The organism is Pantoea sp. SM3, from assembly GCF_000963995.1.
Taxonomy (GTDB): domain Bacteria; phylum Pseudomonadota; class Gammaproteobacteria; order Enterobacterales; family Enterobacteriaceae; genus Pantoea; species Pantoea rwandensis_B.
The window spans coordinates 1-52,597 of the sequence record NZ_JZRD01000025.1; the positions used below are offsets into that span (position 1 = coordinate 1).

The 52,597-nt window shown below is 55.0% G+C and carries 48 protein-coding genes; 15 read left to right on the top strand and 33 right to left on the bottom strand.

The features are described 5' to 3' along the window. Window positions 1-241, top strand: a 241-nt coding sequence (locus VI01_RS25745; RefSeq protein ID WP_045815808.1) for a hypothetical protein, incomplete at its 5' end; no start/stop codon positions are given. Between the two features lie 21 nt (window positions 242-262). On the opposite strand, the gene hemG is transcribed toward VI01_RS25745, so the two are convergent. The 4 genes from hemG to pepQ are packed head-to-tail and all read right to left on the bottom strand — an operon-like array spanning window position 263 to window position 4,244. Then, window positions 263-799: a menaquinone-dependent protoporphyrinogen IX dehydrogenase gene (gene hemG / locus VI01_RS15265; RefSeq protein ID WP_038643763.1), complete on the bottom strand. Its 537-nt coding sequence runs from the start codon at window positions 797-799 to the stop codon at window positions 263-265. 18 nt (window positions 800-817) lie between these two features. Beyond that, on the bottom strand, window positions 818-2,269 hold the full coding sequence (gene trkH / locus VI01_RS15270) for a Trk system potassium transporter TrkH (RefSeq protein ID WP_038643764.1): 1,452 nt from the start codon (window positions 2,267-2,269) through the stop codon (window positions 818-820). 26 nt (window positions 2,270-2,295) lie between these two features. Continuing rightward, window positions 2,296-2,913 (bottom strand): IMPACT family protein, encoded by a 618-nt coding sequence (locus VI01_RS15275; protein ID WP_045815809.1) that lies wholly within the window; start codon window positions 2,911-2,913, stop codon window positions 2,296-2,298. Then, on the bottom strand, window positions 2,913-4,244 hold the full coding sequence (pepQ, locus tag VI01_RS15280) for a Xaa-Pro dipeptidase (protein ID WP_045815833.1): 1,332 nt from the start codon (window positions 4,242-4,244) through the stop codon (window positions 2,913-2,915). Before pepQ ends, VI01_RS15275 begins: the two co-directional genes overlap by 1 nt. 186 nt (window positions 4,245-4,430) lie before the next feature. Here pepQ and fadB point away from each other — a divergent pair, with 186 nt between their 5' ends. Then, the gene (gene fadB, locus VI01_RS15285) at window positions 4,431-6,614 is read left to right on the top strand and encodes a fatty acid oxidation complex subunit alpha FadB (RefSeq protein WP_045815810.1); all 2,184 of its coding nucleotides are present in this window, start codon (window positions 4,431-4,433) and stop codon (window positions 6,612-6,614) included. Window positions 6,615-6,624: 10 nt separating this feature from the next. Beyond that, on the top strand, window positions 6,625-7,788 hold the full coding sequence (gene fadA / locus VI01_RS15290; RefSeq protein WP_038643767.1) for an acetyl-CoA C-acyltransferase FadA: 1,164 nt from the start codon (window positions 6,625-6,627) through the stop codon (window positions 7,786-7,788). Window positions 7,789-7,833: 45 nt separating this feature from the next. Here fadA and fre read toward each other — a convergent pair whose 3' ends face one another. The 3 genes from fre to pepE form a co-directional block, all read right to left on the bottom strand. After that, window positions 7,834-8,535, bottom strand: coding sequence for an NAD(P)H-flavin reductase (fre, locus tag VI01_RS15295; RefSeq protein ID WP_038643768.1), 702 nt, complete (start codon window positions 8,533-8,535; stop codon window positions 7,834-7,836). Window positions 8,536-8,566: 31 nt separating this feature from the next. Continuing rightward, window positions 8,567-10,051: a 4-hydroxy-3-polyprenylbenzoate decarboxylase gene (ubiD, locus tag VI01_RS15300; protein ID WP_045815811.1), complete on the bottom strand. Its 1,485-nt coding sequence runs from the start codon at window positions 10,049-10,051 to the stop codon at window positions 8,567-8,569. Window positions 10,052-10,125: 74 nt separating this feature from the next. Continuing rightward, on the bottom strand, window positions 10,126-10,857 hold the full coding sequence (gene pepE / locus VI01_RS15305) for a dipeptidase PepE (RefSeq protein WP_038643770.1): 732 nt from the start codon (window positions 10,855-10,857) through the stop codon (window positions 10,126-10,128). Between the two features lie 216 nt (window positions 10,858-11,073). Here pepE and rfaH point away from each other — a divergent pair, with 216 nt between their 5' ends. Next, a complete protein-coding gene (gene rfaH / locus VI01_RS15310; RefSeq protein ID WP_038643771.1) occupies window positions 11,074-11,562 on the top strand; it encodes a transcription/translation regulatory transformer protein RfaH in 489 nt (162 codons plus the stop codon). On the opposite strand, the gene tatD is transcribed toward rfaH, so the two are convergent. From tatD to udp, 10 genes are all read right to left on the bottom strand, one after another. Beyond that, window positions 11,559-12,341, bottom strand: a complete 783-nt coding sequence (gene tatD / locus VI01_RS15315; protein ID WP_045815812.1) for a 3'-5' ssDNA/RNA exonuclease TatD — start codon at window positions 12,339-12,341, stop codon at window positions 11,559-11,561. The two genes, rfaH and tatD, sit on opposite strands and share 4 nt — an antisense overlap. 83 nt (window positions 12,342-12,424) lie before the next feature. Then, complete coding sequence (gene tatC / locus VI01_RS15320; protein ID WP_038643773.1) at window positions 12,425-13,192, bottom strand: Sec-independent protein translocase subunit TatC; 768 nt, start codon at window positions 13,190-13,192, stop codon at window positions 12,425-12,427. Window positions 13,193-13,194: 2 nt separating this feature from the next. Next, window positions 13,195-13,860 carry a Sec-independent protein translocase protein TatB gene (gene tatB, locus VI01_RS15325; protein WP_045815813.1) on the bottom strand — a complete coding sequence of 222 codons (666 nt, stop codon included), beginning with the start codon at window positions 13,858-13,860 and terminating at the stop codon, window positions 13,195-13,197. Between the two features lie 9 nt (window positions 13,861-13,869). Beyond that, window positions 13,870-14,115, bottom strand: coding sequence for a Sec-independent protein translocase subunit TatA (gene tatA / locus VI01_RS15330; protein ID WP_038643775.1), 246 nt, complete (start codon window positions 14,113-14,115; stop codon window positions 13,870-13,872). Window positions 14,116-14,225: 110 nt separating this feature from the next. Then, a complete protein-coding gene (gene ubiB, locus VI01_RS15335; protein WP_045815814.1) occupies window positions 14,226-15,863 on the bottom strand; it encodes a ubiquinone biosynthesis regulatory protein kinase UbiB in 1,638 nt (545 codons plus the stop codon). Further along, window positions 15,860-16,465: an SCP2 domain-containing protein gene (locus VI01_RS15340; RefSeq protein ID WP_038643777.1), complete on the bottom strand. Its 606-nt coding sequence runs from the start codon at window positions 16,463-16,465 to the stop codon at window positions 15,860-15,862. The genes ubiB and VI01_RS15340 overlap by 4 nt, the downstream gene beginning before the upstream one ends. A 6-nt stretch (window positions 16,466-16,471) precedes the next feature. Beyond that, the gene (ubiE, locus tag VI01_RS15345; protein WP_038643778.1) at window positions 16,472-17,230 is read right to left on the bottom strand and encodes a bifunctional demethylmenaquinone methyltransferase/2-methoxy-6-polyprenyl-1,4-benzoquinol methylase UbiE; all 759 of its coding nucleotides are present in this window, start codon (window positions 17,228-17,230) and stop codon (window positions 16,472-16,474) included. Window positions 17,231-17,305: 75 nt separating this feature from the next. Next, on the bottom strand, window positions 17,306-18,817 hold the full coding sequence (gene rmuC, locus VI01_RS15350; protein ID WP_045815815.1) for a DNA recombination protein RmuC: 1,512 nt from the start codon (window positions 18,815-18,817) through the stop codon (window positions 17,306-17,308). Window positions 18,818-18,902: 85 nt separating this feature from the next. Continuing rightward, a complete protein-coding gene (locus VI01_RS15355; protein WP_045815816.1) occupies window positions 18,903-20,171 on the bottom strand; it encodes a tetratricopeptide repeat protein in 1,269 nt (422 codons plus the stop codon). Window positions 20,172-20,258: 87 nt separating this feature from the next. Next, window positions 20,259-21,020 carry a uridine phosphorylase gene (gene udp / locus VI01_RS15360; protein ID WP_045815817.1) on the bottom strand — a complete coding sequence of 254 codons (762 nt, stop codon included), beginning with the start codon at window positions 21,018-21,020 and terminating at the stop codon, window positions 20,259-20,261. 300 nt (window positions 21,021-21,320) lie between these two features. On the opposite strand from udp, the gene VI01_RS15365 reads away from it, so the two are divergent. Then, window positions 21,321-22,157 carry a dienelactone hydrolase family protein gene (locus VI01_RS15365; protein ID WP_038643782.1) on the top strand — a complete coding sequence of 279 codons (837 nt, stop codon included), beginning with the start codon at window positions 21,321-21,323 and terminating at the stop codon, window positions 22,155-22,157. Between the two features lie 38 nt (window positions 22,158-22,195). Here the strand turns inward: VI01_RS15365 and metE are convergent, their stop codons facing one another. Continuing rightward, window positions 22,196-24,466, bottom strand: a complete 2,271-nt coding sequence (metE, locus tag VI01_RS15370; protein WP_045815818.1) for a 5-methyltetrahydropteroyltriglutamate--homocysteine S-methyltransferase — start codon at window positions 24,464-24,466, stop codon at window positions 22,196-22,198. A gap of 215 nt (window positions 24,467-24,681) precedes the next feature. On the opposite strand from metE, the gene metR reads away from it, so the two are divergent. Both metR and VI01_RS15380 read left to right on the top strand, forming a co-directional pair. After that, complete coding sequence (metR, locus tag VI01_RS15375) at window positions 24,682-25,611, top strand: HTH-type transcriptional regulator MetR (protein ID WP_034827906.1); 930 nt, start codon at window positions 24,682-24,684, stop codon at window positions 25,609-25,611. A gap of 95 nt (window positions 25,612-25,706) precedes the next feature. After that, window positions 25,707-26,186: a DUF1456 family protein gene (locus VI01_RS15380; RefSeq protein WP_045815819.1), complete on the top strand. Its 480-nt coding sequence runs from the start codon at window positions 25,707-25,709 to the stop codon at window positions 26,184-26,186. 348 nt (window positions 26,187-26,534) lie between these two features. Here VI01_RS15380 and VI01_RS15385 read toward each other — a convergent pair whose 3' ends face one another. After that, complete coding sequence (locus VI01_RS15385; RefSeq protein ID WP_045815834.1) at window positions 26,535-27,404, bottom strand: carboxylate/amino acid/amine transporter; 870 nt, start codon at window positions 27,402-27,404, stop codon at window positions 26,535-26,537. Window positions 27,405-27,837: 433 nt separating this feature from the next. On the opposite strand from VI01_RS15385, the gene glpT reads away from it, so the two are divergent. Further along, window positions 27,838-29,178, top strand: coding sequence for a glycerol-3-phosphate transporter (gene glpT, locus VI01_RS15390; RefSeq protein WP_038643785.1), 1,341 nt, complete (start codon window positions 27,838-27,840; stop codon window positions 29,176-29,178). Between the two features lie 32 nt (window positions 29,179-29,210). Here glpT and yigL read toward each other — a convergent pair whose 3' ends face one another. Together yigL and pldB are read right to left on the bottom strand one after the other, a co-directional pair. Next, the gene (gene yigL, locus VI01_RS15395) at window positions 29,211-30,011 is read right to left on the bottom strand and encodes a sugar/pyridoxal phosphate phosphatase YigL (protein WP_038643786.1); all 801 of its coding nucleotides are present in this window, start codon (window positions 30,009-30,011) and stop codon (window positions 29,211-29,213) included. A 32-nt stretch (window positions 30,012-30,043) separates the two neighbouring features. Then, the gene (gene pldB / locus VI01_RS15400; RefSeq protein ID WP_045815820.1) at window positions 30,044-31,036 is read right to left on the bottom strand and encodes a lysophospholipase L2; all 993 of its coding nucleotides are present in this window, start codon (window positions 31,034-31,036) and stop codon (window positions 30,044-30,046) included. A 104-nt stretch (window positions 31,037-31,140) separates the two neighbouring features. Here pldB and rhtB point away from each other — a divergent pair, with 104 nt between their 5' ends. Then, on the top strand, window positions 31,141-31,764 hold the full coding sequence (gene rhtB / locus VI01_RS15405) for a homoserine/homoserine lactone efflux protein (RefSeq protein WP_045815821.1): 624 nt from the start codon (window positions 31,141-31,143) through the stop codon (window positions 31,762-31,764). A gap of 144 nt (window positions 31,765-31,908) precedes the next feature. On the opposite strand, the gene rhtC is transcribed toward rhtB, so the two are convergent. The 3 genes from rhtC to pldA are packed head-to-tail and all read right to left on the bottom strand — an operon-like array spanning window position 31,909 to window position 35,270. Continuing rightward, window positions 31,909-32,532, bottom strand: a complete 624-nt coding sequence (rhtC, locus tag VI01_RS15410) for a threonine export protein RhtC (RefSeq protein WP_045815822.1) — start codon at window positions 32,530-32,532, stop codon at window positions 31,909-31,911. Between the two features lie 12 nt (window positions 32,533-32,544). Further along, window positions 32,545-34,368 (bottom strand): ATP-dependent DNA helicase RecQ, encoded by a 1,824-nt coding sequence (gene recQ, locus VI01_RS15415; RefSeq protein ID WP_038643789.1) that lies wholly within the window; start codon window positions 34,366-34,368, stop codon window positions 32,545-32,547. A gap of 23 nt (window positions 34,369-34,391) precedes the next feature. Further along, window positions 34,392-35,270 (bottom strand): phospholipase A, encoded by an 879-nt coding sequence (pldA, locus tag VI01_RS15420; protein WP_045815823.1) that lies wholly within the window; start codon window positions 35,268-35,270, stop codon window positions 34,392-34,394. Window positions 35,271-35,434: 164 nt separating this feature from the next. On the opposite strand from pldA, the gene VI01_RS15425 reads away from it, so the two are divergent. Both VI01_RS15425 and rarD read left to right on the top strand, forming a co-directional pair. Next, window positions 35,435-35,905 carry a thioesterase family protein gene (locus tag VI01_RS15425; RefSeq protein WP_045815824.1) on the top strand — a complete coding sequence of 157 codons (471 nt, stop codon included), beginning with the start codon at window positions 35,435-35,437 and terminating at the stop codon, window positions 35,903-35,905. A 21-nt stretch (window positions 35,906-35,926) separates the two neighbouring features. Next, window positions 35,927-36,826, top strand: coding sequence for an EamA family transporter RarD (gene rarD / locus VI01_RS15430; protein ID WP_045815825.1), 900 nt, complete (start codon window positions 35,927-35,929; stop codon window positions 36,824-36,826). On the opposite strand, the gene VI01_RS15435 is transcribed toward rarD, so the two are convergent. The 9 genes from VI01_RS15435 to VI01_RS15475 all read right to left on the bottom strand — a co-directional run bounded on the left by VI01_RS15435 (window position 36,797) and on the right by VI01_RS15475 (window position 47,707). Continuing rightward, window positions 36,797-37,849: an AbrB family transcriptional regulator gene (locus VI01_RS15435; protein WP_045815826.1), complete on the bottom strand. Its 1,053-nt coding sequence runs from the start codon at window positions 37,847-37,849 to the stop codon at window positions 36,797-36,799. The two genes, rarD and VI01_RS15435, sit on opposite strands and share 30 nt — an antisense overlap. A gap of 170 nt (window positions 37,850-38,019) precedes the next feature. After that, window positions 38,020-38,973 carry a magnesium/cobalt transporter CorA gene (gene corA, locus VI01_RS15440; protein ID WP_034827871.1) on the bottom strand — a complete coding sequence of 318 codons (954 nt, stop codon included), beginning with the start codon at window positions 38,971-38,973 and terminating at the stop codon, window positions 38,020-38,022. Window positions 38,974-39,293: 320 nt separating this feature from the next. Continuing rightward, window positions 39,294-41,456 (bottom strand): DNA helicase II, encoded by a 2,163-nt coding sequence (uvrD, locus tag VI01_RS15445; RefSeq protein WP_038643795.1) that lies wholly within the window; start codon window positions 41,454-41,456, stop codon window positions 39,294-39,296. Window positions 41,457-41,630: 174 nt separating this feature from the next. Further along, window positions 41,631-42,347 (bottom strand): 5-amino-6-(5-phospho-D-ribitylamino)uracil phosphatase YigB, encoded by a 717-nt coding sequence (gene yigB, locus VI01_RS15450; RefSeq protein WP_045815827.1) that lies wholly within the window; start codon window positions 42,345-42,347, stop codon window positions 41,631-41,633. Then, window positions 42,344-43,255 carry a tyrosine recombinase XerC gene (gene xerC, locus VI01_RS15455; RefSeq protein ID WP_038643797.1) on the bottom strand — a complete coding sequence of 304 codons (912 nt, stop codon included), beginning with the start codon at window positions 43,253-43,255 and terminating at the stop codon, window positions 42,344-42,346. The genes yigB and xerC overlap by 4 nt, the downstream gene beginning before the upstream one ends. Next, window positions 43,252-43,956 carry a DUF484 domain-containing protein gene (locus VI01_RS15460; RefSeq protein WP_045815828.1) on the bottom strand — a complete coding sequence of 235 codons (705 nt, stop codon included), beginning with the start codon at window positions 43,954-43,956 and terminating at the stop codon, window positions 43,252-43,254. Before VI01_RS15460 ends, xerC begins: the two co-directional genes overlap by 4 nt. Continuing rightward, window positions 43,953-44,777: a diaminopimelate epimerase gene (dapF, locus tag VI01_RS15465; protein WP_038649736.1), complete on the bottom strand. Its 825-nt coding sequence runs from the start codon at window positions 44,775-44,777 to the stop codon at window positions 43,953-43,955. Before dapF ends, VI01_RS15460 begins: the two co-directional genes overlap by 4 nt. A gap of 29 nt (window positions 44,778-44,806) precedes the next feature. Further along, the gene (locus VI01_RS15470; RefSeq protein ID WP_045815829.1) at window positions 44,807-45,010 is read right to left on the bottom strand and encodes a lipoprotein; all 204 of its coding nucleotides are present in this window, start codon (window positions 45,008-45,010) and stop codon (window positions 44,807-44,809) included. Window positions 45,011-45,145: 135 nt separating this feature from the next. Further along, window positions 45,146-47,707 (bottom strand): class I adenylate cyclase, encoded by a 2,562-nt coding sequence (locus VI01_RS15475; RefSeq protein WP_045815830.1) that lies wholly within the window; start codon window positions 47,705-47,707, stop codon window positions 45,146-45,148. Between the two features lie 312 nt (window positions 47,708-48,019). On the opposite strand from VI01_RS15475, the gene hemC reads away from it, so the two are divergent. Genes hemC through hemY form a run of 4 tightly spaced genes read left to right on the top strand, consistent with a single transcriptional unit; the run spans window position 48,020 to window position 52,051 of the window. Beyond that, window positions 48,020-48,961 carry a hydroxymethylbilane synthase gene (hemC, locus tag VI01_RS15480; protein WP_045815835.1) on the top strand — a complete coding sequence of 314 codons (942 nt, stop codon included), beginning with the start codon at window positions 48,020-48,022 and terminating at the stop codon, window positions 48,959-48,961. Then, on the top strand, window positions 48,958-49,698 hold the full coding sequence (gene hemD / locus VI01_RS15485) for a uroporphyrinogen-III synthase (RefSeq protein WP_045815831.1): 741 nt from the start codon (window positions 48,958-48,960) through the stop codon (window positions 49,696-49,698). Before hemC ends, hemD begins: the two co-directional genes overlap by 4 nt. Before the next feature lie 23 nt (window positions 49,699-49,721). Beyond that, window positions 49,722-50,852: a uroporphyrinogen-III C-methyltransferase gene (gene hemX, locus VI01_RS15490; RefSeq protein WP_034827857.1), complete on the top strand. Its 1,131-nt coding sequence runs from the start codon at window positions 49,722-49,724 to the stop codon at window positions 50,850-50,852. A 2-nt stretch (window positions 50,853-50,854) separates the two neighbouring features. Continuing rightward, a complete protein-coding gene (hemY, locus tag VI01_RS15495) occupies window positions 50,855-52,051 on the top strand; it encodes a protoheme IX biogenesis protein HemY (RefSeq protein WP_045815832.1) in 1,197 nt (398 codons plus the stop codon). The last annotated feature ends 546 nt before the right edge of the window (window positions 52,052-52,597 follow it).

A 52,597-nucleotide genomic window follows, 5' to 3' on the forward strand; every position in this document is an offset into this window, starting at 1 on the left:
TGATAAATTGTTAAAGAGCAGTGCGAACAGCGTGTTAACCGTCTGTCGCGAGGTGGCGTATATTACGCTTTCCTCCTTCAGAGTCAAACACTTTTTTCAGCGTTTTATCTGGCGGGATGAATCACTTCACTCCCTGCTGAGCCGTCTGCGTTGCCGCTTTGCCGTCTCAGTGGTGGCGCATTATAGGGAGTTATTCGGAGTTGACAAGGGTTTATTGCAAAAAAATGATCGTTCGACCTAAATTTAGCCACAACGCTCTATTTCACAACGATTTGCCTGGTAACTGCACAAAATCCTGGGCAAAAACCGCCACTTTATTCCAATCGGTGTATTCCACTTCTTTAGAGGTGTCCGTTTCACCGCCCGTCATACGCATAATCAGTTGAATCATGACACGATCAAACCAGCGATAACGGGGGTAGCGCAACGCGCCAGCAAATACTGCACAGCAATCTGGCTGCCAGGGGGATTGTTCGAGAAACTTGTGCGTGTACGCATTAGTCGCTGGCGTGCATTTATCCGCTTTTCGCGCGGTAAGGTTGACGCTGAAAAAGCCACTGACGCGCTGGTGCAGCTCAGCCTTGTGCTGAGTGACAAACTTCATCAATGCTGGATGGAAATGCCCGTAACGGATCGATGCACCAATCAGCACGCGATCATACTGCGCCCACTCAACTTTTTGCGCTTCCAGCAAATCAATCACATCGCACAGCTGTTGCGGCGCTAATGTCTGCGCAATACGCGCCGCGATCTCGCGGGTTTGCCCATCGCGGCTGGAATATAGAATTAAAGCTTTCATTAGATAATCCTGTTTCTCTTATTCACGCCAGAAAGTCGGGGTGAACAGGACCAGCAGTGTGAACACCTCAAGACGCCCAAACAACATGGTCAAAATCAAAATCCACTTAGCCACATCATTCATAGAAGTGAAGTTGTCTGCCACAACGCCCAGGCCTGGCCCAAGGTTGTTCAGCGTGGCGGCCACAGCAGCAAAAGCGGAGAAGTCATCGACGCCCGTGGCGATGATGGCCAGCATGCTGAGTAAGAACACCAGTGCATAAGCGGAGAAAAATCCCCACACGGCTTCAAGGATGCGTTCCGGCAGCGCGCGATTACCCAACTTAATGGTATAGACCGCGTTCGGATGCACCAACCGCTTCAACTCACGCGAACCCTGCTTGAACAGCAGCAAAATACGAATGACCTTTAATCCACCACCCGTCGATCCCGCCATACCGCCGATAAAAGCAGAGCAGAGCAACAGCACCGGTAGGAACAATGGCCAGCGCGCAATGCTATCGGTGGTAAATCCTGCCGTTGTCGCCATCGATACCACCTGGAAAAAGGCCTGGTTCAGTGTTTGCCAACCGCTGGCATAGACGTTGTGGAACCACAGCACTACCGTACAGATCAGCACTAACGTCAGCTGTACGCCAATAAACATGCGGAATTCGGGATCGCGCCAGTAAACTTTGAGGCTACGGCCGCTCAATAAAGAGAAGTGCAGACCATAGTTACAGCCGGAGATCAGCAGGAACACCGCCACAATGGTATTGATAGTAGGACTGTTGAAGTAGCCGATACTCGCATCATGCGTAGAGAAACCACCAATCGCGATGGTGGAGAAGCTGTGACCTATCGCATCAAACATTGGCATGCCTGCCAGCCACAACGCCACCGCACACGCTACGGTAAGCAATACATAGATGAGCCACAACGTTTTAGCCGTTTCGGCAATACGCGGGCGCATTTTGTTATCTTTCAGCGGCCCCGGCATTTCAGCGCGATACAGCTGCATGCCGCCAACGCCCAGAATCGGCAAGATGGCTACGGCCAGTACGATGATCCCCATACCGCCCAGCCACTGCAGCATTTGACGATAAAACAGAATCGCTTTAGGTAAGGTATCGAGGCCGACTAACGTGGTCGCGCCGGTAGTGGTCAGCCCGGAGAAGGATTCAAAGAAAGCATCAGTGACCGAAAGGTGCGGCTGTTCGGCAAAAATGAAGGGCATCGCACCGACACTGCCCAACACGGTCCAAAAAAGCACGACAATCAGAAACCCTTCGCGCGGTTTAAGCTCAGTTTTCTTTTTGCGATTCGGCCACCACAGCAGCGAGCCAATCACAATCGCCATCATAAATGTCTGGCTAAACGCACGTCCGGCGCCATCGCGATAAATCAAGGCCACCAGCCCCGGCAAGATCATAGTTACCGAGAATAAAATCACCAACAGGCCCACGATGCGGGTAATGGCGCGAAAATGCATTCAGCCGTTCCTTTAAACAGATGCTTTTAGTTGTCCAGCGGGATGAGCGTCAGCGCGCCCCGGCTGTAATCAGAAAGGTTTTGCCGAAAGCCATCGATCTGCGGATGCGGCAACGCCAAACGTAGCGCAATACGATCCTGATAATGGCTCTCTTCGATGATGCCGTCAAAACGTTGCAACAGACGTTCAATATCACTTAACTGGGCATAGTCACATTGCAGGGTAAAAGAGTGCATCGGCACTTTACGCGCACGCGCCAGGTGCTTCAGCCCCTGCTGCACGCCACCGCCATACGCTTTAACTAATCCACCCGTACCCAACATAATGCCGCCATAATAGCGCACGACCACTGCCGTAATCTCGCCCACGCCGCTCCCCATCAGCTGTGCCAGCATAGGCTTGCCTGCGGTGCCGGAAGGCTCACCGTCATCGGAGAACCCCAACTGCTGCGAATCATCCGGCGCACCCGCAACCCACGCCCAGCAGTGATGGCGTGCCGCAGGATGTTCTTGCTTGACCTGCTGGACGAAAGCGCGTGCCGCCTCAACGCCATCGGTATGGGCCAGATAGGTGATAAAACGGCTTTTCTTAATGGTTTCCTCGCTGAGGCTCACAGCTTCAGCGGGAATATCGTACGCCTCCATCAGGCCAGATGCAGATCGCGCGTCATGTTTTCAACGCGATTAGCGTGGATCACCACATTATCTTCGATACGAATACCACCGTACGGTTTCAATGCGTCGATCGCCTGCCAGTCAAAGTACTGGCTGTACTTACCACCACGGAGTTTCGCCAGCAGTGAATCGATAATGTAGAAACCGGGCTCGATGGTCAGCACCATGCCCGGTTCCAGCACACGGGTACAGCGCAGATAAGGATATTGCGACGGTGCAGCCATATGCGTGCCGTTGTCATCTTGCATAAAGCCGGCAACGTCGTGCACCTGCAAGCCCAGCGGATGCCCCAAACCGTGTGGCATAAACGGACCGGTCAGGTCTTCCGCCACCAGCACCTCTTCGGTTAAACCTTTCACCAGGTCGAACTTCAGCAATAGACGGGCGATACGCTGATGCATTTGCAGATGATAATCGGTGTATCGCACGCCCGCTTTCAACGTCGCAATCAGCGCCAACTCTTCTTTATTCATCGCCTCCACCATTTCGGCATAGCGCGATTTGCTTTGTGCTGCATAGCTGCGCGTCAGGTCGGCGGCATAACCAAGATATTCGGCACCGGCATCAATCAGGAAGCTATGACGTTTCACCGGTGGCTGATGGTCGAGTTTGGTGTAGTGCAGCACCGCAGCATGTTCGTTGAGCGCGATAATATTGCCGTATGGCACGTCGGTATCACGATGGCCGGTCGCAGTCAGATATGCCTGGTTTATGTCGAACTCGCTCATCCCCGAGAAGAAGGCTTCTTTCGCCGCACGATGCCCCGCCACGGCAAGCTTCTGCGCCTCACGCATACAGGCCAGTTCGTAGTCAGTTTTAATGCTGCGATGATAATGAAGGAAGTCGATAACGCCTTTTGGATTCACGCGATCGCTCTGAATGCCGAGTTGCGTGGCACGAGATGGCACAGGTCCGATATAAGCCACATTGTTGCGCTGAGCCGGCAACTGTTGCCCAATCTCATCGGCATTTTTCAGGCCAACAACGTCTACATCCTGGGTCCAGAAGCTGTTTGGCAATGGCTCGACGTTATGCCAGTAATCCACTGGCGAGTAGAACCACAGTTTTGGCTTGTTAACACCATCGATCCATAACCAGCAGTTGGGCACCTGCGTCACCGGCACCCAGGCTTTAAATTGCGGATTCACCTTAAACGGATAGTCGTGATCGTCGAGGAAAACGGTTAACAGCTCGCCAGAGTGAATCAACATCGCATCAAGCTTAAAGCGTGCCAGCACCTGTTGCGCTCGCTGTTGCAGCGTATTGATATGCGCGTGATACAGGGTTTTCAGTGAATCCATGGACTTGTCTCCAATATCGCGAAATTGGCCGCAGTGTAGCACAGCCACGCCAGCGTTGCCGTGCTGCACACGCTGTGATCGGCGTACCAAATAATCAAAGACTCGTTTGCAAAAAATTAACATGCCGCCCACACTCCCATTCATCTGGTATGACCAGATCACCTTTCGCGGTTTCAGGAGACGGACATGCTCTACCAAGGCGATACCCTTTCAGTTCACTGGCTTGATGATGGCATTGCAGAACTGGTTTTTGATGCCCCCGGTTCAGTGAACAAACTCGACACTAAAACCGTCGCTTCATTGGGCGACGCACTCAGCGTGCTGGAACAGCAGCCCGATCTGCGTGGCCTGCTGCTCACATCGGCCAAACCAGCATTCATTGTCGGTGCCGATATCACCGAATTCCTGTCGCTGTTTGATGCGCCTGAAGAGAAGCTGAGCCAATGGCTGGCATTTGCGAACAGCATCTTTAACCGTCTGGAAGATTTGCCGGTGCCGACCGTTGCAGCTATTGACGGCTACGCGCTGGGTGGCGGCTGCGAATGCGTGCTGGCGACCGACTTCCGCGTCGCGACGCCCAGCGCCCGCATCGGCTTGCCGGAAACCAAACTCGGCATCATGCCAGGCTTTGGCGGCAGCGTGCGCTTGCCACGTTTGCTCGGCGCTGATAGCGCACTGGAAATCATCGCCGCAGGAAAAGACGTTGATGGCACCAGCGCTCTGCAACTCGGCCTGGTCGATGCGGTAGTGAACAGCGAAAAACTACGCGCTGCGGCACTCACTATGTTGCAGGATGCGGTTGCGCAAGGCAGCTGGCAGGCGCGTCGGGCACCTAAGCTGGCCCCACTGAAATTAAGCCCGATTGAAGCGGCGATGAGCTTCACCATTGCCAAAAGCATGGTGATGCAAACAGCAGGCAAGCACTATCCCGCGCCTATTACCGCGGTGAAAACCATTGAAGCGGCAGCCGGTTTAAGTCGTGACGATGCATTAAAACTGGAAACCGCTGCATTCGTGCCGCTGGCACAAAGCGATGTGGCGCGCGCGCTGGTCGGTATCTTCCTGAACGATCAATATGTCAAAGGCCTGGCGAAAAAGCACAGCAACGCAGCCGGTGCACCGCAGCAGGCCGCCGTGTTGGGCGCAGGCATTATGGGAGGGGGGATTGCTTATCAGTCGGCATGGAAAGGCGTGCCGGTGAAAATGAAAGATATTAATCCGCAGGCGCTGACGCTGGGGATGACGGAAGCCAGTAACCTTCTTAACAAGCAACTGGAACGCGGCAAGATCAACGGCGCCAAACTGGCGAGCGTCCTCACGACGATTCAGCCCACGCTGGATTATGCCGGTTTCGAACGTGCCGATGTGGTGGTCGAGGCCGTGGTCGAGAATCCGCAAATCAAGGCCAAAGTGTTGGCAGAAACCGAGCAACACCTGCGCGAGGATGCCGTACTCGCCTCCAACACGTCGACCATTCCGATTAGCCTGCTAGCGCAATCGCTGCAGCGTCCAGAAAACTTCTGCGGCATGCACTTCTTTAATCCCGTGCCGCGCATGCCGCTGGTTGAGGTGATTCGTGGCGAGCAGACCTCAGAAGCCACCATCAGTAAAGTGGTGGCCTGGGCCAGCAAGATGGGCAAAACACCGATCGTAGTGAATGACTGCCCCGGCTTCTTTGTCAACCGCGTGCTGTTCCCCTATTTCGCTGCTTTTAGTTTGCTGCTGCGTGATGGCGCAGACTTCCGTCAGATTGATAAGGTGATGGAAAAACAGTTCGGCTGGCCAATGGGTCCGGCCTGGTTGCTGGATGTGGTCGGCATTGATACCGCTCATCACGCGCAACAGGTGATGGCACAAGGCTTTCCTTCCCGCATGCAAAAAGATTACCGCGACGCGATTGATGTCCTGTTTGAAGCCAAACGTTACGGTCAGAAAAACGGCCTGGGCTTTTATCAGTGGGAGCATGATAAAAAAGGCAAAGCACAGAAGAGAACCGATCCGGCTGTTGATGCACTGCTGGAACCGATTTGCGAGCCGAAACGCGTGTTCAGCGATGAAGACATTGCCAACCGCATGATGTTGCCAATGCTCAACGAAGTGGTGCGTTGCCTGGAAGAGAAAATTATCGCCTCTCCGGCAGAAGCCGATATGGCGCTGGTGTACGGATTAGGTTTCCCTCCATTCCGAGGGGGCGCCTTCCGCTATATGGATACGCTCGGCCTTAGCAATCTGGTTGATCAAGCCAAACGCTACACCCCACTCGGCCCGCTGTATGCGGTACCTGAACTGTTAGTGCACAAAGCGCATCAGCACCAAAGCTGGTATCCCGCAGCCCAACCGATTGACGAAGCAACACTGCAAAGTGCCTGAGGTAAAGAATATGGAAAAGGTAGTCATAGTTGATGCGGTACGTACACCGATGGGCCGTTCAAAAGGCGGCGCGTTTCGTCAGGTACGCGCGGAAGATCTCTCGGCGCATCTGATGCGCGAGCTGCTGAGCCGCAACCCCGGCGTTGATCCGGCCTCTCTGGATGACATCATTTGGGGATGCGTGCAGCAGACACTGGAACAGGGCTTCAACATTGCGCGTAACGCGGCACTGCTGGCAGAAATTCCGCATCGCGTGCCTGCCAGCACGGTGAATCGCTTGTGCGGTTCGTCAATGCAGGCGCTGCACGATGCGGCGCGCGCGATTATGGTGGGCGATGCGCACAGCTGTTTGATTGGCGGCGTTGAACATATGGGGCATGTGCCAATGAGCCACGGCGTTGATTTCCATCCGGGCTTGGGCCGAACAGTAGCGAAAGCCGCTGGCATGATGGGGTTGACCGCAGAAATGCTGGCGCGTATGCATCACATCACCCGTGAGCAACAGGATGCGTTTGCGCTGCGTTCACATCAACGCGCCTGGGCCGCGACCCAGCGAGGCGATTTCAAACGTGAGATCGTGCCGACCTATGGCCACGATGCCGACGGTGTATTGAAACGCTATGAAACGGATGAAGTCATCCGTGAGGATACCACGCTGGAAGGATTGGCTGCGCTGCGTCCCGCGTTTGACCCGGTTAACGGTACCGTCACCGCAGGCACCTCTTCAGCACTCTCGGATGGCGCCGCCGCCATGTTAATCATGAGTGAAAGTCGCGCCCGCGAACTCGGACTGACCCCGCGTGCGCGCATCCGCAGCATGGCAGTTGTCGGCTGTGATCCCTCCATCATGGGTTACGGTCCGGTGCCGGCCAGCAAACTGGCACTGAAACGCGCCGGATTGAGCGTGCAGGATATCGATTTGTTCGAGCTTAACGAAGCCTTTGCTGCACAGACACTGCCGTGCATTAAGGATTTAGGATTGCTGGATCAGCTCAATGAGAAAGTGAATTTGAATGGCGGCGCGATTGCGCTGGGGCACCCACTCGGATGCTCGGGGGCGCGTATCAGCACGACGCTGCTCAATCTGATGGAACGTCGTGATGCGCAATTTGGTCTGGCGACCATGTGTATTGGCTTAGGCCAGGGCATCGCGACGGTATTCGAACGCGTTTAATACGTTGATGCACGTGTTCCCGCCCTTTCGGGCGGGCTTTTTTACTCAGATAAAGGCAAACGCATCGCCAAACATCTGCGCTTCAACCGCACCACGTTCCGCGCAGAAACGCTCGCGCGCTATCTTCGCCATCTCGAAACGACCCGCAATATAGATATCGTGCTCGCTGAGCGTCGCGTAATCCTGCATCACCGCTGTGAGTACGGTACCACTGCGCCCTTCCCAACCCTCTGCTGGCTGCTCCACCACCGGAATCACCTTGAGATGAGGATGCTTGACCGCCAACGCGTTCAACTCATCCAGATCGTACAAATGCATCAATTCCCGGCCGCCCCAGTAGATGGCGATATCGCGGTCTGGCTGCTGCGCCAGTGCCGTCAGCAGAATCGAACGTGCATAGGAGAAACCGGTGCCGCCCGCGATCAGAATAATGGGGCGATCACTATCTTCACGCAGCCAGGCGTCGCCATGCGGCATATCCACCGTGATTTGACGATCGTTTTTGATGCGATCCATCACCGCCATCGCGTAGAGATTGAGGTCAGATGCGCCAATGTGCAGCTCAATGATGTCTTTTTCCATCGGGGTTGAAGCCAGTGAGAAGGGGCGCTTATCACGCTCATCCATCACTACCATCAGGTATTGCCCCGCACGGAAAGTAAAATCCGCCGCAGGAATTAAACGGACGCGGTAAACGGTATCCGTAATCGCTTCGACCGAAGTCACCTTGCAGTTTAACGTCGTCATACGTGCCCTTTTTTATGGTTTTCTGCCGCCTTTAACGCTGCGGCGGCTCGGCAAAGATAGCTAACTCATCCCAAATTGCGTCAATACGCGCGGTCACCGCCGGATCTTTTACAATCGGTGTACCCCATTCGCGAGTGGTTTCGCCCGGCCACTTATTGGTGGCATCAAGTCCCATCTTCGAGCCCAGGCCGGAAACCGGAGAGGCGAAGTCGAGATAGTCAATTGGCGTATTCTCCACCATCACGGTATCGCGCGCCGGATCCATACGCGTAGTGATCGCCCAAATCACATCGTTCCAGTCACGTGCGTTGACGTCGTCATCGCATACGATCACAAACTTGGTATACATAAACTGGCGCAGGAAAGACCAGACGCCAAACATTACGCGCTTGGCATGCCCGGCATATTGCTTTTTGATCGTCACCACCGCGAGGCGATAAGAACAGCCTTCCGGCGGCAAGTAGAAATCGACAATTTCCGGGAACTGCTTGATCAGAATCGGCACCAGCACTTCATTCAGCGCCACACCCAATACCGCAGGTTCATCCGGCGGACGACCGGTATACGTTGAATGATAAATCGGGTTGCGACGTTGCGTTACGTGCGTCACGGTAAATACCGGGAAGCTGTCTACTTCATTGTAGTAGCCTGTGTGGTCGCCGTAAGGGCCTTCTGGCGCCTTGTCACCCGGTTCGATGTAACCTTCTAAAACGATCTCTGCGCTGGCTGGCACTTCAAGATCGTTAGACAGGCACTTCACCACCTCGGTTTTATTACCGCGCAACAAACCGGCAAAGGCATACTCCGACAACGTATCGGGCACCGGCGTCACTGCGCCCAGAATCGTGGCGGGATCGGCGCCCAACGCCACGGACACCGGGAAGCGTTCGCCCGGATGGGCTTTGCACCACTCCTGAAAATCCAGCGCGCCGCCGCGATGCGACAGCCAGCGCATGATCACGCGGTTTTTGCCGATCACCTGCTGGCGATAAATACCCAGATTCTGACGTTCCTTATGCGGACCACGCGTGACGGTTAAGCCCCAGGTAATCAACGGCGCGGCATCGCCCGGCCAGCACTTCATCACCGGAATGCGCGATAGATCGACATCATCACCACTGAAAACCTCTTCCTGGCACGGTGCATTGCGCAGGCGCTTGGTCGGCATGTTCAGCACTTGTTTGAACTGCGGCATTTTATCGAACAGATCGCGGAAACCTTTTGGCGGCTCGGGTTCTTTCAGAAACGCCAGCAGCTTGCCCACTTCACGCAGCGCGCTGACCTCTTCCTGCCCCATGCCCATCGCCACACGCTTAGGTGTGCCAAACAGGTTACACAATACGGGCATGTCGTACCCTTTCGGGTTCTCAAACAGCAGCGCCGGACCGCCGGCACGCAGGGTGCGATCGGCAATTTCGGTCATCTCTAACTCAGGATCAATCTCCTGAGTGATGCGCTTTAACTCGCCGCGCTGCTCCAGCAACGCGAGGAAGTCTCGTAAATCCTGATATTTCATGCGGCGTTAGCTTCCAGCCAGAGTGAATTGGCCATTATAGGTCTGATTCACGCTGGCGTGTTGTGGTTTGTGGTTCAAGCTGGCTGACAGGAGAAAGGCACCAGCGATTGAATGGCCAGCACATCGTGATGTGCGGCGATTGGCTCACCATGACGGAACACTTTAAAGTCTTCGCCGCGCGCGCTGTAGTAACGCAGGCGGTTTTCACTGACGTGCAGGAAACTGGCTTCTCGCAGAGCGATCACCGACTCATGTGGATTGACGGCGCAGAACTCCGCCAGGCGCTCATCACGCGTTTCCCCCATATGCCCGCTGACGTGAGCATCCAGGTAATGTGGGTTAATCTGCACCGGGAACAGGCCTAATGCAGGCAGAACCACGCTGCTGCGCACCGGCATGTCGTTGGTGGTACGAATCGATGGCGTGGCCACATTGCAACCGGCGCTCCAGCCGACGTAAGGCACATCTCGCTCACGCACGGCACGTTGAATCGCCACGATCAGCCCGTGCTCGTGCAGCATCTGATTGAGGAACCAGGTGTTGCCACCGCTCACCAGGATTAACTCCGCCTGGTCAATTGCGGCCACCGGGGAGTCAAACTCGTGTACGGTGCGCACCTGAATACCCAATGAGTCAGACAGGTCTTGCGCACGCTGCGCATGGTCACCGCGAATGATGGCGTAGGGTACCAGTACCGCCGAGGTGATACCGCGCTGGGCGATCATTGCGTGCAGTTGTGGGTGAGCGTAGCTCAGCAGTGGCGCGTCATCGGCCACTTTGCCATTACTTAATAAGAACAGTTCCATCAGCCAGTCCTTTTTCAAATGAGAGCGAAAGATGGGGAAGGAGTCTGATACAGATGGTCATCAGCCGTCAATTTTCTTGCAAGAAAGCGTTAACAAGCCGCACCAATCGGAAAATTCGTAGTGATTTTTATTTCACAGCCGCGTTTCCACTGGCCGATGCGCTATAACTCTGACAACAGGTTTGTTATTCTTAGCGTCCAATATTTGGGAGCAGTTATGGAATCCTGGTACTTACTCTATTGCAAACGTGGACAGCTGTTGCGCGCGAAAGAGCATCTTGAGCGGCAGGAGGTGAATTGCCTCAGCCCGATGATCGCTCTGGAAAAGATTGTGCGCGGTAAACGCACCACGGTGAGTGAGCCGCTGTTCCCCAACTATCTGTTTATCGAATTCGATCCGGAAGCGATTCACACCACCACCATTAGCAGCACGCGCGGCGTCAGCCACTTTGTGCGCTTTGGCGCGCAACCGGCAACGGTCTCCAGCGAAGTGATTGAAGCGCTGCAAACCGATGTACCGCAAATTATGCTGGATCCAGAAACGCCACAAAGCGGTGATGAAGTGATCATCACCGAAGGGACTTTTGAGGGGCTGCGCGCTATTTTTGCCGAGCCTGATGGCGAAACCCGCTCGGTGTTACTGCTGAACCTGCTCAACAAACAAGTGATGCGCAGCGTCGACAACAAACAGTTCCGTAAGCTTTAAGCCAGTTTAAACAGCTGACGTGCGTTGTGATTGACCTGCGCACCCAGCGCTTCAGCCTCTTCCCCACGCCAGTTCGCCACCTGCTGCACAATATGCGGCAGGAAACATGGCTCGTTTCGACGCGAAGGCGGCCGTGGATGCATATCACGCGGTAGCAGATAAGGCGCATCGGTTTCCAGCAGCAGACGCTCGGCTGGTATCAGTGGCAGCATCTCACGCAATTCCAGGCCACGACGCTCATCGCACACCCAGCCGGTAATACCCACCGATAAACCCAAGGCAAGACACGATTCCAGTTCATCACGCGTGCCGGTAAAACAGTGTGCTACCGCGCCCGTCAATTTCGGCAGCCACGGCTCCAGCACCGCAACAAAACGATCGTGCGCTTCGCGGCAGTGGAGAAACACCGGCAGTTTTAACTCCGCTGCCAGCGCCAGCTGTGCATCAAAGGCATACTCCTGCTGGTCGTGCGCCGAGAGATTGCGGTTAAAATCGAGGCCGCATTCACCGATCGCCACCACTTGCTCACTCTCAGCCAGACGGCGCAACGTGTTCGCCGTCTCTGCCGACCATTCACTGGCGTGATGCGGATGCACGCCGGCTGTAGACCAGCAGTAGCCTGGGTGCTGTGCCGCGAGCTGACGCGCCTGCTGGCTCTCCAGCGCATTGGTGCCGGTAATCAGCAGGCCGGTGACGCCTGCTTCGCGCGCGCGTTTAACCACCTGATCGCGATCTTTTGCGAATTGCGTGCTGGTCAGGTTTACACCGATATCAAACATGTCTTCTCCCAAATAAAAACCGCCCAATGTGTGGGCGGTTTAGATTCTTAACGCTCATCCCGCTCGCTTGCGGGGATGCTTTGTCAGGATTCGGTATTCTGTTCCTCATCCTCTGAATCTGACGCCTTGCGCCCTTTACCCACATAGTAACGGGAGAAGAATACGCCGACTTCAAACAGGCAGTACATCGGAATAGCGAGCAAAGTTTGCGAGAAAACATCCGGCGGTGTGAGCAACATCCCAACAACGAACGCGCCAACCAGCATGTAAGGACGTTTCTTTTTCAAATCCTCTGGCGACGTAATGCCCGTCCAGCACAGCAAGACAATCGCAATCGGCACTTCAAAGGCCACGCCAAACGCCATGAAGATAGTCATCACGAAGTCGAGGTAATTGGTGATATCGGTGGCGATGGTGACGCCCTGCGGCGCGGTTTTGGCGAAGAAGCCAAACGCCAGCGGGAACACGATGAAGTAAGCGAAAGCCACGCCAACGTAGAACAGCAGCGTACTGGAGAACAGCAGCGGCATCACTAGCTTACGCTCATGGCGATACAGCGCAGGCGCCACAAAAGCCCACACCTGATACAAGATCACCGGCACCGCAAGGAACACCGAAACAATGATGGTGAGCTTAATGGGGGTGAAGAACGGTGAAGCCACGTCGGTGGCGATCATGCTGGCACCGGCCGGCATCTGGCTAATCAGCGGCGAAGCCACTAAGTGATAGATGTCGTTGGCGAAATAAACCAGGCACAAAAAGATAGCAAACACCGCAATAATGCAGTTCAGCAGACGCTTACGCAGCTCAATCAGGTGGCTGATGAGCGGTTGGGTATCTTCAACGGCCATGTTTATCTTTCATCTTTTACGGTGGGAGTGGGCGTCGCATTCTGCGCGGTATTAACAGGTGCCGCAGCCTCTGCTGTTACCGGTTGAGGTTTCTGAGCCGGTGCGCTGGCCGGGTGCTCTGCCGTTACCGTCTGAGGTGCCTGAGCCGGTGCGCTGGCCTGGTGCTCTGCCGTTGCCGTCTGAGGTGCCTGAGCCGGTGCGCTGGCCTGGTGCTCTGCCGTTACCGTCTGAGGTGCCTGAGCCGGTGCGCTGGCCTGGTGCTCTGCGGCCGCTGGGGTAACCGGCGGCTGGCTCGCCGTGACAGATTGTGCGGATACAGAAGACGGCTGATGAATGGTATTCGCTTCATCTTCCGCTTTCTCGATATCGATGCTCTGCTGCACAGAACGCTTCATCGAGTCGGCGGTTTTACGCAGTTCTTCCATCGACTCTTTCAGTTCCGGCGAAAGCGAGCCACGACCCGCCTCTTCGACCTTTTTCAGGCTGTCCTGCAATTCCTGCAGTTTCAGCTCCTGCGCCAGTTCGTTTTGCACGTTAGCAGCCAGGGAGCGAATCGCCCGAATCCAGCCGACGACGGTTTTCACCGCAACCGGTAATCGTTGCGGGCCAAGAACGATCAGCCCGATAACGAACACCAATACCAGTTCACTAAAACCAATATCGAACACAGTTAACCCTTACTTGTCCCGGGCGTCGTCTTTGCTCGCCGAGGTTTGCTGTTTGTCTGCCAGAGTCTTGGCGTTAAAGTCAGCGTCCTGCTCTTTCGGCTGATCCTTTTTATCGTCTTCATCGCCCATGGCTTTTTTGAAACCACGAATGGAAGAACCTAAATCCGAACCCAGGTTACGAAGTTTATTGGTACCGAACAGAAGAACAACAATGACGGCAATGATTAACAATTGCCAAATACTGATACCGCCCATGAGATATGCCTCTAATATTCTGTGAAAAACTTTGAATTGAAACGCACAGAAAGCCCGTATGAGTTCGGGCTTTAGCCTGCGACATTACGCGATTTGCACCAGGCAAACAATCAGTTTGTCTTGCGCCAGCCTATCAGCCAGGTGACGATGCCAGCGGCCATTAATAGCGCTGGGAAGAAATCCCAGTCGGGTCGACTTAACAGCACTGCGGTGCCACTTAATAACAGTGTAGCCCCTACGCCAAACAGATAACGTGCCTTGTGATGGCGCGTGCGCTGTGCATTCATATCGCTGACCAGTTTATCGACGCTGTGCTGCAATAATTTATGCTGACGCATGCTGTCGTAGAACAGTTCAGGTAGCTCCGGCAGTTTTTCGGCCCAGAATGGCGCCTTCTCTTTCACCGCACGCAGAATGGCAGGAATGCCGATTTGATCTTTGATCCAATCTTCAAGGAACGGCTTTGCGGTTTTCCACAGGTCGAGCTGAGGATAGAGCTGACGGCCAATGCCTTCAATGTACAGCAGCGTTTTCTGCAACAGCACCAGCTGCGGCTGCACTTCCATATTGAAGCGACGCGCCGTGTTGAACAGGTTCAGCAGCACGTGGCCAAATGAAATCTCAGCCAGCGGCTTCTCGAAAATTGGCTCACACACGGTACGAATGGCGAACTCAAAATCTTCTACATTGGTATCCGGGGGAACCCAGCCTGAATCCACGTGCAGTTCCGCCACTTTGCGGTAGTCACGATTAAAGAAGGCAATGAAGTTTTCCGCCAGATAGCGCTTATCTTCTTTATTCAGCGAACCGACAATACCGCAGTCAATCGCGATGTACTGCGGATTTTCTGGATGGTCGTAGCTGACGAAGATATTGCCGGGATGCATGTCCGCATGGAAGAAGCTATCGCGGAACACCTGGGTGAAGAACACCTGCACACCGCGTTCTGCCAGCAGCTTCATGTTGACGCCATGCTTCTCCAGCGTCGCCACATCGGAAATCGGAATGCCGTAAATGCGCTCCATCACCATCATCGATTCGCTGCAGTAATCTGAAAACACTTCCGGCACATACAGCATCGGGCTCTGCTCGAAGTTGCGACGCAGCTGAATAGCGTTCGCCGACTCGCGCAGCAGATTGAGTTCATCAATCAGGGTCTTTTCGTAATCGCGCACCACTTCAACCGGGCGCAGACGACGACCATCCGGCAACAGGCGAGGAACCCAATGCGCCATACGGTAGATCAGCTTCATATCCGCTTTGATCACCGGCAGGATGTCCGGGCGAATCACTTTGATCACCACGTCACGGCCGTTAGACTTCAGCGTGGCCGTATGCACCTGCGCGATAGACGCAGAAGCCAGCGGCTTAATATCAAAGTCGTCAAACCAGGTGTCGACAGGGCCGCCAATGGATTGTTCAATCTGCTGCTGGGCTTTCAGACCATCAAAAGGCGCCACGCGGTCCTGCAACACCGCCAGTTCATCGGCGATGGCCGGTGGGAAGAGATCGCGGCGCGTTGACAGCATTTGGCCAAATTTAATCCAGACCGGGCCAAGCTGCTCCATCGCCAGGCGAATACGCACGCCCGTCGATTCATTTTTGTGCTTGTTAGGGATCCAGAAGATGCAGCGCCGCCAGATGCGGAGCGGCAGTGTGATGCGCATGTGGGGGATCAGTTCATCAAGCCCGTAAGTCAGAAAGATCTTGATGATGAAGTATAAGCGCCGAATTTCTCCCAGCGTCATTTCGCCTCCAGCTGTGCTAAACGCGCTTCAAACGCATTAAGCGAACGTTCCATCGCTTCAACCTCTTCACAGAACCACGCCAGCTCCAGTGCGCCGGGGGCGACACGCCACTCTTCCGTCAGCACCTGACCGAGATAATCCTGCCGACGCGTCACCTGCTGCTGCACAAACTTCAGCGCCTGCTGAGCGGCCTGACTGACACCCTGCGCGGCAATGTCGCCGATCCATGGAGCCAAATACTCGGCCGGATCGAGTTCGGCGAGATCCATCAGTGCGGAGAATTGCTGCACGACCTGTAAATCGCCTTCCACATCCAGCTCGCCGCTGCGGATCAAACTGGTCAGCTGCTGGCGATCGCGCAGTTTTGGCAAAGTGCTGAGGCGTAAGCTGACACTACAATCGCTGCTGTCTTGCCAGTCACTCAACACATCCAGCTGGGATTCGCTAAACACCAGCACCAGCGGGAAATCCAGTTCCTGCAGGCGCAGCATGAGCACTTTACCCACCAGACGCTGACGCGCGGCTTTCAGGCTGCGATCACGATACAGAACACGATTGAGGGCGGTTTCAAGGCCGCCCGTGATAAGCGGGGTAAAAGTCATGATCAATCAGAACTTAAAGCCGCGATGCAACGCCACAATACCGCCGGTCATGTTGAAATAGGTGGTATTTTCAAAACCCACATCGTTCATCATCGCCTTCAGGGTTTCCTGGTCGGGATGCATACGAATCGATTCTGCCAGATAGCGATAGCTTTCGGCATCCTGCGCCACCAGTTGCCCAATACGCGGCAGGATGTGGAAGGAATAGGTATCGTAGGCTTTGCTCAGCGGTTCCAGCAGCGGTTTGGAAAACTCCAGCACCAGCAAGCGTCCACCTGGTTTCAGCACCCGGAACATCGAGGCCAGTGCCTTCTCTTTTTCGGTGACGTTACGCAAACCGAAAGAGATGGTGATGCAATCGAAATAGTTATCCGGGAACGGCAGCGCTTCGGCGTTGGCCTGCACATAGCTAACGTTGCCTGACACGCCCATGTTGCGCAGCTTCTCGCGGCCCATCTTCAGCATCGAGCTGTTGATATCAGCCAAAACGACCTGACCCGTCTCGCCCACCAGGCGAGAGAATTTTGCTGTCAAATCACCGGTACCGCCGGCCAGATCCAGCACACGCTGACCACGACGCACGCCGCTGCTGTCGATGGTAAAACGCTTCCAGACACGATGGATGCCAAACGACATCAAATCGTTCATCAGGTCATATTTTGCCGCTACGGAATGAAACACGTCCGCGACTTTATCGGCCTTTTCGCTTTTCGCGACGGTCTGAAAGCCAAAATGGGTAGTTTCCTGCTGTGATTCATCTGCCATCGGGTTTACCTGTTCCACAAACAATTCTTGCCGAAGTGTATCAGAGTCGCGCTACGCGAGCACGCGACCACCGTGCTATTCGTTGATGCGGCGCAGAGAAGCGGCGGAAGAATCTGCCACATTTTCATTGGGCTCGGGATCGTCCGCCCAATCTTCGCCCGCCTCTTCCGGTTGCGCTTGCTCCACCAATTGGGGATTGATCGGCCGTTTAATCTCCACACCTAACGCGCGGAAGGATTCGCTTTGCGCAATCAAATTGCCGCGCCCTTCTGACAGTTTTTTCATCGCCTGGTGATAACTCTGCTGCGCTTTATCGAGGCTGTGACCGATACCGCTCATATCATCCACAAACAGTCGCATTTTATCGTACAACCGGGTAGCTCGGTCGGCGATGCGTTGTGCATTGCGACTCTGGTGCTCATAACGCCACAGGTTGTTGATGGTGCGCAGTGCCACCAGTAATGTCGTCGGGCTTACCAGCATAATGTTTTGCTGCAACGCTTCGCTGATCAGCTCTGGCTGCCGATCAATCGCCAACAAGAACGCGGGCTCGACCGGAATAAACATCAACACATAATCCAGAGAGCGTAAACCGGGCAATTGTTGATAATCTTTTCGTCCCAGCAGCCGAATATGGCCGCGCATGGCGTTGACATGCTCCTGAATCGCCTGCTCACGTGTGGCTTCATCTTCTGCGTTGAAATAGCGTTCGTAAGCCACCAGCGTCATTTTGGCGTCAATCACCACATCCTTGCCCTGCGGCAACCGCACGATCACATCCGGTTGCATCCTGCCCTGCTGCTCCAACTGCACGCTGACCTGCGTCTGGTATTCGTAGCCTTCACGCAGACCGGAAGCTTCCAGCACCCGCGCCAGCACCACTTCGCCCCAGTTGCCCTGGATTTTATTGTCGCCTTTTAGCGCTTTGGTGAGGTTGACCGCTTCCTGCGCCATTTGCGCGTTAAGCTGCTGCAGTTGACGAATTTCATGGGCCAACGTATGGCGTTCGCGTGCTTCCTGGCCAAAGCTATCCGTCACCTGACGACGGAAACCATCCAGCTGTTCACGCAGCGGACCAATCAGCCCGTTGAGGCTCTGCCGGTTTTGCTCATCCACCCGACGTCCGCTGTTTTCAAAGATGCGGTTGGCCAGATTCTCGAACTGTGCGCTGAGACGCTGTTCGCTGTTAGTGAGCAGGCGCTGCTTCTCTTCTGCGCCAAAACGCGTCTCTTCTAAACGGATGGTGACTTCACGCAGTTCAGCTTCCTGCGCACTGTTCACTTCCAGCTGATTACGCAATTCCCGGCTAAGCTGTTCGCTCTCACCACGCCAGTAATCGAGCTGTTGCAGCCGTTCCTGTGCACCGCTAAGCGTGCCATGGAGCTGCCGCAGTTCTTGCTCGCGCTGCTGAATTTGCTGCTGTAACAGTTCGAGTTGCTGCTGCTGGCGCTGTTGCGCCTCTTCCAGCAGGCGGCGTTCGGTAGTGAAGCTGGCGTACTGGTGTCCGGCACGCAACTGGGCCAAAATCCAGCCGAGGCCCAGTCCGGCCAGCGCCAGTGCGCCGCTAATGATAAGTTGCTGATCCATAATCCCCCCGCGGATCGTTTCGCTGAGGGAAAAGGTAAGTCGCTACTGTATGAATGTCCAGACTGTTGTGTAGCTGGCGTAGGATTTACAGCGCTTTCACCGTCAAATCACCCGCTTTCCACGCATCAATCAGGAAAAACGGCATCGGCAACAGCCATTCACTGCCCTTCACTTTGGCGGGATAGCACCAGCTTTGTCCATTGTGAGTGAGTTCAACCTGCTGCCAGCCGTTATCAACATTCTCCACCTTGCCCGCCATGCTGGAATATCCTGCGTTGCTGCCGACGTGAAAACGCTCGGTTTGCCAGCGAATTGGCGGGTGTGCGGGCCACGCCTGGGCATGATGGAATCGGAAGATATCGTCATGATTCAGCAGGCTTTCGCGCACCGTCGGCCACAACGCCACTTTGAGGAAGTACTGATCGGTGAAGCGTTCACTGCCGCTGTACTGGCCGATAAAGTCGCGTATCTGCTGCTCAACGTTATGGAACACGCCATGACAGCCGCCCCACATGCCCGCCAGCAGCAGTTCGGTATGCGTAAAGTAATCACGCATATGATGGAACCAGCATGGCGATTGCAGCCAGGCTTCTACAGCCGCCACTTCACGCTCCGACAGCAGGGAGTCCGCATCTCGCACGATATAACGTTTTACGCGGGGATCATCCATCACCAGAAAGCGCCACAGCGTCGGGAATAGGGTCTTCTCATGTGACATATCCACTAACTGGACATTCGGCTGCTTTAGACGCTGCCAGACATGTTGCGGCACGCTGTCGTCAAGATAGATGCGACACATCCAACCGGGATAGAACTCGCGCGCAACGTCGATATTTTTGATCAGCGTTTCACAGTAGCGCGGTTGGCCGCCATACAGACTGAAAGAGATGATATTTTCAGTTGGATTCGTGGGATTGAAAGACGGCGGCGCTTCTGCGGGATACGCCACTGTGTGGCCCTGACGAAAGATCGCGTCAGACTTCTCCAGCGACTCGCGGCCGTAACGTGCCACTTCATCGTGCTTTTCCAGCCAGCCACATACTTCGGTTAAGCCATCGAGCCAGGTGTCGGAAGCCTGCGCACGCTGCGCTGCCGATGCCTGATAGATCTTTTGATAAGTTTTGTAGGATTTTTTGTACTCCCCCACGCGCATTAGCGTCAGCGCATAGTCACTCAGTACCTGCATATTTTGCGGCATGACGCGCAAAACTTCTTCACAGCACTGACGTGCCACGGGGAAATCAGAGACCGCCATCGCCTGGCGGAAACGTGCTGCCACGCTCTCAATACGAGACTGCGCAGCAGCGGGAGTAGGATTAAAGGCAGGACGCGGAGCAGAAACCGTTTTGCGCATAGTTGTTTTCTCAGTATCAGCTGAAAAACGTGCGCAATGTGATGGCAGCAGGGAATTCCTTATCCGTAATACCTGCTGCCTTGCGCACTAAATTAAGCGACGCGCGGCTTCTACAACAATTTTCACCGCATCGCTTTCGGTCTGTTGCATGGTCGCGGCATCCGGGATCTCTTTCTGCGTACGGTTAACGATGACACCCGCCACCATGCCCGCTCGCAGCCCCTGACTGGCGCACATGGTTAACAGTGTAGCGGATTCCATCTCATAGTTAAGAACCCCCATTTGCTGCCACTCTTGCATTGAGCCCTGGAAGCGATTCACCACACGTCCTGAGAACGTGTCGTAACGTTCCTGCCCCGGGTAGAAGGTGTCAGAAGAAGCGGTAATACCGATGTGTGTTTTGGCACCGCAGGCTTCTGCTGCGGCCACCAGCGCGGTGGTGCAGGTGAAATCGGCCACTGCCGGGAACTCCATCGGCGCAAAGTGCAGGCTGGCACCGTCAAGACGCACCGAAGCCGTGGTCACCAGCACGTCGCCGACATTGATATTCGGCTGGATCGCCCCGGTGGTGCCCACACGCAGGAAAGTGCGCACGCCGAGCTGCGCCAGTTCTTCTACCGCAATAGAGGTCGATGGACCGCCGATACCGGTAGAACATACCACCACCGGCTTGCCATCCACTTCCGCCAGGTAAGTGGTGAATTCACGGTGCGAAGCCAGATGCTGTGGATTATCCATCAGCGCAGCGATTTTTTTCACACGCTCCGGATCGCCGGGAACGATAGCCAGTGTGGCTCCTTTCAGATCGGCTTTAGTGATACCAAGGTGGAAAACGTCAGACTGGGCCATAACAGACTCCTGATAGATAAGGGATATGCGTGTCACTCTACGCCAGAGCGCCATATAAATATGTGATTTATTTCACCATCGACAATGAAACTTACATTATCAGGAAATTATTATGCGACTTTCATCACACATTGCAGCTCGGCAATTCCGAATTGCTACAAGCGGTACTGCGTAAGTTCGGGTGGCGGTGTTAATAGAGAAGAAGAACATAAGTACACATCCCTCTGAACCCTACGTCAGCCTTGCTCCTGGGCCAGGCTATAGTTACGTGATTGCGCACTTGCTAGCACGGAGAGAACAATGAAAACCGAAGACAATATGGCACAAAAATCAGCAGCCGGCGGCTTTGCCCCAGCCGTTCAGCCCATCGCCAGCAGCACCATTACCACCGTCAGTGACGCTATTCACACCGGTGAAACGTCTGTTCCCAGCCAGGGAGAGAACCTGCCAGCTTATTATGCCCGCCCCAAATCCTATGAAGGCAAGCTGCCGGTGATTCTGGTGGTGCAGGAGATTTTTGGCGTTCACGAGCATATTAAAGATATCTGCCGTCGTCTGGCGCTGGAAGGTTATCTGGCGGTTGCACCTGAGCTCTATTTCCGTGAAGGCGATCCTGGTGACTACAGTGATATCCCGACATTGTTCAAAGAACTGGTCAGCAAGGTGCCCGATTCTCAGGTGCTGTCCGATCTTGATCACGTTGCCAACTGGGCCGCACGACACGATGGCGATATTCGTCGCATGGCAATCACGGGCTTCTGCTGGGGCGGACGCATCAGTTGGCTGTTCGCCGCGCACAATCCGCAGGTGCGGGCGGCGGCGGCCTGGTATGGTCGGTTAGAGGGTGAGAAAACCCTCAAACAACAAAAACATCCTATCGATGTGGCTGTCGATCTTAACGCTCCGGTGCTGGGACTGTACGGCGGTCAGGATGAGAGCATCCCGCTAGAGAGCATTGATAAGATGCGTCAGGCGCTGCACGCCGCCAATGCCAAAGCGGAGATCGTGGTGTATCCGGAAGCGGGACACGCGTTTAATGCCGATTATCGCCCAAGCTACCATGCTGACTCGGCCGCTGATGGCTGGGCACGGATGCTGGCCTGGTTTAAGCAGTATGGCGTTGCACCCAACGCGTAATAACAAGGGGCGCTGCACGGCGCCCCTGTTTATCGCGATTACGCCGATTCTGCGCGCAGCTTTTTCGCGGCGGTCACCATGTTCGCCAGCGCCTGCCGGGTTTCACTCCAGCCACGAGTTTTCAGACCGCAGTCCGGGTTGACCCATAAACGCGCGGGCGGAATGCTTTGCGCCGCTTTGTGCAGCAGATCTTCAATCCATTCTACGCTGGGTACGTTCGGGGAATGAATGTCATACACACCGGGCCCAATTTCGTTCGGGTATTCGAACGCTTTAAACGCATCCAGCAATTCCATATCCGAGCGTGAGGTTTCGATGGTAATCACGTCCGCGTCCAGTGCCGCTATCGAATCCATGATGTCATTGAACTCGCAATAACACATGTGCGTGTGGATCTGCGTTTCATCCTGCGCCACAGCCGCGTTGAGGCGGAAGGCATCAACTGCCCAGGTCAGGTACGCCGCCCAATCCGACTGGTGCAATGGTAAGCCTTCGCGCAGAGCGGGTTCATCAATCTGAATGATCCCGATCCCGGCTTTTTCCAGGTCTTCCACTTCATCACGCAGCGCCAGTGCAATCTGTTTAGCAAGGGTTTCCCGCGTCACGTCTTCACGCGGGAATGACCAGCACAGAATCGTGACCGGGCCGGTGAGCATACCTTTCACTGGCTTTTCAGTCAGCGATTGCGCGTACTTCGCCCACTCAACGGTAATCGGCTGCGGACGACTGACATCACCGATGATCACCGGCGGCTTCACACAGCGAGAGCCATAGCTTTGCACCCAGCCATTTTGCGTAAACACGAAGCCATCGAGGTTTTCGCCGAAGTATTCCACCATGTCATTACGCTCAGCTTCGCCGTGCACCAGCACATCCAGCCCGAGCCGTTCCTGCTCAGCAATCGCCTGCTTGATGTGCTCCGCGATGCCGGTGCGATAGTGGCCTCCATCGATATTGCCTTTTTTGAAGTCGAGTCGCAGGCCGCGAATTTCGGTGGTTTGCGGGAAGGATCCAATTGTGGTGGTCGGCCAGGCAGGCAGATTAAAGCGATGGCGCTGCGCTTTGGCGCGTTCGTCATAGTGGCTGGCGCGCTCAACGTCTTTGGCCTGAATATTCGCCAGACGTGCACCCACTGCGGCATTATGCACGCGCGAAGAATGAGAACGGGCACGAATCGGCGCGCTCCACTCCGTCAGCGAGGCCGCATCGTTATTATTGAGCGCCTGGCTCAACAACCTCAGCTCAGCACACTTCTGTAAAGCAAAGGCAAACCAGCTTTTCACTTCCGCATCGAGCCGGGTTTCGACACTGAGATCGATCGGGCTGTGCAGCAGCGAGCAGGAGGAACCAATCCACAGATTTTTACGCTGCCCGACCAGCGGTTTCAGGCGATCGAACCAGCGGCTGAGATCGGCACGCCAGACATTGCGGCCGTTGATCACCCCGACTGAGAGCAGCCAGTCGGTGGGGAGTTGTTGGTGAATATGCTGGATGTCATCTTTGCCATGCACCAGGTCAACGTGCAAACCTTGAACCGGCAGCGTCTTAATCACATCGAGATTTTGACCAATGCTGTCAAAGTAGGTCGTCAGTAGCAGTTTTACATGACCTTGCAGCGCATCGTAGGCAGGCTTGAACGCCTCACGCCATTCCTGTGGCAGCTCGAGCACCAGCGCGGGTTCATCTATCTGCACCCATTCAACACCGCGCTGATGCAGTTCAGCCAGCACTTGCTGATAGACCGGCAGAATCGCTTTCAGCAACGACAGGCGGTCAAACGGCTCACCTTTGACTTTGCCCAACCACAGGTAAGTGACCGGTCCCAGCAGCACCGGTTTGATAGGGTGGCCCAGCGCCAATGCTTCGTCCACTTCCTCGAGCAGCTGTGTCCAGCTCAGTGAGAACTGCTGGCCTTGCGTGAATTCCGGCACCATATAGTGATAGTTGGTGTTGAACCATTTGGTCATTTCAGCGGCGGCGGCAGGCTCGCCGCTGGGTGCGCGGCCACGTCCCAGACGGAACAGCGTATCGAGATCGACCGATCCATCCTGGTTCTGATGGCGCGCCGGCACATTGCCCAGCATCAGGCTGGTGGTCAGCACATGATCGTACCAGGCGAAATCGCCCACGGGCAGCAGATCCACCCCCGCGTCTTTCTGCTGTTGCCAGTGACGAGCGCGCAGCTCGCGCCCCACGGCCAGCAGTGCTTCCTGTGAGCTGTTGCCTGCCCAGTAGCTTTCCTGTGCTTTTTTCAGTTCACGACGCAGACCGACACGAGGGAAACCGAGCGTATGGTTCAGAATGGTCATTTAGTGATCTCCAGATATGCTTAACGAGTCGAGCCCGTTTACGTTCATCCAGCGAGTGAAATTGCCGTCCGCTGAACGCCTGAACTGGACGAAAGTCATATGGCGGTGGCGCTTGCTTGAGATGTTTAGCCGTCCAGATGTTTACACCGCCATAATCTGCGGGTACTGTATGTTCCTCAAGCGCAATTTGTTCAATCTCGATGTGAAGGACTCTCATGATCGAACTCAAACACCTGAGAACGCTGCAGGCGTTGCAGAATACCGGCTCGTTGGCCGCTGCCGCCGCTCAGCTTCATCAGACACAATCGGCGTTATCTCATCAGTTCAGCGATCTGGAACAGCGGCTGGGCTTTCGCCTGTTTGTGCGCAAGAGCCAGCCGTTGCGGTTTACGCCGCAGGGGGAAATCATGCTGCAGTTGGCCGAGCAGATTTTGCCGCAGATTCAGCAGGCGTTGCAGGCATGCCACGAGCCGCATCAGACCACGCTGCGCATTGCCATTGAGTGCCACAGCTGCATTCAGTGGCTGACGCCGGCCCTCAATAATTTTCGCCAGAGCTGGCCACAAGTGGTGGTCGATTTTAAATCGGGCGTGACTTTTGATCCCCAGCCCGCCTTGCAGCAGGGCGAACTGGATGTGGTGTTGACCTCCGATATCTTGCCGCGCAGCGGTTTGTTCTATACGCCGATGTTTGATTTTGAGGTGCGTCTGGTGCTGGCCCCGGACCATCCGCTGGCAAAGCTGGAACATATCTCACCAGAAGATTTAGCCGATGAGGTGCTGATGATCTATCCGGTGCAGCGTCAGCGTCTCGATATCTGGCGTCATTTCCTGCAGCCTGCAGGTATCAGTCCGGCGTTGAAGAGTGTGGACAACACGTTGTTGCTGATTCAGATGGTGTCAGCACAGATGGGTATTGCGGCCCTTCCGCATTGGGTGGTGGAGAGTTTTGAAAAGCAGGGTCTGGTGGTGACCAAAACATTGGGTGAGGGTTTGTGGAGCCGTTTATATGCCGCCGTGCGCGATGGTGAGCAGCGTCAGCCGGTGTTAGAAGCCTTTGTGCGCTTCGCCCGCCAGCACGCCTGTGACCATCTGCCATTTGTACGCGATGCCGCTCGCCCGGGTTCATTGCAGTCAATTTCTTGATCATCTCTTGGGCGACCTGTGTCGCCCATGCTGTTATCCCTGCCCGGCCTGCTCTATAATGCGCCGCCTCAATCCGCGACCAAGAGAGTTTCACCATGACGAGTAACGATGTTCTGCGCAGCGTGCGCTATATGCTTGATTTAAGCGATAGCAAAGTGGTGGAGATTTTTGCCTTAGCGGGCAGTGAAGTGCCGCTGGAGGATGTGCAGGCGTGGATGAAGAAGGATGAGGATGCGGCGTTCCGTAAGTTGCCGGACGTGCTGATGGGCTATTTCCTCAACGGTTTGATTTTCTTCCGTCGCGGTAAGAGTGAAGATGCGCCCGCACCTTCGGTTGAACGCCGTATGAATAACAATATTTTCATTAAGAAGCTTCGTATCGCGTTTGCGCTGAAGACCACGGATATTCCCGTGGTGCTGGAGAAGGCAAACTTTAAGATTTCACAGGCTGAAGTCGGTGCGATTTTCCGCAATCCAGATCATAAGAACTACCGCGAGTGCGGTGACCAGATTCTGCGTAACTTTTTGAAGGGACTGACGATGATGAATCGTCCAGGGCCGGCTAAGAAGGCGTAATCGCTGCTGCTTTTGTGCTCTGTCAGGGAAGGGCTGATTGCTATGTGCTAGCGCTCAGTCAGGGATAGCGTGGCAGATCGCAAAGGAATCCCACATCCCTGTGGATCGGCCTCGCCATCCATGGCTCGGACGCTTTGCTCCTCTGCCACGCTATCCCTTCCCTTAAGCTTTGAGCGTCGCTTTGATATCAGGTCAGATGCAGGCCGCTCCGATCACGAAAGAATCTTACTTCCCTGTGGATCGGACGCTTCACTCTTCGTAGCGACCTGTATCTTCCCGCTGGCTTAGGTGCTGCTTATTCGAAGATAGCGCAAAGCAACGTGCTTGTTAGCCATTCAGCTCGGCCATTTAGGCGTCGCTTTTGGACCCATGCCCCACCACCCAACGCTTGTGCACGTATAGCGAAGCGAAAATGACAATCGCCCCGGCAATAAAGCTCGGCCAGTGCGGTTTTTCCTGCCAGATCGCCAGGTTCACCAGCAAGCCCGCCGGCACGTGCATGTTGTTCATGATGCCCAGCGTACCCGCATCGACCTGCGTCGCACCGTAGTTCCACATAAAATAGCCCAGCCCGGAAGCCGCCACGCCCAGCCACACCAGAATGCCCCACTGCAGTGAGGTGGTCGGCAGTTTGTTCGGGTTACCCCAAAAGCTCCACGCAATGATGGCGATGATCACCGCGCCAAGATAGAACCACGAGAAGGCCGTGTGTTGCGGCATTGGGCGGGTTTCCTGCAGGCGCTTGTAGCCGACCATACCGATGGCAAAGCAGATGTTTGCCGCCTGCACCAGCAGCAAACCGAACCAGAAATGATCGCTAACTTTGTCATAGCGAATGATGGCCGCACCGGCTACCGCCAGCAGCGCGCTGAAGGCATAGCCGATTCGCAGCCGACGTCTGCTGAGCAAATCGTAAATGAGCGTGACGTAGAGCGGCGTCATCACGGTGAACAACAGGAATTCTGTCACGCTGAGGTAGGTATAAGCCTCAAAACTCAGCAGATACATGACGCCGAGTTGCAGCATTCCCACCAGCATGTACAGCAGGATGGTTGAGGCGCGATAGCCCTTCCAGCGCAGGAAGGGCAAAAAAACGAGCGCAGCCAACCCAAGGCGCATCAACACAGAGAACCAGGAGTCAACCTGGCCCGCAAGGTATTCCCCTATCAAACTAAAGGAAAAAGCCCACAAAATGGTGGTAACGATCAGTAACAGCACGGTATTGATCCCAAAATGAACAGTGGCGCTAGTGTAAACAAACTGTCGTGGACGGGCTGAAATTTCTGGTTGACGAGTGGTCAAATTAAAATCAAACAAATCGCCGAATCCCCTCATCTCATTGAGATGAGGTCCACTGCCGAAATCAGCTCGCGGATTGCGGATGCAGTGAATGTCATTCGACGCAGCAACGGATTACCCTTTCAAACCCAAAAGCCCCGACGCTTCATGCGCGAATACCAACATTTTCTGGTTTAAATCGCTCTTTAATGTCATCAAACTGTAACAATTGTGTCACACATCACAGTAACGTGGCGTAACCATCACTATCCTTTGCGCGAAATGGAACTTTGGTTTTGTTGTTACGCCAGAGGGCTTTTGACCCAACCTGCTGGGAATTTAAAAAAATATCGCGCCCTGGAGGGCCACATTCATGTTGAGTATCTTCAAACCGGCACCGCATCAGCCGCAAGTCGCTGACGATCGTGTCGATCCGCTTTATCGTCGGCTACGCTGGCAAATCTTCATCGGCATTTTCTTTGGCTATGCCGCCTATTACCTGGTCCGTAAAAACTTTGCGCTAGCGATGCCCTATTTAGTTGAGCAGGGCTTTTCACGCGGCGATCTTGGCTTTGCGCTGTCCGGAATCTCCATCGCCTACGGTTTTTCCAAGTTCATCATGGGTTCCGTCTCTGACCGTTCAAATCCGCGCGTCTTTTTACCTGCCGGACTGATTCTGGCGGCTGCGGTGATGCTCTTTATGGGCTTTGTGCCGTGGGCCACCTCCAGCATCATGGTGATGTTTGTGCTGCTGTTCCTGTGCGGTTGGTTCCAGGGTATGGGTTGGCCGCCATGCGGGCGCACCATGGTGCACTGGTGGTCACAGAAGGAGCGCGGCGGGATTGTCTCGGTGTGGAACTGCGCCCATAACGTGGGCGGCGGCATTCCCCCACTGCTGTTCCTGCTGGGTATGGCGTGGTTTAACGACTGGAAAGCCGCACTCTATATGCCGGCGTTTGGTGCCATCCTCATCGCCATTATTGCCTTTGCCCTGATGCGCGATACGCCGCAGTCTTGTGGCCTGCCACCGATTGAAGCTTACAAGAACGACTACCCGCCCGATTACAACGACAACCACGAGCAGGAGTTAACGGCAAAGCAGATTTTCATGCAGTACATCCTGCCCAATAAGCTGCTGTGGTATATCGCGCTGGCTAACGTGTTTGTCTACCTGCTGCGTTACGGCATTCTCGACTGGTCACCCACTTACCTGAAAGAGGTGAAGCACTTCACGCTGGATAAATCTTCGTGGGCTTACTTCTTCTATGAATATGCAGGCATTCCCGGCACCCTGCTGTGCGGCTGGATGTCGGACAAGGTGTTCCGAGGCAATCGTGGCGCGACCGGCGTGTTCTTTATGACGCTGGTGACCATCGCGACGGTGGTGTACTGGCTTAACCCGCCAGGCAATCCAGGTATCGATATGCTGTGCATGATCGTCATTGGTTTCCTGATTTACGGCCCGGTGATGCTGATTGGTCTGCACGCGCTGGAGTTGGCGCCGAAAAAAGCGGCTGGAACCGCCGCGGGCTTTACCGGTTTGTTTGGTTATCTTGGTGGATCGGTGGCAGCCAGTGCGATTGTCGGTTACACCGTGGATTACTTCGGCTGGGATGGTGGCTTCATGGTGATGATTGCCGGATCGGTGTTAGCCGTGATTTTACTGCTGCTCACCATGATCAGTGAACATAAGCACAAGAAGCAGATGGCATAACGAGAATGGGCCGGTGATTCCGGCCCATTTTTTTAAGCAAGGAACAGCTTGCGCAGCGTATGCGGCACCGCATCTTCAGCATTGCTGCCAATCACTTCTAACGTTGGCAGCGTATCTTTCAGGCGCTGGTGCGCGTTGCGCATAATGCAGCCTTTACCTGCCATGCTCAGCATTTCAACGTCATTCATGCCATCGCCAAAAGCGATGCACTCTTTCAATGAGTATCCGAGTTGTTTGGCTACGGCTTCCAGTGCATGCCCTTTCGATACACCACCCGCCATCACTTCCAGACAGGTCGGCAGTGAGAAACTGACATTCACGCGATCGCCCCAGCGCGCTTCAATCGCCAGTTCCAGTGGCGCCAGACGCTCAGGATCGTCACAGGTAAAGAACACCTTGCTGATACCGTCGGTTTCCAGCATGCCTGGCTGGTACACCTGATAGTTAAACACCGACTCGCGGAAGTAGTCCTGTTCCTCCGGGCGATGGCGGCTCATATACCACTCATCGTCGCGATACACGTGTGTCAGGATATGCTCATCGTGATACTGCAGACCGTAGAGTTCGCTGGCGATATCGGCGTCGAGGTTATGGCTAAACACCAGTTCACCTGCTGCATTGTGCACGCGAGCACCGTTAGAGGTGATCATGTACGCCGGAATGCCGAGGTTATCGCGCATCTGGCCCACGTCGATATAGTGACGACCGGTGGCGAAAACGAAGTGGACATCTTGCGCCACCAGTTCCTGCAGCGTGGTGCGAGCAAAAGGTGTCAGACGGTGTTCCGGTGAGAGCAGCGTGCCATCCAGGTCGGATGCGACGATGTGGTACATGTAAACCTCTGGTATTGATGTCGGAAAATGAGTTAAACGTGGCGCTCGAAAAAATCGACCACCAGGTTAAGCGCTTCAGCGCGCATGGCGTCTGTTTCGAACAAAATCTCGTGACGCGCGCCTTGAATCACATACGGCACGATTCCTTCGCAGGGATGTCCCGCATCGGCCATCGCCGTACAAAAAATATCTTGTGCGCGGTTATCCACCACATCGTCTTCGCTGGCCTGTAACACCAACGCCGGTGTGGTAATTTTCGCCGCCTGACTGATGATGCTGCGTCCGGCATAGACGCCTTCACGCACCCAATGATAGGTCGGCCCTCCCACACGCAACCCCGGATCGTCGGCGTAAAAACGCAGGTTGCGCCGATAGCGTTCACGACTGTGCGTCAGGCGATTAATGCCAAACGGGCTGGCCCGCCAGCGGCCGGTGCCGAGCGCATAGCGTTCGCGGATTGCCGGCAGTTTTTCCGCCCAGTCTAAAATCGGGTGCGCCATCCAGTCGGGCAACGGCAACACAATGCCAAACATCGGTGCCGAGAATACCGCCGCATGGAATGCCTGCGGCTGGCGCGCTAAAAACAGTGCCAAAATTGCACCGCCCATCGAATGCGCCAGCACGTAGCGTTGCTGATAATGGTTGCTGACTATCTCTTTCAGATACAGCGTTTCCAGATCGTCAACGTAATGGTTGAATTCCACTACATGCCCGCGATGAGAATCCGCCAGCAAGCGATCGGAACGGCCCTGCCCGCGATGGTCAATTATCACCACGTCATAGCCGCAGTGAAACAGATCGTAAGCCAGTTCCGGGTATTTGATATAGCTTTCGATGCGGCCGGGCACAATCAGGATGACACGGCGATGTTGCGGTGAGGTGAAACGAACATAGCGAATCTTCAGGTTACCGACGCCGGTAAATTCACACTCCTCACGACGTCGCCAGAAGTCGAGCAGCGGACCCGTAGCAAAGGCTGAAAAGCCTTTCTCACGCCCGAGCCAACTCTGTTTGAGATGCTGCATCCGTCCCCCTGAAAAAAAGCCTCATCGCGTGCCTGTACGCCATAGCGCACCGCGATATTCTGGCGTATTGTGTCACACTTCGTTCACTTCAGGGAATGTCACACATGACCATTGAATGGTGGTTAACTTACCTGTTGACCACAACTATCCTCAGTCTTTCACCCGGTTCTGGTGCAATCAACACCATGAGCACCGGCATTAGCCATGGCTATCGCGGCGCGACCGCTTCCATCACTGGCTTACAGCTGGGTCTGGCGATTCACATCGTGCTGGTCGGTGCCGGTTTGGGGGCGCTATTTTCACAATCGATCATGGCCTTTGAAGTGCTGAAGTGGGCAGGTGCCGCGTATTTGGTGTGGCTTGGGATTCAGCAGTGGCGTTCCGCAGGTGGTATTGATTTGGATGCCGTGGCGAAAGCGATGCCGCGTCGTCGTTTGTTCAAACGCGCTATCCTGGTGAATCTTACCAACCCGAAAAGCATCGTGTTTCTCGCCGCACTATTTCCGCAATTCATTCAGCCACACCAGCCGCAGCTCATGCAGTATCTGGTGCTCGGTGTCACCACCATCGTGGTTGATATTATTGTGATGATTGGTTACGCCACGCTGGCAACACGCATTGCGGGCTGGATTAAAGGGCCAAAACAGATGAAGCTGATGAACCGCACCTTTGGTGGCTTGTTTATGGCCGTCGGAGCCTTGCTGGCAAGTGCGCGCAGAATCGCGTAAGAGGTTTTGCAATCAGTCACACCGAGGGTAAATCGTCGGTGGTGCAGCCAGTTCGGCGCCGGCAAGCCGCACAAACCCCGGAACGTACACGCGGTACGTGAGGGGCGAGCTCTGCCCGGTGCCGAAATGGCAAGGAAAATCGATTTAACGAGAAATAATCAGGTGAATGCCGAATCCGGCAAATAGCACACCCGCCATGCCATCAACCCACTTCGCCATACGCTGATACTTATCCCGCATCCACGGCAGCGCGAAGATCGCCGCCACCAGCGTAAACCAGGCAAAGGTTTCACCCACGATCAGCATGAACAGGCCCCAGCGCTCCATCGCACCCACATCATTGCCGACAAACAGTGAAAACACGCTACCGAAGTAGATAATCGCTTTCGGGTTCGACAGATTAGTCAGAAAACCTTTCAGGAAACTCATACCTTTCTTTGGCAGTTCCACCACCGGCGCATTAACCTGTGGGGCTTTATGCTGCTGACGTGCTGAGCGCAGCAACTGCCAGCCCATCCACAGCAAGTACAAACCACCGCCCACCATGATGATTTCATGCAGCCAGGCCATTTTCTGCAGGATCAGATGCAGGCCCATCAGCGCCACACCCGCCCAGATGACGATCCCCAGCGTAATACCCAATACGCCCATCATCGCCTCTTTGCGCGAGCGGCTGGCCGCCGTTTGCGACACAAAGAAGAAGTCCGGGCCAGGGGTCATTAGCGCAACCAGATGCACCAGCGCGACAGTGGCGAATAACATCAACATGGTTTCTTTCCTTTACTCTTCATCGACATGTTCTTTGATCATCACCAGGAACGGTTTACCAAAACGTTCCAGCTTGCGATGACCGACACCGTTCACGCTCAACATTTCTGACGCGGTAATCGGCATTTGCTCCGCCATCTCAATCAATGTGGCATCGTTAAACACCACGTATGGCGGAATGTTAGATTCGTCGGCAATCGCCTTACGCAATTTGCGCAGCTTGCCAAACAAGGTGCGATCGTAATTGCCACTGTGCACTTTTGGCGAGCTGCTGCGGCTCTTCACCGTGACGATGCGCGGTACCGCCAGCATCAATGGCACTTCGGCACGCAATACCGGACGCGCCGCTTCCGTGAGCTGTAAAGCGGAGTGCATGGCAATATTTTGCGTCACCATACCAAGATGGATCAGCTGGCGCAGCACGCTGACCCAATGCTCCTGACTCTGCTCACGGCCGATGCCGTACACCGGCAATTTATCGTGCCCGTTATCGCGAATGCGATGGTTGGTGGAACCGCGCAGCACGTCGACAATATAGCCCATACCAAAGCGCTGGCCGGTACGATAAATGCTGGAAAGCGCCTTCTGCGCTTCCACTAAACCATCATATCGACGTGGAGGATCAAGGCAGATATCGCAGTTGCCGCACTGCTGCTGACGCCCTTCACCAAAGTAGTTGAGCAGCACTAAACGACGGCAGGTTTGCGCTTCGGCAAACGCGCCCATCGCATTGAGCTTGTGACGCTCAATATCCTGTAACGGGCCGGGCGCTTTCTCTTCCAGACATTTACGTAACCACGCCATATCCGCTGGATCGTAAAGCATCATCGCTTCGGCGGGCAGGCCATCACGCCCGGCGCGACCGGTTTCCTGATAGTAGGATTCGATATTGCGCGGAATATCAAAGTGCACCACGAAGCGCACATTAGGCTTATTGATGCCCATACCAAATGCCACGGTGGCAACCACAATTTGCAGGTCATCACGCTGGAAGGCTTCCTGCACGTGCGCGCGCTGGGCGCTGTCGATACCGGCGTGATACGCGCCGACACTCAGCCCACGGCTTTGCAGACGCGCGGCCGTGTCTTCCACTTTGGCACGGCTGTTACAGTAAATAATGCCGCTTTTACCCCGCTGCTCCTGCACATAGCGCAACAGCTGGTCGGTCGGTTTAAATTTTTCCACCAGCGTGTAGCGAATATTCGGGCGGTCAAAGCTGCTGATTTGAATCAGCGGATCGTCCATCTGCAACAGATGAGCGATGTCATTACGCGTGGTTTCGTCAGCGGTTGCCGTCAGCGCCATCACCGGCAGATCCGGGAAACGCTGACGCAGTTGACCAATCGAGCCATACTCCGGGCGGAAATCATGGCCCCATTGCGAGATACAGTGCGCCTCATCCACCGCCAGCATCACCGGATTCCACTGGTGCAGGCTGTCGAGGAAGTTATCCATCATCAGACGTTCAGGCGCGATATACAGCAGCTTCAGCTTACCGGTGCGACAATCCGCAAAGACCTGTTGCTGCTGCTCACGCGTCTGCGTCGAGTTGAGACACGCCGCTGCCACGCCGTTGGCCAGCAATTGATCGACCTGGTCCTTCATCAGTGATATCAGCGGTGAAACCACCAGCGTCAGCCCCTCGCGCACCAGCGCCGGGATTTGATAGCACAGCGATTTGCCGCCGCCGGTCGGCATCACCACCAGACAATCACGCCCTGCGAGCGCGGTTTCGATGATAGTTTGCTGACCGGGACGAAATTGCTGGTAGCCGAAGGTATCTTGTAATACCTGCTGCGCCAGCATTTCCTGATTAAGCACTGCCGATGTTGCCACGGTAATCCTGTTTTTCTGACTGGTTAGAACAGATCATTAAGTGTTACACCCACGCCAAAACGGGTTTGACGATGGTTATAGTCGATAAGCGATTCACCATACCCGCTGAACAGCTGGGTGTAAAAGCGCACATGTTCAGAGATAGGATAGCTCCAGGCGAAAGTCGCGCCGCCATAGCCGCTATTCCAGTTGTAGTTGCCTTCCACGCTGAAGATACTTTCACCCATTTCATAACCGAGCTTGGCGCGATAGTAGCCCATGTACTTGGTAATGTCGGGGTTATCATCGTTATTTTCATTTTCTGGAATGCGATACCACGGTTTAATTTCCGCAAGGAAGTTACCGTTCTGCGCCATCAGGCGCGCATAGACGCGGTTCCAGCTGCGTGATGTCGGATCGCTACGTCCGTTAGACTCGTGGTTAAGGCCGGTTTCGATGTCGCGCAGAGTCCAGCCGGCAAAAGTGTAATCCGTTGCCCAGCCGAGGAAAATCTGCGGCTCATAGTTGGTTTCACGGAACGGCGATGACGCACCACGGTTGGAGAGCTGCCACCACGAGCGCTGCGTATAAGACGCGGCCAACACCGAGTTATCACCCAGAATGCCACGCCACAGTGGGAACGCCAGGCTGAGCTGGAATTTTACTTCATCGTTTTTTGCTTTGTCAGCCCAGTTGTACGAAGAGATCGCCTCTTTGTTCATGTCACTGGTGTAGGTGTAGAGCAAATAGTTGTTTTCGTAAGGATAAAGCACGAACGGGTTATCGTGTTTTTCCAACAGGTTCGCAATAATACTGCCCTTCACTGCCGGGGCGTCATGCACCTCTTTTATGGTGGCTTCATCAGCCTGTGCCAGCGCAGGTATCATCAAAACTGCGGCCAGCGACGCGTATAGCTTACGCATAACATTCTCCAGAAACTGCGTGTTGTCATTATTAGGGCAATGTTCAAAAAGCACGCCATTCTACACGCAAAGACACAGGTTGATCAGTGCCGATTTCTGAAACTGGAAAGCCGCGCGAACGCGGCATAATATACACAACTCTTTAACATCTTAAGGCAGAAAACATGTCATCCCCGTTGCTGTCACAGCAGGAAGCTCGCCGCCTGATTGGCGAAATTTTTGTTTATCATATGCCCTTCAATCAGGCGCTGGGTTTAGAGCTGGATCGACTCGAAGCGGATTACGCCGAGTTGGGCTTTGCCAACAAAACCATGCTGGTCGGCAATGCGGCGCAGCAGATTTTGCACGGCGGCGTGATTGCCTCAGTGCTGGATGTCGCCGCCGGTCTGGTGTGCGTCAGTCATGCGCTGTCGCGTCAGGAGAGCATCAGCGAAGAGGAACTGCGTCAGCGTCTGTCGCGCATGGGCACTATCGATATGCGCGTTGACTATTTACGCCCTGGACGCGGCGATCGCTTTGTCGCCACCAGCAGCCTGCTGCGCGCCGGTAATAAAGTGGCGGTGGCGCGAGTGGAACTGCACAACCAGCAGGGCGATTATATCGCCACAGCAACCGCAACCTATTTGATAGGCTAATGACCTTTTTTGGAAAGCATGATGGATACGCAACAAACGCGTCAGGGCATAGGTTATGCGCTCGGCGCTTACTTTATCTGGGGCATTGCGCCAGCCTACTTCAAGCTGGTGAAGGAAGTTCCGCCGACAGAAATCATGACGCATCGCGTGATTTGGTCGGCACTGTTTATGCTGGTACTGATTACCCTGAGCCGTAGCTGGCAGCAGGTGCGCACGGTGCTCGCTCAGCCAAAGAAAGTGCTGTTGCTGGCCGTCACTGCCGTCACCATTGGCGGCAACTGGCTGCTGTTTATCTGGGCAGTGAATAATCAGCATATGCTGGAAGCCAGCCTCGGCTACTTTATCAATCCGCTGATCAACGTGGTGTTTGGCATGCTGTTCCTGCGCGAGCGCTTCCGCCGCCTGCAGTGGCTGGCGGTTTTACTGGCAACACTCGGCGTGCTGGTGCAGCTATGGCAATTTGGCTCGCTGCCGATTATTGGCCTTGGCCTGGCGCTGAGTTTTGCCGTCTATGGTTTGTTGAGAAAGAAAATTCAGGTGGATGCGCAGAGCGGCATGCTGATCGAGACCGGGTGGCTGTTTCCGCTGGCGGCCATCTACTTGTTTGGCTTTGCTGACAGCGCCACCAGCCACCTCAGCGCCAATCCACTTAGCCTCAACCTGAAGTTGATCGCCGCAGGCATCATCACCACGATCCCACTGATGCTGTTTGCCGCCGCCTGTGCACGCCTGCGTTTGTCGACCGTGGGCTTCTTCCAGTATCTCGGCCCCACGCTGATGTTCCTGCTCGCGGTGGTGTTCTACGGCGAAAGTCTGACGCCAGACAAGATGGTCACCTTCGGCTTTATCTGGCTGGCGCTCGCCGTGTTTATCGTTGATGCAGTCGCATTCTCAGCTCGCACCCGCGTGCGCGTAACGTGAGATAAAGCGTGCGATAGCCGGGCCGGTCAGCAAGATGGTGAACAGGCGTAATGTCTGCAATGCCATCACAAACGCGATATCGACCCGGCTGCCCGCAGCAATAATCGCCACGGTATCCAGCCCGCCCGGGCTGGTTGCCAGATACGCCGTCATCAGATCGACGTGCAACACTTGCGTCAGCATCCACGCCAATCCACCACACAGCAACATCAAGCCGAAAATCGACACCAGCATTTGCGGCAGGGTGCGCAGCGCCAGCAGGAAGATCGGGCGCGTAAAGCGCAAGCCCACGCTCCAGCCAATTAACGCATAGGCCAGCGCCAGCAACCACTCCGGCACCTGCAAAGTGGCGACATCGGTGCCGTGCAGCGTCGCACCAATCAGCGCGGGCAGCAGCAGCGCACCCGAAGGGATACGCAGTTTTTGTCCCAGCCAGGCGCCCGCGAGCATCACCACCAATGTCAGGATGAAGCTGCTTTGTAAGGCAGGGAACCATACCAGCTCCACGGCACCACCGTTGGTGCCCAGCCCAATGCGCGCCACCACCGCGGCTGCAGTCGCCACAAACAGCACGCGCAGATACTGCATAAACGCCACTAAGCGCACGTCCGCACCGAAATCACCGGCCATCGCCACCATCGCAGAAGCGCCGCCAGGCGACGATCCCCACGCACCGGTTGGCCCTGGAAGGTTGCTAAAGCGCACCAGTAGAAAACCCGACAAACCGCTGGCCGCCAGCGTAAGCACCAATACCGCCAGCACCACCGGCCAATCCGCTAACAGCGGTGAGAGAATAGCCGGTGACAGCGTTTGCCCGATCATGCAACCCAATACCGCTTGTGCGAGCACAAACAAACGCTTGTCTATGCGGACGGTCGCGCCAGAAAGGCCCATGACGGTTCCGACGATCATCGGACCTAAAAGCAGTGCAGCAGGAAGGTGAAACAGCTGGAGAATGATCCCCAGTACTAACGAAGCAATCAGCAGAATGGTCCACTGCTGTCGCAAAGAAAGACGCGCCATAGGGTGGAAATCAGAAAGTGAGAAGTGACAACAGCCTACGCAGAAAAGTTAAACCATGCCAGTTTTGTCGCGGCGCAATTTGTTACGCATCTGTTAGCAGCATTGTCGCTTCAGATAAACGCGAAAAATCGCGCCGCTACGAAATCGGTAAAACCTGTCTGGCCGTGTGATTACAACCAGTTTTTCCGTTTGAAATAGAGGTACGGCGCCAGACCGGCGAGGATCATCAGGGTAATCGCGCCAGGATAACCAAAACTCCACTTCAGCTCAGGCATAAACTCGAAGTTCATCCCGTAGCTGGATGCCACCAGCGTGGGTGGCAGGAACACCACCGACACCACCGAGAAGATCTTGATGATGCGGTTCTGCTCGATGTTGATAAAGCCCATTGCTGCCTGCATCAGGAAGTTCACCTTCTGGAACAGCGATTCGTTATGCGGCAGCAGGGATTCGATATCGCGCAGGATTTCACGCGCCTGCTCCAGCTGATTGCCTGGCAGACGGGCTTTACGCACCAGGAAGTTCAGCGCGCGTTGGGTATCCATCAGACACAAACGCACTTTCCAGCCGATATCCTCCAGCTCCGCCAGACGCGACAGCGCCTGATCGTACTCTTCGCCCTGTTGCCCTTCCATGATCACGCGGCTGAGTTTTTCCAGCGCGCTATAGATGTTCTCGATTTCATCCGCCAGCTGTTCGATTTTCGTCTCAAACAGATCCAGCAACAGCTCGTAGGCGTTGCCATCGGTCAGCGTCTGGTTACGGGCACGCATACGATAGAGACGGAAAGCCGGCAGCTCGCGCTCGCGTAATGTATAGAGGCGATCTTCACGAATGGTGAATGCCACGGTGGAGTTGCCAGCGTGGTCTTCCGCATCTTCAAAGAAGAAGAAGGAGTGAATGTGCAGACCATCTTCATCTTCGAAGAAACGTGCGGAGGCCTCGATGTCTTCCAGCTCCGGACGCGTGGCCAGGCTTTGACCCAGCTCGGATTGCACACGATCACGTTCAGTGTCGTCGGGCTCGATTAAATCGACCCACACCGAGGTGTTGAGTGTGTCGTTGTTGTCTTCCAGTTCGATGCGCGTCAGGCGATCGCGTTCGAGTTTAAAAGCGCTCAGCATAGCAATACTCCCCATTGCAGACTTAATGGGACAAGGCGGCACACCGTCAAGCCAAAGGCAAAACGGGCACGGCAAAGCCTGAACGCGGAAACTTTCGCTTCAAGGGTAAATCAGTGCTGACTCGTGCGACGAGAGTGTAAAGGGAGGTCGCTGATAACCGCTAAGGCTACCCGCGTATTGAGGTAGCCTTAGATGTTATTCCTGTTAAACAGGCGGTTGAGCCAGCATCGACTGGGCGCGTCCAAGGCATTGTCCTCTCATGATAATAGTGCGCGCATGTTACGCTGAGACGAAAAAGTCGTCAAGGTAACGCAACGGCGCTACACCGTTTCCAGACGCGCGTAAGCCGCCACCAGCCACTTGATACCCTGGCCCTGAAACGCCACCTGCAAGCGGCTGTGTTCGCCGCTGCCTTCCAGGTTAATGATGGTGCCTTCGCCGAATTTGGCATGGCGCACACGCTGACCGAGCGCGAAACCACTGTCATTTTCCGCGATCGGGGTACCCATGCGCTGATGGCTCACAGGACGGCTCACGCTGGCGCGCAGACGGACTTCCTCGACGCACTCCTCCGGCAATTCGCCAATGAAGCGCGATGGACGGTGATACACTTCTTTACCATAAAGGCGACGAGTCTCGGCGTAGGTCAGCGTGAGTTTTTCCATCGCGCGCGTGACGCCAACGTAAGCAAGACGACGCTCCTCTTCCAGACGCCCGCCTTCATCCAGCGACATCTGGCTCGGGAACATCCCTTCCTCCATACCCACGATAAACACCTGGGTGAACTCAAGACCTTTCGCCGAGTGCATGGTCATCAGTTGCACTGCGTCTTGCCATTTATCGGCCTGACCTTCACCGGCTTCCAGCGCAGCATGCGACAGAAACGCCTGCAGCGGCATCAAATCTTCGTCTTCATCCTGATAACTGAACTGGCGCGTGGCGGTCACCAGTTCCTCTAAGTTTTCGATACGCGCCTGGCCTTTCTCGCCCTTTTCCTGCTCGTACATGATCCACAGGCCGGAATCCTTGATCACACGATCGGTCTGCACGTGCAGCGGCATATCAGCGGTTTCCGTGGCCAGGGAATCCACCAGCTCGCAGAAGCGCTGCAGCGCCGAGGCTGCACGTCCCGCCAGGGCTTTGTTTTGCAGCAGTTCACGCGTCGCTTGCCACAGCGTTAATTGCTGTTCGCGCGCGGTCTGGCGCACCACATCCAATGTGCGATCGCCGACGCCACGCACCGGCGTGTTCACCACGCGCTCGAACGCGGCATCGTCATTGCGGTTCGCCATCAGGCGCAGATACGCCAGCGCATCCTTAATCTCCTGGCGTTCGAAGAAGCGCATACCGCCGTAAATACGATACGGCATGCTGCCTTGTAACAGCGCCTCCTCCAGCACGCGCGACTGGGCGTTGCTGCGATAGAGAATGGCGCAATCCTGCAGCGCGTTGCCGTTCTCATGCCAGGTTTTAATGCGGTTCACCACAAAGCGCGCTTCATCCAACTCGTTGAACGCGCAGTAGAGGGAAATCTTTTCGCCGTCACTGCCATCGGTCCACAGCTCTTTACCGAGACGGCCATTGTTATTGGCGATCAGCGTGTTAGCCGCTTTCAGGATGTTATTGGTCGAGCGGTAGTTTTGCTCCAGGCGAATGGTTTCCGCACCAGGGAAATCCTGCAGGAAGCGCTGGATGTTCTCGACCTGCGCGCCACGCCAACCGTAAATCGACTGGTCGTCATCACCGACGATAATCACACGACCGGTATCACCGGCCAGCATACGGATCCACGCGTACTGGATGTTGTTAGTATCCTGGAATTCGTCCACCAACACGTTGCTGAAACGCTCGCGGTAGTGATTTAGGATATGCGGCTTATTCAGCCACAGCTCATGCGCACGCAGCAGCAGTTCAGCAAAATCCACTAAGCCCGCGCGATCGCAAGCCTCCTGATAGGCCTGATAAATGCGCAGCCAGGTTTGCTCCACCGGGTTGCCGTAGCTTTCGATGTGCTTAGGACGCAGCCCTTCATCCTTTTTGCCGTTGATGTACCACATGCCCTGGCGTGCAGGCCACTGCTTCTCATCAAGGTTCATGGCTTTGATCAGACGCTTGAGCAAGCGAAGCTGATCGTCGCTATCGAGAATCTGGAAATCCTGCGGCAAATTGGCATCAAGATGATGCGCACGCAGCAAACGGTGCGCCAGTCCGTGGAACGTACCAATCCACATGCCACCCTGACTGGTGCCGATCAGCTGATCGATACGATGGCGCATTTCTGCCGCCGCTTTGTTGGTAAAGGTCACCGCCATGATTGAGTAAGGCGAGCAATTCTCTACCGACAGCAGCCAGGCAATACGGTGCACCAGTACCCTGGTTTTGCCACTGCCTGCTCCGGCCAGCACCAGCAAATTGCTGCGCGGCGCGGCGACCGCCTCGCGCTGTTTGTCATTTAAGCCGTTAAGCAGATCAGAAACGTCCATAAGCACCGTTTTGCCAAAGTATTAAAAGGAGAATTGAGAAATGCGGTTTCTCAGCATTCAAGCAGCGCACCCTGTTTAGCGGTGCTATTCATCGCAGGATGAAGGGTGCCGCTACGATTTGTGCGTCAGACAATGCCCGTATCATCCAGCCATTAGCTGGATGAACATACAGCATTATAGCAGCGAGGTCAGCGATGCCAACTGATGAATTTCGACGTGCGGCAGCAAACGCGCATCGTCAATTTTCATCAGGTTGCCATCACGCAGATTGATCCAGCAGGCTTGCATGCCCGCATTTAATGAGCCGACCACATCGGTGGTGAGATCGTCGCCCACGTGCAGAATATGCTCAGGTGCGATGTTCAAACGCTCGGCCGCCAGCTGGTACATATCCTGCCACGGCTTAGCGCGACCGTGCGGGCCAGCGCGCAGGGCGAACTGGAAGTAGTGATTAATCCCCAGCTTTTCCGGACAGGCGTTGCCGTTGGTGATCGCCACCAGCGGCACGCGCTCGCCCAACCATGTCAGCGTTTGATGCGTCTCATCTGGCATCTCGACTTTGCTGCGCCACTGGTGGAACACGCCCATCACTTCGCTGGCACCGGCGCGGGCTTCAGCAGCGGATAAGCCGATATTGATCATTGCCAACTCGACCGAGCGGCGACGCCACTCAGACACGTCGTGATAAATTTCCGGCTCACGCACCAGCAATTCGTCGCGCAGCGCCTGATAATCAGCAGGGGTGAATTCACGCAACGCCGGATGAAAGGCCTGCAATGCGGCGTGGGATTCGGCGGTGGTTTTAAGGATCACGGGATGGTTGTCATACAGCGTATCGTCGAGATCGAAAGTGATCGCTTTGATCGGGCCCAGCGGGCGGTAGAACTTCATTCAGACTTTCCTCGTTTAGCACGTGGATGTGCCGCGTCATACACGGTCGCCAGATGCTGGAAATCGAGATGGGTATAGATTTGCGTGGTCGACAGATTGGCGTGGCCGAGCAGTTCCTGCACCGCGCGCAGATCGCCACTCGATTCAAGCAAATGGGTAGCAAAAGAGTGACGCAGTTTATGCGGATGAATATGGTTGGCCACGCCCTGCTTAATGCCCCACTCGGCAAAACGCTTTTGCACGTTACGCGCCGATATGCGCGTGCCGCGACTGGAGACAAACACGGCGTCATCCTGCGGCGCGAAGCTATCACGCAGTGGCAACCAATGTTTCAGCCAGGTCACCGCCGTGCCACCAATCGGCACACGTCGTTCTTTGCTGCCTTTCCCCAGCACCCACACTTCACCGGCGTCGAGATCGACATGACGACAATCCATGCCCACCAGCTCCGACAAACGTAAACCGCCGCCGTACATGGTTTCCAGCATCGCTCGGTCGCGCACCGCCAGCGGATCGTTCAGGTCGATTTCCAGCAGCTGGTTAACCTCGTCAACATCCATATTTTTTGGCAGATGGCGGGCATTGCGCGGCGTAGAGATGCCTTTGGCCGGATTGGCGCTTAACATGCCCTGACTGACCTGCCAGTCGAGAAAACTACGTAGCGCCGACATACGCAACGCCAGGCTGCTGGGCCCTAATCCGGCACGACGGCTGCGCGCCGCCAGTTGGCGAACCTGTGCAGGCTCCAGTTGCGCCCATGAGACGATCTTCATCTCATCGGCCATCGCGGTCATCGTCTGCAACTGGCGGGTGTAATTCTTTTGCGTCAACGGGCTGAGCTGGCGTTCGACTTTCAGATAACGCAGAAAGCCCTCAACGGCAGGCTGCAACGGGCTGACGTCACTCATGCGCGTTCAATCCAGCGAGACAGCAGATCCGGCAGCATTTGCGCCAGATGCTGCAACAGTAAGGTGCCCATGCCCGCTTGATAGTGCTGGTTATCGCGGCTGCTGAAAATCAGCACACCAAGTTCACCCCGTTCGCCCATCAGCGACATCGCCACCGATCCGATGGCTTTCGCCTGTGGCAACAGCAGCAGTAACTCCGGGCCATTCAGGCTGCCAAGGTAATGATGTTCAGCACCAAAGCGTTGAATACGCAGCGGCTCAAAAGCCTGACGAGAAAGACCCAACTGGGTGAAATCAGAAGGTGCGCCGATGTGCCAGTGGTCGTTGAACACCCGCACATGGGCTCCGGCCAGACCCAACTCACGCGCCCAACGGTGCAGACGCGTTAACATCTCCTGCAAGCTGTCCGCCGCGGCAAGATGGCCTTGCAACCCCAGCAGGCGATCAAACAGTTGATGGTTGGCCGTGGCCTGCTCCATCAACAGCGTGATTTCCTCTTCCAGTTGCTGGATGTGGTTGCGCTGACGCGCCATGTGCCACTCCACCAGCGACACACTGCCGCGCACCGGGTGCGGCACCATCATCTGTTCAACCTGGCGCGCATTGCGAATAAAGAAATCGGGGTTCTGGCGCAGGAAGGCGCTAACCGACTGATCGTCCAGCAAAATCGCGCTGTCGGTTTGCTCTTCGACATTTTTCATAGATGAATAAACCCATCGTAGACGTGTGTGGCTGGGCCGGTCATAAACAGCGGCTGACCCGCCCCTTTCCAGGCGATATGCAGCGTTCCGCCAGGCAAATCAACGCGAACTTTTTCCGCCAGAATGCCTTGCTGAATGCCACAGGCAACGGCCGCACAGGCACCGCTGCCACAGGCCTGGGTTTCACCTGCGCCGCGTTCATACACGCGCAGACGAATGTGTTCAGGATTAACCACTTCCATAAAGCCCACGTTGACGCGTTCCGGGAAGCGTTCATGGCTTTCCAGCACCGGACCCAGTGTTTCCACGGCGGCCGTTTTCACACTCTCAACCTGAATCACACAGTGCGGGTTCCCCATGGATACCGCACCAAACATCACGGTCTGCTCGGCAACACGTTGCAGATACAGACTTTCCGCTTTATTGGCGCGCAGCGGCACTTGCTGGGGATCGAAGTTGGGTTCACCCATATTAACGCGTACCAGCTCATCGCTGGTCACGCTCAGCACCATGCGCCCGGTTTGCGTACTTACGCGGATGTCGCTTTTATTGGTCAGCCCTTTCAGGCGCACGAAGCGGGCGAAACAGCGCGCGCCGTTGCCGCATTGGGCCACTTCACTGCCATCCGCGTTGAAAATTCGATAATGAAAATCAAGATCCGGATCGTAAGGCGGTTCGACGATCAGCAGTTGATCGAAGCCGATCCCCAGATGCCGATCCGCCAGGCGGCGAATCAGTTCCGGCGAAAAAAAGACGTTTTGCGTCACGGCATCCACAACCATGAAATCGTTGCCGAGACCGTGCATTTTCGAGAACTGCATTTTCTGCTCCGCCGGATTACTCATAGAGATTAGTTCGCCTGTGAACCCGATTTACTGGTGACCAAACCGTTAACGTCAGCATCCTGCGCCGCTTGTTGCTGCTGCTCGGTGACCTGCTGATTTTGTTTCGTCGGCTGATCTTTGGGCGGGAAATACAGCGGTCCTTTCAGGCCACAGCCTGCGAGGCTGACCAGTGCCAGCGCCATACCCAGCTGACTTATCATATGTCTCATTCTGTCTGCTCTTCCTGTCCTTAAGCCTTGGCTGCTTATCATCGCAGTTGACGTTGTAAAAGCAACAGGAAATACCCGCAAATCCGGGCGCATGTCAGAGGAAAAGCCAATCCCACCGCGCGAACGCAGGCGGGATCAGTGCATTTGGTAGCGCGGGTGGAAATCGCCGTTGTCGTTATCGGGCTGCGTCGCACAGAGCTGCGTCAGCGTCTGGCTGCGGAACGGAATCACCTGGAAGCGATCGCCCGCGTGCACAATCTGGTAGAACTGTGGCAGGTTGAAGTTGATAAAGCTGGAGCCATAGGTGAAGCGGTCATGCGACGAGGAGTAAAAACGGCTCACGTCACGCACCAGCTCTTCTTTACTGCCTTCGCAATGGTGATAAACCTCAACGCGATTGGTTTCGTCGAGGATATAGATGTTGAAGCCGCGATCGTCATTGGTGTCTTCAAAGAAGAACTGAATGATGCCTTCGCTGGCATAGCCATTCACCACTGGCGGCAATGGCGTCTGATTCGACTCCACTTTGATCGACAAACCGTGCAACTTGTTGTTGGAAATCGCGCCGTAGAACTCCACCGCATTTTCCAGCTTCTGCACCGAGACGCTCATGCGCTCGAAGAACAAGCCCCAGGTCTGGCCCGCCATGCGCAGCGCTTTGAAGCGGCCTGGCTCCTGACGGGTGCTGGAGAGTCGCAACTCAATACACTCAGACACCAGCTGCTGCACGCGGGTACGAATTAAACCGCGCAGATGCTGGCTATAGCAGAACACTTCCACCGTATCCGGCGGCGCGGCATCCTGATGCATTTTGCCGAGAATGGTTTTCAGCGCTTCGATCATCGCCTGCTCACCGCTGAAGTGCAGCGTACGCACTTCATTCCACGAGTTGCGGTACAGCAAATCAATGCTGCCAATCAGGCACTGCTGCTGCTGGCCGAAGCTGAATACATCCAGCTTACGGAAATCGAAATGCACCACCTGATTGCGGAAGGCTGAGGTCGGATCGTGTTCGAGATTGACGATAATCGCCAGATGACGAATTTCGCACGGGCTGTACAACGCTTTTGGCGTCGGTGCCGCTACGCGCAGCGGGAAGTGACTCGACACATCGTTGACCAGCTCCTGCAAGCGCGGCAGATCGCAGAATTCGTTGCCCTTCATATGCAAACGCGTTTTGCTGGTCAGCAAACCGTTGAACCACGCCCACGCCACTAACTTGTTCAGGTAGCGGTTATATTCCAGCGGCTGATGGCTGATGATCGAACTCATGTCCGGCGACTGGTTGTAAAGATACCAACCGGCGCGATTGGCGCGGCCTTCCGGCACATGAATAAAGGTCAGATTATCTTCCGACAGGTCAGGCGAAATCTGTGGGTTCACCAGCGTCACTTTGCCCGGCAGCGCTTCAAACGCGGCATACAGTTTACGCGTCAGCACGCCGATATCCTGCGGGCTGGCACTGACGCTTAAATTGTTACGACGGGCAAAACGGATCAGGTTGCGATAGCTCTGCATCATCGCATCCAGCAGCTCGTTGTGCGCTTCACGCACACGCTCAATTTTCCACTGGGCGCGGTTATCCAGTACCGCAATTTTCTCTTCATCCCAACCCCACTCTTTCACCAGCTGCGAAAGAATCTCGCGACGCCAGCCTGAGCGGTGATGGTGGTGATCGTCACTCGAGAGCTTCTCACACACTTTTAAATAGAAACATCGACGCACCAAATCAAGGCGCGCCATGTCATCAACGCTGGTCAGATAGCGCGTCACGCGCTCCAGCATCATGCAGTAGGGATCGAGGCCAAAGCAGACAATTTCGCCATCGTGCAGACGCTGTTTGATATCCATCGCCAGCAATTGCGTGTTCGGATATTCCCAGCTGTACGCTTCTAACAGCAGGGTTTTCAGCACCGCTTTGTACGGTGAATCGATACTTTTGTACAGCTGCCACAAGCTGGCCCCGAAGTACTCTTCGGCTGAAAGCGTGCCGAGACCGCCGAGATCCAGCCACTCATTCGGCGTCAACACGCCTTGTGAATAGAGTGACATAACGTAATCGTCGTAATGATGCTCTTCTTCGCCGGGCACCATGTTCCACAGGATGCGTTTGCCCGCCATACGCACAGCGGTACGGTAGAACTCATCCAGCAGCAAAATATGTTGGGTTGAACCGCAGTCTTCACCACCGAGGCTGCCGCTCTCATTATGGCGGAAACGGTTCTCGTCGATCAGGAAGAAACTGACTTCCACACCCATCGACACACACCATTTCTGCAACAGCGTACACTTACGCTGCAGATTGAGGCGCTCTTCATTATCCAGCCAGGATTGGTGGCACACCCAGATGTCGAGATCGGACACGCTGTTCTGACCGACAGACGAGGTACTGCCCATCGAATAGATGCCGGTAATCGGACGTTCACCTTTGACGGCAGTGCTGAGATCCAAAGACTGATCGCCTGCCAACTGTTGCAACAGATGCTGTTGGTTTTCATCAGGCGTGAAGAAGCTGACGCCGTGGGGAACGCTACCTTCAAGGTAGCCGGGCATCAGCGGGTGATGATAGTGCAGTAATGTTGGCAGCAGACTGTAGACTTGCTGGAAGGCAGGTCCCATAGCAGCCAGTGCGCGATCAACGCGCAGCTGGTTAATTGCATCCAGTCTCTGTTTCAGTGTCTCAATGTAGAGGTACAAGACGTTTCGCCTGATTGTCCCAGTGTTAAGCACCCTGTTTCCAAAACCTGCCGCTTAATAATAAAGATGTTGGGCAAATTATTGCTGGAAACGTGATCAATCTAACACCTGGAGGATTGACCGTAAAGAAAGTTGCGCTACATGACAGTTTAGCACGTTCCCCATGTAGCCCTGCTTTTTCGGACTTAGACGTCAGATAATGACGCAATAATGCGTATCAACTGACATCGAGGCCTTTTCAATCCGTTGAAACTGACAGCATTCCCCTATCAATGATAGGATAATCGATGAACGATCAAAATGGTTAACAGCATGTTAAACAAAATTTTCAGAATTGCTACCAGACAAAGTCCCCTTGCTTTATGGCAGGCACAATATGTCCAACAGCGCCTGATGGCAGCACATCCGGGCGTGCAGGTTGAGCTGGTGCCAATGGTCACCAAAGGCGACATCATCCTCGATACACCGCTGGCTAAAGTCGGTGGAAAAGGCCTGTTTGTCAAAGAACTTGAACTGGCAATGCTGGAAAACCGTGCCGATCTTGCAGTGCACTCCATGAAGGATGTGCCGGTGGATTTCCCGGAAGGTTTGGGTCTGGTCACCATCTGCGAGCGTGAAGACCCGCGTGATGCCTTCGTCTCCAACCTTTATAACAGCATTGATGAGCTGCCACAGGGCGCGATTGTGGGGACTTCCAGTCTGCGTCGTCAGTGTCAGCTCAGTGCGCGTCGCCCTGATCTGATCATCCGCTCTTTGCGTGGTAACGTGGGCACCCGCCTTGGCAAGCTGGATGCCGGGGAATATGACGCCATTATCCTTGCCGCGGCAGGCCTGAAGCGCTTAAACCTCGACGACCGTATTCGTCAGGCGATGCCCGCTGAAATCTCGCTGCCCGCTGTGGGCCAGGGTGCCGTCGGCATTGAATGCCGTCTTGATGATCACGAACTGATCTCCTTGTTGCAGGCGCTGAATCATGCCGATACCGATGTTTGTGTGCGCGCTGAACGCGCGATGAACACACGTCTTGAAGGCGGTTGTCAGGTTCCCATCGGCAGCTTTGCCGTATTGGAAGACAATCAGTTGTGGCTGCGTGGCTTAGTCGGCTCACCGGATGGCCACCAAATGGTGGTAGGTGAACGCCGTGGTCCGCGCGAAAACGCCGTGCAAATGGGGATCTCCCTGGCAGAAGAGCTGCTGGATGGCGGCGCCCGCGACATTCTGCGCGACGTTTATCAGGGGCAAACGCCTGCATGACCATTCTCGTGACCCGCCCGGAGCCCGCTGCCAGTGAATTGGTTTCGCGTTTGCGAACCCAGGGAAAACTGGCGTGGACTCTACCGCTGATTGAATTTACGCCGGGTCGCGATTTGCAACAATTACCACAAAAGCTGGCGGCTTTACGGCCGGGCGATCTGGTGTTTCTGCTGTCACAGCAGGTGGTGCTATTCGCCCACCCGGCGCTTCAGCAAAGTGCCCTCAGCTGGCCCGAAACACTCGACTACTATGCTATAGGGCGCAGCACCGCGCTGGCACTGCATACCGTCAGTCATCTGAAAGTAGACTATCCTCATGCGCGGGAGACCAGCGAAGAGTTAGTGCGGCTCAACCGCCTGCAGCAGGTTAATGGCAAGCGTGCGCTGATTTTGCGCGGCAGCCCAGGCCGTGAATTACTGGCAGAAACCCTGCTGGAACGCGGTGCCAAGGTGGAATACTGCGAGTGCTACCAACGTTGTGAAAAGCATTATGAGGGCGCGATTGAAGGCCGTCGCTGGCGCGATCGCGGGATTACCACGCTGGTGGTCACCAGCGGTGAGATGTTACAACAACTCTTTGCACTGTTTCCGCCAATTGATCGTCGGGAATGGTTATTGCACTGTCGACTGGTGGTCGTCAGTGAACGTTTGGCTACTCAGGCCGCCGAATTAGGCTGGCAGGATATTGAGGTAGCCGATGGTGCTGATAACGATGCGCTGCTGCGTGCGTTACGCTGAACTTAACAATGGGATGAGCCATAATGACGGAACAAAAAGCCTCCTCCGCCATGGTTGAAGAAACCACCCCTGCGGACACTTCCCCCACGCCAGACGGTAAAAAGCCTCGCGATAAAAAAAGCGATGGCAAAGTACTGAGCGCGGTGGCGATCGTGATTGCGCTGGCGATTGGCGCGGGACTTTACCTCAATGGGAAACATCAGGCCGATTTACAGGCTCAGACAAACCAGAACCTGAGTGAACAGTTGAGCGCCCTGCAGCAGCAACTGGGCAGCGACAAACAGCAGCTGACGCAACAACTGGATACCGCGAATACGGCGTTGCAGGAAGCGCGAACGCAGCAGGATAACAGCGCCAAAGAGCTGGAGACCCTGCGCGATAAAGTCGCGACGATTTCTGGCAACGACACCCGCACCTGGCTACTGGCTCAAGCGGACTACCTCGTGAAGCTGGCGGGTCGCAAGCTGTGGAGCGATCAGGATGTCACCACAGCAGCCGCGCTGTTGAAAAGCGCTGATACCAGCCTGGCCGATATGAATGACCCGAGCGTGATGAATGTGCGTCGTGCTTTAACGCAGGACATCAGTTCTCTCTCAACGGTGAGCCAGGTCGATTACGATGGCATCATCCTCAAACTCAATCAGTTGTCGAACGGCGTCGATAATCTGCGTCTGGCTGACAATGACAGTGATGATTCACCGATGGATGCCGATGGCGGAGAGCTTTCCAGCTCGCTGCACGAATGGCGTCAAAATCTGGTGAAGAGCTGGCATAACTTTATGGATGATTTCATCACCATCCGCCGCCGTGATAATACCGCACAGCCGCTGCTGGCACCGAATCAGGACGTTTACCTGCGTGAAAACATTCGTTCACGCCTGCTGATTGCCGCCCAGGCTGTGCCACGTCATCAGGATGAAATCTACAAACAGTCGATTGATGCGGTCTCAACCTGGGTGCGCGCCTGGTATGACACCAACGACGCTGCCACCAAAGCTTTCCTCGCACAACTGGATGAGCTGAGTCAGCAAAACATCTCAATGGATGTGCCGGATACGCTGGAAAGTCAGGCGCTGCTGGAAAAATTGATGCAGACGCGCGTGCGCAACCTGCTGGCGCAGCCATCGGTTCCGGCTGATCAACAGGGAGGCTAAGCATGCTGAAAGTATTGGTGCTTTTCCTGCTGCTGATCGCAGGCGTGGTATTGGGGCCGATGATTGCCGGCCATCAGGGCTACGTGCTGATTCAGACCGATAACTGGAACGTGGAAACCAGCGTCACCGGCTTGGTGATCATCCTGATCCTTAGTTTGCTGGTGATTCTGTTCATTGAATGGATTTTACGCCGCGTGTTCCGCACCGGCGTACGTACGCGCGGTTGGTTCACGGGACGTAAACGCCGCAGCGCGCAGCGTCACACGCAAAGCGCGCTGATGAAACTGGCGGAAGGTGATTACAAGCAGGTTGAAAAACTGCTGTCGAAGAATGCCGATCACGCCGATCAGCCCGTTGCTAACTACCTGCTGGCTGCCGAAGCGGCACAGCAACGTGGTGACGAAGTCCGTGCTAACCAACATCTGGAGCGCGCCTCTGAGCTGTCTGAAAATGACACCATTCCGGTTGAGATCACCCGCGTACGCCTGCAACTGGCACGTAATGAAGATCACGCTGCCCGCCATGGCATTGACCGTTTACTGGAAGTCGCTCCGCGTCATCCTGAAGTGCTGCGTCTGGCTGAACAAGCTTATATCCGTACCGGCGCTTGGGGCGCATTGCTGGATATTCTGCCCTCCATGCAAAAATCTCAGGTCAATGACGAAGCCCATCGTGAGGCGCTGCAACAGCAAGCCTGGCTAGGCATGATGAATCAGGCAATGGCCGATCAGGGTAGCGAAGGTCTGAAGAAGTGGTGGCAAAACCAGAGCCGTAAAACGCGTCAGGAAACGGCGCTACAGGTAGCGATGGCTGAACATCTGATTGAGTGTGATGACCCTGATACCGCGCAAAGCATCGTGCTGGAAGGATTGAAGCGTCAGTATGACGATCGCCTGGTGCTGTTAATGCCACGTATTAAAAGTGGCGATCCGCAATCACTGGAGAAAGCGCTGCGCCAGCAAATCAAACAACATGGCGCAACGCCGCTGCTGCACAGCACCTTAGGCCAGATGCTGATGCGCCACGGTGAGTGGCAACTGGCCGCAGAAGCTTTCCAGCAGGCACTGGCACAACGCCCTGATGCTTTTGATTATGCCTGGTTGGCCGATGTCTATGATCGCCTGCATCGCCCCGAGGACGCTGCTCAAATGCGCCGTGAAGGTCTGCTTCTGACCTTGAAGACTAATCCAAACGCTTGATTTAACGATTGTTACTTTTGTGCACGCCGGGCTTGTCCCGGCTTTTTTTGCCTGAAGAGTAGCGGAATGGGGGAAAGTACAGATAAAAAAACACCTGCCATAAGCAGGTGTAAGATCAGGTCGTTCAGACAACTGATGGTATCCGACTCAACGTAATGTCCTTCTTACTGCAGTAAAGCGTGCGCAATAACTGCCAGGCTGGACAACGGATACCGTAAGGGGCTCTGCATCATTCCCAGGTTTATGTAGCATCAGCAGACATAAGAGGTGGAATGAGCATCTACAGATTTATTATTGCATAAGTCGTGCCAGAGTTGGAGGCGTAGAGATAAGTTATTTTAAATCAGTAAGATAAAGGTAAAAGCTTCTCTCAGGCTAAACAGTGCGTCGTGATTTCGCTACACTCCCCTTAATAACTGTCTCCTATCAACGACAAGCAATGCAAGGAACTGTCAGTCAATTTAAAATCAATGAGTTACGAGTCTCATTATGACGACAACGGCAGTGAGAGTGATTTATAAGGCTGAGAAGCTGAGAAGCTGAGAA

Coding starts and splice junctions, on each gene's coding strand:
- hemG (WP_038643763.1), bottom strand. CDS start 799: ATGAAAGCTTTAATTCTATATTCCAGCCGCGATGGGCAAACCCGCGAG.
- trkH (WP_038643764.1), bottom strand. CDS start 2,269: ATGCATTTTCGCGCCATTACCCGCATCGTGGGCCTGTTGGTGATTTTA.
- VI01_RS15275 (WP_045815809.1), bottom strand. CDS start 2,913: ATGGAGGCGTACGATATTCCCGCTGAAGCTGTGAGCCTCAGCGAGGAA.
- pepQ (WP_045815833.1), bottom strand. CDS start 4,244: ATGGATTCACTGAAAACCCTGTATCACGCGCATATCAATACGCTGCAA.
- fadB (WP_045815810.1), top strand. CDS start 4,431: ATGCTCTACCAAGGCGATACCCTTTCAGTTCACTGGCTTGATGATGGC.
- fadA (WP_038643767.1), top strand. CDS start 6,625: ATGGAAAAGGTAGTCATAGTTGATGCGGTACGTACACCGATGGGCCGT.
- fre (WP_038643768.1), bottom strand. CDS start 8,535: ATGACGACGTTAAACTGCAAGGTGACTTCGGTCGAAGCGATTACGGAT.
- ubiD (WP_045815811.1), bottom strand. CDS start 10,051: ATGAAATATCAGGATTTACGAGACTTCCTCGCGTTGCTGGAGCAGCGC.
- pepE (WP_038643770.1), bottom strand. CDS start 10,857: ATGGAACTGTTCTTATTAAGTAATGGCAAAGTGGCCGATGACGCGCCA.
- rfaH (WP_038643771.1), top strand. CDS start 11,074: ATGGAATCCTGGTACTTACTCTATTGCAAACGTGGACAGCTGTTGCGC.
- tatD (WP_045815812.1), bottom strand. CDS start 12,341: ATGTTTGATATCGGTGTAAACCTGACCAGCACGCAATTCGCAAAAGAT.
- tatC (WP_038643773.1), bottom strand. CDS start 13,192: ATGGCCGTTGAAGATACCCAACCGCTCATCAGCCACCTGATTGAGCTG.
- tatA (WP_038643775.1), bottom strand. CDS start 14,115: ATGGGCGGTATCAGTATTTGGCAATTGTTAATCATTGCCGTCATTGTT.
- ubiB (WP_045815814.1), bottom strand. CDS start 15,863: ATGACGCTGGGAGAAATTCGGCGCTTATACTTCATCATCAAGATCTTT.
- VI01_RS15340 (WP_038643777.1), bottom strand. CDS start 16,465: ATGACTTTTACCCCGCTTATCACGGGCGGCCTTGAAACCGCCCTCAAT.
- ubiE (WP_038643778.1), bottom strand. CDS start 17,230: ATGGCAGATGAATCACAGCAGGAAACTACCCATTTTGGCTTTCAGACC.
- rmuC (WP_045815815.1), bottom strand. CDS start 18,817: ATGGATCAGCAACTTATCATTAGCGGCGCACTGGCGCTGGCCGGACTG.
- VI01_RS15355 (WP_045815816.1), bottom strand. CDS start 20,171: ATGCGCAAAACGGTTTCTGCTCCGCGTCCTGCCTTTAATCCTACTCCC.
- udp (WP_045815817.1), bottom strand. CDS start 21,020: ATGGCCCAGTCTGACGTTTTCCACCTTGGTATCACTAAAGCCGATCTG.
- VI01_RS15365 (WP_038643782.1), top strand. CDS start 21,321: ATGAAAACCGAAGACAATATGGCACAAAAATCAGCAGCCGGCGGCTTT.
- metE (WP_045815818.1), bottom strand. CDS start 24,466: ATGACCATTCTGAACCATACGCTCGGTTTCCCTCGTGTCGGTCTGCGT.
- metR (WP_034827906.1), top strand. CDS start 24,682: ATGATCGAACTCAAACACCTGAGAACGCTGCAGGCGTTGCAGAATACC.
- VI01_RS15380 (WP_045815819.1), top strand. CDS start 25,707: ATGACGAGTAACGATGTTCTGCGCAGCGTGCGCTATATGCTTGATTTA.
- glpT (WP_038643785.1), top strand. CDS start 27,838: ATGTTGAGTATCTTCAAACCGGCACCGCATCAGCCGCAAGTCGCTGAC.
- yigL (WP_038643786.1), bottom strand. CDS start 30,011: ATGTACCACATCGTCGCATCCGACCTGGATGGCACGCTGCTCTCACCG.
- pldB (WP_045815820.1), bottom strand. CDS start 31,036: ATGCAGCATCTCAAACAGAGTTGGCTCGGGCGTGAGAAAGGCTTTTCA.
- rhtB (WP_045815821.1), top strand. CDS start 31,141: ATGACCATTGAATGGTGGTTAACTTACCTGTTGACCACAACTATCCTC.
- rhtC (WP_045815822.1), bottom strand. CDS start 32,532: ATGTTGATGTTATTCGCCACTGTCGCGCTGGTGCATCTGGTTGCGCTA.
- pldA (WP_045815823.1), bottom strand. CDS start 35,270: ATGCGTAAGCTATACGCGTCGCTGGCCGCAGTTTTGATGATACCTGCG.
- VI01_RS15425 (WP_045815824.1), top strand. CDS start 35,435: ATGTCATCCCCGTTGCTGTCACAGCAGGAAGCTCGCCGCCTGATTGGC.
- rarD (WP_045815825.1), top strand. CDS start 35,927: ATGGATACGCAACAAACGCGTCAGGGCATAGGTTATGCGCTCGGCGCT.
- VI01_RS15435 (WP_045815826.1), bottom strand. CDS start 37,849: ATGGCGCGTCTTTCTTTGCGACAGCAGTGGACCATTCTGCTGATTGCT.
- corA (WP_034827871.1), bottom strand. CDS start 38,973: ATGCTGAGCGCTTTTAAACTCGAACGCGATCGCCTGACGCGCATCGAA.
- uvrD (WP_038643795.1), bottom strand. CDS start 41,456: ATGGACGTTTCTGATCTGCTTAACGGCTTAAATGACAAACAGCGCGAG.
- yigB (WP_045815827.1), bottom strand. CDS start 42,347: ATGAAGTTCTACCGCCCGCTGGGCCCGATCAAAGCGATCACTTTCGAT.
- xerC (WP_038643797.1), bottom strand. CDS start 43,255: ATGAGTGACGTCAGCCCGTTGCAGCCTGCCGTTGAGGGCTTTCTGCGT.
- VI01_RS15460 (WP_045815828.1), bottom strand. CDS start 43,956: ATGAAAAATGTCGAAGAGCAAACCGACAGCGCGATTTTGCTGGACGAT.
- dapF (WP_038649736.1), bottom strand. CDS start 44,777: ATGCAGTTCTCGAAAATGCACGGTCTCGGCAACGATTTCATGGTTGTG.
- VI01_RS15470 (WP_045815829.1), bottom strand. CDS start 45,010: ATGAGACATATGATAAGTCAGCTGGGTATGGCGCTGGCACTGGTCAGC.
- hemC (WP_045815835.1), top strand. CDS start 48,020: ATGTTAAACAAAATTTTCAGAATTGCTACCAGACAAAGTCCCCTTGCT.
- hemD (WP_045815831.1), top strand. CDS start 48,958: ATGACCATTCTCGTGACCCGCCCGGAGCCCGCTGCCAGTGAATTGGTT.
- hemX (WP_034827857.1), top strand. CDS start 49,722: ATGACGGAACAAAAAGCCTCCTCCGCCATGGTTGAAGAAACCACCCCT.
- hemY (WP_045815832.1), top strand. CDS start 50,855: ATGCTGAAAGTATTGGTGCTTTTCCTGCTGCTGATCGCAGGCGTGGTA.